The sequence below is a fragment of the Hydrocarboniphaga daqingensis genome, assembly GCF_900129825.1.
GTDB classification, from domain to species: Bacteria; Pseudomonadota; Gammaproteobacteria; order Nevskiales; family Nevskiaceae; genus Hydrocarboniphaga; species Hydrocarboniphaga daqingensis.
This window is the reverse complement of sequence record NZ_FQWZ01000004.1, coordinates 1-55,939: the sequence shown is the minus strand read 5'-3', so window position 1 is coordinate 55,939 and position 55,939 is coordinate 1. Positions and strand designations below refer to the sequence as shown.

At 66.2% G+C, this 55,939-nt stretch carries 56 protein-coding genes (1 of these 56 cut by a window edge); 35 read left to right on the top strand and 21 right to left on the bottom strand.

The window, feature by feature from the left end; genetic code table 11:
- From BUB09_RS08935 to BUB09_RS08885, 11 genes are all read right to left on the bottom strand, one after another.
- Positions 1-1,763, bottom strand: the 5' portion of a protein-coding gene (locus tag BUB09_RS08935) for a sensor domain-containing protein (RefSeq protein WP_175550150.1). 1,111 nt of this gene lie to the left of the window's left edge; the window shows 1,763 of its 2,874 coding nt (coding positions 1-1,763); the start codon lies at positions 1,761-1,763; the stop codon falls past the left edge of the window.
- Positions 1,764-2,119: 356 nt separating this feature from the next.
- Positions 2,120-2,422, bottom strand: a complete 303-nt coding sequence (locus BUB09_RS08930) for a DUF3613 domain-containing protein (protein WP_175550149.1) — start codon at positions 2,420-2,422, stop codon at positions 2,120-2,122.
- A 16-nt stretch (positions 2,423-2,438) separates the two neighbouring features.
- Complete coding sequence (locus BUB09_RS08925; RefSeq protein ID WP_139250214.1) at positions 2,439-3,170, bottom strand: tetratricopeptide repeat protein; 732 nt, start codon at positions 3,168-3,170, stop codon at positions 2,439-2,441.
- On the bottom strand, positions 3,167-4,108 hold the full coding sequence (locus BUB09_RS08920) for a type II secretion system F family protein (protein WP_072896820.1): 942 nt from the start codon (positions 4,106-4,108) through the stop codon (positions 3,167-3,169). The genes BUB09_RS08925 and BUB09_RS08920 overlap by 4 nt, the downstream gene beginning before the upstream one ends.
- Positions 4,105-5,025 carry a type II secretion system F family protein gene (locus tag BUB09_RS08915; protein ID WP_072896818.1) on the bottom strand — a complete coding sequence of 307 codons (921 nt, stop codon included), beginning with the start codon at positions 5,023-5,025 and terminating at the stop codon, positions 4,105-4,107. Before BUB09_RS08915 ends, BUB09_RS08920 begins: the two co-directional genes overlap by 4 nt.
- Positions 5,022-6,242: a TadA family conjugal transfer-associated ATPase gene (locus BUB09_RS08910; RefSeq protein WP_072896816.1), complete on the bottom strand. Its 1,221-nt coding sequence runs from the start codon at positions 6,240-6,242 to the stop codon at positions 5,022-5,024. Before BUB09_RS08910 ends, BUB09_RS08915 begins: the two co-directional genes overlap by 4 nt.
- Positions 6,243-6,265: 23 nt before the next feature.
- Positions 6,266-7,462, bottom strand: a complete 1,197-nt coding sequence (locus BUB09_RS08905; protein ID WP_072896814.1) for a CpaE/TadZ family protein — start codon at positions 7,460-7,462, stop codon at positions 6,266-6,268.
- A gap of 63 nt (positions 7,463-7,525) precedes the next feature.
- Entirely contained in the window at positions 7,526-8,845 is a 1,320-nt protein-coding gene (locus BUB09_RS08900; RefSeq protein WP_245793214.1) for a type II and III secretion system protein family protein, read from the bottom strand.
- A 159-nt stretch (positions 8,846-9,004) separates the two neighbouring features.
- Positions 9,005-9,964 (bottom strand): Flp pilus assembly protein CpaB, encoded by a 960-nt coding sequence (cpaB, locus tag BUB09_RS08895; protein WP_084083287.1) that lies wholly within the window; start codon positions 9,962-9,964, stop codon positions 9,005-9,007.
- Positions 9,965-10,012: 48 nt separating this feature from the next.
- Complete coding sequence (locus BUB09_RS08890; protein ID WP_072896808.1) at positions 10,013-10,549, bottom strand: TadE/TadG family type IV pilus assembly protein; 537 nt, start codon at positions 10,547-10,549, stop codon at positions 10,013-10,015.
- A gap of 97 nt (positions 10,550-10,646) precedes the next feature.
- Positions 10,647-10,826 (bottom strand): Flp family type IVb pilin, encoded by a 180-nt coding sequence (locus BUB09_RS08885; protein ID WP_072896806.1) that lies wholly within the window; start codon positions 10,824-10,826, stop codon positions 10,647-10,649.
- 153 nt (positions 10,827-10,979) lie between these two features.
- Here BUB09_RS08885 and BUB09_RS08880 point away from each other — a divergent pair, with 153 nt between their 5' ends.
- Positions 10,980-11,822 carry a symmetrical bis(5'-nucleosyl)-tetraphosphatase gene (locus BUB09_RS08880; protein WP_072896804.1) on the top strand — a complete coding sequence of 281 codons (843 nt, stop codon included), beginning with the start codon at positions 10,980-10,982 and terminating at the stop codon, positions 11,820-11,822.
- Positions 11,823-11,831: 9 nt separating this feature from the next.
- Here the strand turns inward: BUB09_RS08880 and pgeF are convergent, their stop codons facing one another.
- Positions 11,832-12,608 (bottom strand): peptidoglycan editing factor PgeF, encoded by a 777-nt coding sequence (gene pgeF, locus BUB09_RS08875; RefSeq protein WP_072896802.1) that lies wholly within the window; start codon positions 12,606-12,608, stop codon positions 11,832-11,834.
- Between the two features lie 3 nt (positions 12,609-12,611).
- The gene (locus BUB09_RS08870; protein ID WP_072896801.1) at positions 12,612-13,889 is read right to left on the bottom strand and encodes a DEAD/DEAH box helicase; all 1,278 of its coding nucleotides are present in this window, start codon (positions 13,887-13,889) and stop codon (positions 12,612-12,614) included.
- Positions 13,890-14,249: 360 nt separating this feature from the next.
- On the opposite strand from BUB09_RS08870, the gene trxA reads away from it, so the two are divergent.
- From trxA to BUB09_RS08855, 3 genes are all read left to right on the top strand, one after another.
- Positions 14,250-14,585, top strand: coding sequence for a thioredoxin TrxA (gene trxA / locus BUB09_RS08865; RefSeq protein ID WP_072896799.1), 336 nt, complete (start codon positions 14,250-14,252; stop codon positions 14,583-14,585).
- Positions 14,586-14,961: 376 nt separating this feature from the next.
- A complete protein-coding gene (gene rho / locus BUB09_RS08860; protein WP_245793249.1) occupies positions 14,962-16,215 on the top strand; it encodes a transcription termination factor Rho in 1,254 nt (417 codons plus the stop codon).
- Positions 16,216-16,298: 83 nt separating this feature from the next.
- On the top strand, positions 16,299-17,144 hold the full coding sequence (locus tag BUB09_RS08855) for a metal-dependent hydrolase (protein ID WP_072896797.1): 846 nt from the start codon (positions 16,299-16,301) through the stop codon (positions 17,142-17,144).
- 119 nt (positions 17,145-17,263) lie between these two features.
- On the opposite strand, the gene BUB09_RS08850 is transcribed toward BUB09_RS08855, so the two are convergent.
- The 3 genes from BUB09_RS08850 to BUB09_RS08840 all read right to left on the bottom strand — a co-directional run bounded on the left by BUB09_RS08850 (position 17,264) and on the right by BUB09_RS08840 (position 21,458).
- Positions 17,264-19,756 carry a DUF1302 domain-containing protein gene (locus BUB09_RS08850; RefSeq protein ID WP_072896795.1) on the bottom strand — a complete coding sequence of 831 codons (2,493 nt, stop codon included), beginning with the start codon at positions 19,754-19,756 and terminating at the stop codon, positions 17,264-17,266.
- A gap of 108 nt (positions 19,757-19,864) precedes the next feature.
- Positions 19,865-21,160, bottom strand: a complete 1,296-nt coding sequence (gene purD, locus BUB09_RS08845) for a phosphoribosylamine--glycine ligase (protein ID WP_072896793.1) — start codon at positions 21,158-21,160, stop codon at positions 19,865-19,867.
- 67 nt (positions 21,161-21,227) lie between these two features.
- Positions 21,228-21,458 carry a hypothetical protein gene (locus BUB09_RS08840; RefSeq protein WP_072896791.1) on the bottom strand — a complete coding sequence of 77 codons (231 nt, stop codon included), beginning with the start codon at positions 21,456-21,458 and terminating at the stop codon, positions 21,228-21,230.
- Between the two features lie 137 nt (positions 21,459-21,595).
- Here BUB09_RS08840 and BUB09_RS08835 point away from each other — a divergent pair, with 137 nt between their 5' ends.
- Genes BUB09_RS08835 through BUB09_RS08805 form a run of 7 tightly spaced genes read left to right on the top strand, consistent with a single transcriptional unit; the run spans position 21,596 to position 27,490 of the window.
- Entirely contained in the window at positions 21,596-22,483 is an 888-nt protein-coding gene (locus BUB09_RS08835; RefSeq protein WP_072896789.1) for a phosphoribosylaminoimidazolesuccinocarboxamide synthase, read from the top strand.
- 10 nt (positions 22,484-22,493) lie between these two features.
- A complete protein-coding gene (locus tag BUB09_RS08830) occupies positions 22,494-22,868 on the top strand; it encodes an MAPEG family protein (RefSeq protein ID WP_072896788.1) in 375 nt (124 codons plus the stop codon).
- Positions 22,869-22,893: 25 nt separating this feature from the next.
- Entirely contained in the window at positions 22,894-23,262 is a 369-nt protein-coding gene (locus BUB09_RS08825) for a hypothetical protein (protein ID WP_072896786.1), read from the top strand.
- 54 nt (positions 23,263-23,316) lie between these two features.
- Positions 23,317-24,927 (top strand): phytoene desaturase family protein, encoded by a 1,611-nt coding sequence (locus BUB09_RS08820; protein ID WP_072896784.1) that lies wholly within the window; start codon positions 23,317-23,319, stop codon positions 24,925-24,927.
- Between the two features lie 47 nt (positions 24,928-24,974).
- Positions 24,975-25,583: an adenylate/guanylate cyclase domain-containing protein gene (locus BUB09_RS08815; protein WP_139250213.1), complete on the top strand. Its 609-nt coding sequence runs from the start codon at positions 24,975-24,977 to the stop codon at positions 25,581-25,583.
- 1 nt (position 25,584) lies between these two features.
- The gene (locus BUB09_RS08810) at positions 25,585-26,259 is read left to right on the top strand and encodes a UCP032817 domain-containing protein (RefSeq protein ID WP_072896780.1); all 675 of its coding nucleotides are present in this window, start codon (positions 25,585-25,587) and stop codon (positions 26,257-26,259) included.
- Positions 26,177-27,490 carry an RDD family protein gene (locus tag BUB09_RS08805; protein WP_217650275.1) on the top strand — a complete coding sequence of 438 codons (1,314 nt, stop codon included), beginning with the start codon at positions 26,177-26,179 and terminating at the stop codon, positions 27,488-27,490. The genes BUB09_RS08810 and BUB09_RS08805 overlap by 83 nt, the downstream gene beginning before the upstream one ends.
- Before the next feature lie 26 nt (positions 27,491-27,516).
- On the opposite strand, the gene BUB09_RS08800 is transcribed toward BUB09_RS08805, so the two are convergent.
- Positions 27,517-28,176, bottom strand: a complete 660-nt coding sequence (locus tag BUB09_RS08800; RefSeq protein ID WP_072897413.1) for a TetR/AcrR family transcriptional regulator — start codon at positions 28,174-28,176, stop codon at positions 27,517-27,519.
- Between the two features lie 80 nt (positions 28,177-28,256).
- On the opposite strand from BUB09_RS08800, the gene BUB09_RS08795 reads away from it, so the two are divergent.
- From BUB09_RS08795 to BUB09_RS08770, 6 genes are all read left to right on the top strand, one after another.
- Positions 28,257-29,360 (top strand): efflux RND transporter periplasmic adaptor subunit, encoded by a 1,104-nt coding sequence (locus BUB09_RS08795; protein ID WP_072896776.1) that lies wholly within the window; start codon positions 28,257-28,259, stop codon positions 29,358-29,360.
- A gap of 25 nt (positions 29,361-29,385) precedes the next feature.
- The gene (locus BUB09_RS08790) at positions 29,386-32,460 is read left to right on the top strand and encodes an efflux RND transporter permease subunit (protein ID WP_072896775.1); all 3,075 of its coding nucleotides are present in this window, start codon (positions 29,386-29,388) and stop codon (positions 32,458-32,460) included.
- Positions 32,461-32,612: 152 nt separating this feature from the next.
- Positions 32,613-33,572 (top strand): helix-turn-helix transcriptional regulator, encoded by a 960-nt coding sequence (locus BUB09_RS08785; protein WP_072896773.1) that lies wholly within the window; start codon positions 32,613-32,615, stop codon positions 33,570-33,572.
- Positions 33,573-33,582: 10 nt separating this feature from the next.
- Complete coding sequence (locus BUB09_RS08780; protein WP_072896771.1) at positions 33,583-34,554, top strand: MBL fold metallo-hydrolase; 972 nt, start codon at positions 33,583-33,585, stop codon at positions 34,552-34,554.
- Between the two features lie 17 nt (positions 34,555-34,571).
- A complete protein-coding gene (locus BUB09_RS08775; protein ID WP_072897411.1) occupies positions 34,572-35,660 on the top strand; it encodes an aminopeptidase in 1,089 nt (362 codons plus the stop codon).
- The gene (locus BUB09_RS08770) at positions 35,660-36,151 is read left to right on the top strand and encodes a hypothetical protein (RefSeq protein ID WP_072896763.1); all 492 of its coding nucleotides are present in this window, start codon (positions 35,660-35,662) and stop codon (positions 36,149-36,151) included. The genes BUB09_RS08775 and BUB09_RS08770 overlap by 1 nt, the downstream gene beginning before the upstream one ends.
- An 18-nt stretch (positions 36,152-36,169) precedes the next feature.
- Here the strand turns inward: BUB09_RS08770 and BUB09_RS08765 are convergent, their stop codons facing one another.
- Positions 36,170-36,937, bottom strand: coding sequence for an alpha/beta hydrolase family protein (locus BUB09_RS08765; protein ID WP_175550148.1), 768 nt, complete (start codon positions 36,935-36,937; stop codon positions 36,170-36,172).
- 185 nt (positions 36,938-37,122) lie between these two features.
- Between BUB09_RS08765 and BUB09_RS08760 the strand changes: the two genes are divergently transcribed.
- From BUB09_RS08760 to BUB09_RS08720, 9 genes are all read left to right on the top strand, one after another.
- On the top strand, positions 37,123-37,671 hold the full coding sequence (locus tag BUB09_RS08760; RefSeq protein WP_072896759.1) for a GNAT family N-acetyltransferase: 549 nt from the start codon (positions 37,123-37,125) through the stop codon (positions 37,669-37,671).
- A 46-nt stretch (positions 37,672-37,717) separates the two neighbouring features.
- Complete coding sequence (locus tag BUB09_RS08755; protein WP_072896757.1) at positions 37,718-38,254, top strand: hypothetical protein; 537 nt, start codon at positions 37,718-37,720, stop codon at positions 38,252-38,254.
- On the top strand, positions 38,254-38,550 hold the full coding sequence (locus BUB09_RS08750; RefSeq protein ID WP_072896756.1) for a hypothetical protein: 297 nt from the start codon (positions 38,254-38,256) through the stop codon (positions 38,548-38,550). Before BUB09_RS08755 ends, BUB09_RS08750 begins: the two co-directional genes overlap by 1 nt.
- Positions 38,535-39,152, top strand: a complete 618-nt coding sequence (locus tag BUB09_RS08745; RefSeq protein WP_072896754.1) for a DUF2238 domain-containing protein — start codon at positions 38,535-38,537, stop codon at positions 39,150-39,152. The genes BUB09_RS08750 and BUB09_RS08745 overlap by 16 nt, the downstream gene beginning before the upstream one ends.
- 57 nt (positions 39,153-39,209) lie before the next feature.
- The gene (locus BUB09_RS08740) at positions 39,210-40,652 is read left to right on the top strand and encodes a M20/M25/M40 family metallo-hydrolase (protein WP_245793212.1); all 1,443 of its coding nucleotides are present in this window, start codon (positions 39,210-39,212) and stop codon (positions 40,650-40,652) included.
- Positions 40,649-40,909 (top strand): hypothetical protein, encoded by a 261-nt coding sequence (locus BUB09_RS08735; protein ID WP_072896753.1) that lies wholly within the window; start codon positions 40,649-40,651, stop codon positions 40,907-40,909. Before BUB09_RS08740 ends, BUB09_RS08735 begins: the two co-directional genes overlap by 4 nt.
- A gap of 54 nt (positions 40,910-40,963) precedes the next feature.
- The gene (locus tag BUB09_RS08730; RefSeq protein ID WP_072896751.1) at positions 40,964-41,185 is read left to right on the top strand and encodes a DUF4169 family protein; all 222 of its coding nucleotides are present in this window, start codon (positions 40,964-40,966) and stop codon (positions 41,183-41,185) included.
- A gap of 69 nt (positions 41,186-41,254) precedes the next feature.
- Entirely contained in the window at positions 41,255-42,115 is an 861-nt protein-coding gene (locus BUB09_RS08725; protein ID WP_072896749.1) for a type 1 glutamine amidotransferase domain-containing protein, read from the top strand.
- Between the two features lie 133 nt (positions 42,116-42,248).
- Entirely contained in the window at positions 42,249-42,761 is a 513-nt protein-coding gene (locus BUB09_RS08720; protein ID WP_072896747.1) for a YIP1 family protein, read from the top strand.
- On the opposite strand, the gene BUB09_RS08715 is transcribed toward BUB09_RS08720, so the two are convergent.
- Positions 42,721-43,914, bottom strand: a complete 1,194-nt coding sequence (locus tag BUB09_RS08715; RefSeq protein ID WP_072897408.1) for an MFS transporter — start codon at positions 43,912-43,914, stop codon at positions 42,721-42,723. The genes BUB09_RS08720 and BUB09_RS08715 overlap by 41 nt on opposite strands.
- Before the next feature lie 263 nt (positions 43,915-44,177).
- On the opposite strand from BUB09_RS08715, the gene BUB09_RS08710 reads away from it, so the two are divergent.
- The 4 genes from BUB09_RS08710 to BUB09_RS08695 all read left to right on the top strand — a co-directional run bounded on the left by BUB09_RS08710 (position 44,178) and on the right by BUB09_RS08695 (position 47,803).
- A complete protein-coding gene (locus BUB09_RS08710; RefSeq protein WP_072896745.1) occupies positions 44,178-45,056 on the top strand; it encodes a DNA polymerase ligase N-terminal domain-containing protein in 879 nt (292 codons plus the stop codon).
- The gene (gene ligD / locus BUB09_RS08705) at positions 44,948-45,319 is read left to right on the top strand and encodes a non-homologous end-joining DNA ligase LigD (protein WP_366486303.1); all 372 of its coding nucleotides are present in this window, start codon (positions 44,948-44,950) and stop codon (positions 45,317-45,319) included. The genes BUB09_RS08710 and ligD overlap by 109 nt, the downstream gene beginning before the upstream one ends.
- A gap of 144 nt (positions 45,320-45,463) precedes the next feature.
- A complete protein-coding gene (locus BUB09_RS08700; RefSeq protein ID WP_072896742.1) occupies positions 45,464-47,404 on the top strand; it encodes a CocE/NonD family hydrolase in 1,941 nt (646 codons plus the stop codon).
- 63 nt (positions 47,405-47,467) lie between these two features.
- On the top strand, positions 47,468-47,803 hold the full coding sequence (locus BUB09_RS08695) for a hypothetical protein (RefSeq protein WP_072896741.1): 336 nt from the start codon (positions 47,468-47,470) through the stop codon (positions 47,801-47,803).
- Between the two features lie 54 nt (positions 47,804-47,857).
- Here BUB09_RS08695 and BUB09_RS08690 read toward each other — a convergent pair whose 3' ends face one another.
- A complete protein-coding gene (locus tag BUB09_RS08690; protein ID WP_072896739.1) occupies positions 47,858-50,278 on the bottom strand; it encodes a neutral/alkaline non-lysosomal ceramidase N-terminal domain-containing protein in 2,421 nt (806 codons plus the stop codon).
- Between the two features lie 115 nt (positions 50,279-50,393).
- On the opposite strand from BUB09_RS08690, the gene BUB09_RS08685 reads away from it, so the two are divergent.
- The 4 genes from BUB09_RS08685 (at position 50,394) to BUB09_RS08670 (ending at position 53,943) form a co-directional block, all read left to right on the top strand.
- Complete coding sequence (locus BUB09_RS08685; protein WP_245793210.1) at positions 50,394-51,035, top strand: TetR/AcrR family transcriptional regulator; 642 nt, start codon at positions 50,394-50,396, stop codon at positions 51,033-51,035.
- Positions 51,028-52,266 (top strand): amino acid deaminase/aldolase, encoded by a 1,239-nt coding sequence (locus BUB09_RS08680; protein ID WP_072896735.1) that lies wholly within the window; start codon positions 51,028-51,030, stop codon positions 52,264-52,266. Before BUB09_RS08685 ends, BUB09_RS08680 begins: the two co-directional genes overlap by 8 nt.
- Positions 52,266-53,624, top strand: coding sequence for a D-arabinono-1,4-lactone oxidase (locus BUB09_RS08675; protein WP_072896733.1), 1,359 nt, complete (start codon positions 52,266-52,268; stop codon positions 53,622-53,624). The genes BUB09_RS08680 and BUB09_RS08675 overlap by 1 nt, the downstream gene beginning before the upstream one ends.
- 61 nt (positions 53,625-53,685) lie before the next feature.
- Positions 53,686-53,943, top strand: coding sequence for a hypothetical protein (locus BUB09_RS08670; protein WP_072896731.1), 258 nt, complete (start codon positions 53,686-53,688; stop codon positions 53,941-53,943).
- A 56-nt stretch (positions 53,944-53,999) separates the two neighbouring features.
- Here BUB09_RS08670 and BUB09_RS08665 read toward each other — a convergent pair whose 3' ends face one another.
- Entirely contained in the window at positions 54,000-54,923 is a 924-nt protein-coding gene (locus BUB09_RS08665; protein ID WP_072896729.1) for an alpha/beta hydrolase, read from the bottom strand.
- 118 nt (positions 54,924-55,041) lie between these two features.
- Between BUB09_RS08665 and BUB09_RS08660 the strand changes: the two genes are divergently transcribed.
- The gene (locus tag BUB09_RS08660; protein ID WP_072896727.1) at positions 55,042-55,605 is read left to right on the top strand and encodes a TetR/AcrR family transcriptional regulator; all 564 of its coding nucleotides are present in this window, start codon (positions 55,042-55,044) and stop codon (positions 55,603-55,605) included.
- Positions 55,606-55,939: the final 334 nt, after the last annotated feature.

Below are 55,939 nucleotides of genomic sequence, written 5' to 3'. Positions count from 1 at the left end.
ACCGTGTCGCTGGCGCGCAGTAACGACGACAGGCGCGATGCCACCTGACGCAGCACCGAATCGCCCACTTCATGCCCGTAGGTGTCGTTGAAGCTCTTGAAGCGATCGACATCCATGAACAGCACGGCGACCAAGCGATTGCTTCGGCGTGCGGCGAGCATCGCCTGCCCGAGCCGATCTTGTAGCGTGGCGCGGTTCGGCAAGCCGGTCAGCACGTCGTGATGCGCCAAGTACCGGAGCCGCTGCTCGGCCTGTTCGCGCTCGGTGATGTCGACGGCAATCGCCATGAACACCGGCGGCTCTTCTTCACGTGAGAAATTGAGTCGCACCTCGACCGGGTAACCGCTGCCGTCGGCACGACGGTGCTTGCACCGGTAGGTGACATGTTCGGATTCGCCGCTGCGCAAACGGCCGAGATAGTTCAGGAACGTCTCGGTATCCAGTTCCTCGCTGATCGACAGCGGGGTCATCCGCGTCATTTCGCTTGGGTGATAGCCGAGGTTGCGCCGCGCACCGCGGTTGACCTCGACGAAGAACAGCGACTGAGCGTCGAAGATGTAAACCTCTTCGGCGGCAGCATCGAGCAATCGACCCAAGCGCTGCGCCAGATTCTCGGACCGCAGGCGCTCGGTGATGTCGCGTACGATCATCAACAAGCCTTGACTGTGATCGATCGTCATCGGCTGGACGACCAACTCCACCGGAAACGTCGTGGCATCACGACGCCAGCCGACCACCTTCGGAAGACCGGCTGCCCGCTCAGCGCCGATGTAGTCCGTGATTCGTACCGATGGCGCGTTCAGAAACGGCACCGGCATCAACTTGGCGACCGTGACGCCGTCCAAGTCCTCACGCGAGTAACCGAACATCCGCAAGGCACGCGCATTGGCAAAGCGGATCACCCCCGCAGGATCGGTCGTCAGTACGCCTTCGACCAAGTGATCAATGACGCCCTGCGACAGACGCGCCTGGCGCCGCAGCTGATCAATGCGCACCTCGCGGTCGGTGATGTCGCTGAACAACATCACAGCGCCATGAATGCTGCCGTTGGGGCGTCGCAGCGGTATGGCCATCACTTCGACCGGCCGCTGAGTGCCGTCCCGACTGCGCAGCCGCATCTCCGTGGGGCCGGAGGCCTCGTTCTCCCGGATGCAAAGCTCCGCCGGCGTCAGTGCCGACGTATGTCGATCGTCACTTGAATGAAAAACCGAATACACCAAGCGACCGATCACGTCGTTCAGCGCCCAGCCGGTGAGACGTTGCGCGGTCAGGTTCAGATAGCGAACGCCCGCGTCACGATCGACCACCAGCATGCCGCGGCCTACCTCGTCGAGCATCGAACCTGCGCGCTGATGAAGGTTGTCCCACACCCGCTCTTCGATCTCGCCCGCCGAAAACGGCATTTGCGGCGGGCGGTACTCCGGGTCCAAGCGTTGCACCCAGGGCGCCGGCGGCGGAGTCCAACGTCGCAGCAGCCACAGGCCGCCAGCCGCGGCGGTCAGCGCCAGGGCCCAGTTTGCCAACGCTGCCAGCGCCAGTTGCCGAACCGCCGAATCGCGAACCGACTGGACCAGACCCGGCGACACCATGAAGTTGATTTGACCGATGCCACTGCCGGGCGCCGCGACCGGGGCGCGCTCGAAGCGACCCGTCAGGCCGTAGATCAGATCATGAGCGCTGCGCTTAACGCTGTCGGAGATCCATGACGGCCAATCGATCTGATAGCGTTCGGCGACGGCGAGCACCACGCCTTCGGGGCTCACGACAGTCAAATAGGTCAGCCGAAGTGATGATTCTGCAAGCAGCGCCCGTGCGGTCTGCTGCAGTTGGTCGGCGTCCCGATTGCGATAGGCCTCGATCAGCGCCGGCTCGATTCGGCGCCGAGCGGCCTCGCTGTCGAGCGAAAACGATAGCCGATACGCCGAGGTGAGCTGCCACAAGCCCAAGACCAGCAAGGCAATTGCAAGCGAACCCGCCGCAATGATTGGCGGGCTGCTAAGCCTTGCACGGCGCAGGCGGCGATCGGCGGCTGCCGAGTCAGGCACTGGCCGGTCCCGAAAGGTGACGGACCGCGGTAACGCGTGTCGCCAACGGCTCGTGGGTCACGCCGTCGAGACGACTACTGTCCGCCGCCTTGAATGAAGCGATCGCGTGCGAACTCGACCGGGATCGGATGGCTGAAGCTCTTCACGTAGCGACTAAACACCTGATCGGCCACTTCACCCGGCATCGGCCGCGTCGCCGACAGCGCCACGCTGTTGCCCACCTGCAGATCGAGCCAGGCAGCGGTGGATCGACCCGACTCAAGCGCTTCGGCCTCGAGCGCAGCGGCATCGGCTGCCGCCGCAGGTTCCTGCGCGTAAGCGGCAGGCGTCACGCTGAGCAGCGCAGCAAACGCCATAGAAAAACGGACGTGTTTCATCTTCAACTCCATGCGGCTAGCCCGCGCGGCTGGGCTTGGTGACGGGTGTCGGCGCCGGACGAGGCGTCGATACCAGGATCTCGGCTTGACGACGCAGCTTGGCCAGCGTCGCCGAGTCGATATTCGATTCGCGGACGATCCTCTGCACTGAGCGCTCGTCGCGCATCAGGATCATCAGGATCAACAGGTTGTTGCGAGCCTTGTCGCTGCTCGGGTCCAGCTCGACCGCGGTGGCCATCTCGGGCAACGCATCGGGATAGCGCCTCGCCAACATCAGCGAATAACCCAGGTCGTTGCGCAGTTCGACATCGGTCGGTGCCAGTTGTACGGCGCGACGCAGATGAGACAGCGATTGCACCGGGTCGCTCTGGGCCCAAATGAGGCCCATGCCGTGATGCGCTTGAGCCGCATAGGGGCCGGCAAGCAGCGAATGGTAGATCTGCTGCGCCGTCGCCGTCTGATTGAGCTTGCGGCGGACGTCGGCCTCCAGCAGCCGAAGTTCGTCGCTGTTGCGGCTTCGCTGCTGCGCTTCGATATGTGCCAGCGCTGCATAGTTCTGGTTCTGATCGATCATGCGGCGGATCAGATCCATGTGGACTCGGCGATCCTCTGCGGCGCTGGCCTGAGTCAGTGGCTCGCCACCATCAAGCGAGCGCTCGACGACGCGCGTCGAGCCGCAAGCCGCGAGCATGCTGCAGGCGACGACGACGAAGCCGAGCGTCGACAACGGCGAGCCCGATCGGATCACTTCGCGACCCCGGACAGCGCGCGGATCAGCGAGACCCATGAGGGACCGGCGACGAAGATGATCAGGGCTGGGAAGAAGAACAGCACCATGACCACGGTCATGCGGCCCGAGATCAGATTCACGCGCTCGCGCAAATCCATCTCGCGGCGATCCTCGATCACCTGCAGCGTCTCGAGCAGCGGCTCTTTGACTTCACCGCCATAACGGTCGACCTGTCGCAGCAACTGCAACACGGTGGCCAGATCTGCAACCTCGAGAGCGTCGGCAAGCCGGGTTAGCGCTTCGGACATATCGGCGCCGGCTTCAAGCTGGCGCAGCAGGATCTCGATCTCAATGCCCAGTTCGGTCAACACACCGCGTCCCTCGCGCACCAGGCTGGAGAAAGCCTGGCGCGTCGAAAGGCCGGATTCGAACAGCAGCACCAGCACGTGAATGAACAGCGGCACTTCGGCGCGAATCTGCCGGCGGCGCGATGCGGCGATTGTCGAGCGCACACGAGACGGCAACAGTACGCCGAGGATCAGCGCTGCAACCGCCATCAGCACAAACAACACCGGGCGGGCGGTAATCCGTTCGGGCATCACCGTCCAGAAACCGAAAGCGGCACCCAGCATCAACAGTGGTGTCAGCCCCTGCATCACATAGAACACCAAGCGAGCTTCCGCACTGCGCCAGCCAGCTTGGATCATCAGCCGCGCGCTTTGACCTTCACTGTCGAGCGCCTTTTCGATCGACTTGCCGCGGCTGGCGATGCCTTGCAGCACTGGATTGGCATTGCCGATACCGAGGTCGTTGGGCACCTCGGCTTCCGGCAGCAAGCGACGCTGCACGCGCCGCGCTCGGGACGACACCACGCCCCACCAGATCAGAGCGCCAATCGTCAGCGCCGCCAAGATCAGCGTCAGCGATACCAGCGCTGCAAACAGACCCGGACTCATGCATCACCCTCGGTTGCCGAGCGCATCATCCGCCAGATCACCAGCATGCCGGCAACCTGCAGGACGAGGGCCACCACCAGCGTCGTCCGGCCGCTCTGCGTGGCCAACATGTCGGTGTAATACGCGCGGTTGCGCAAGAAGATAAAGCCGCAGACCGCCAGCGGAATGAAGGCCAGCACCAACGCCGAGAAACGGGTCTCGGCCGTCAGGGCGCGCAGTTCGCGTTGCGCCGCTTCACGCATACGGATCGACTGGATCAGGCTGCGGAATACATTGCGCAGTGTACCGCCGTACTTGCGGTTGATATTGGCAGCCAATGCCAGCACACGAATGTCGCGAATCTGGTGAATCTCGGCGGCCTCCGCCAGGACAACGTCGACCGGCGCACCGAGGCGTACCTGTCGACCGATCGATACGAACAGCGAGCGCAGTGGGTCCTGGGTTTCGCGCGCGCCTGATGCAATCGCTTCTTCCAGCGTGTTGCCGGCAGCCAGAACACGCATCACCGCCTCAAGATAGCCCGGCAGCTGCTCGACAATCTGGGCACGTCGCATCGACGCCTGCCGCGCAATTAAGAACCAGCCGATCAGGAACGCCATTGCCAGCACGAACAAGCCAGTCAATGTGCCGAGAATCAGCAGCGTCAACGGGATGATGGCCATCAGCAGCAGCAAACCCGTGGTCACGCTCGCCGGCTTGGCTTCGGAACCCGCCCGCCACAGCAAATGACAGGCCCAGCGTACGACCGGGTTGTGCACCTTGGCCTCGGTGACCACCGTGCCCGGTATCGAATCGTCCGTCGCGCGCAGCCGCTGCAGCATTTCCTCGGCGCGCTCGCGGCGGCCCGCATACAGAAACAGGTAAATCGCGCCGGCGAACATCAGCAAAGCGGCGACGCCCAGAATCGCGAGCTTCATGCGGCAGACCTAAGATCGAGGTGTTGAGCTGAATCGAGGTCGAAGCGAAACAGGTCGCGGAGCTTCAGCGGATCACCCTCTTCGCTGTAGACCTCGGTGATCGCCATCACCTTGCGCTCGCCGGTAACCAGGCGGCTGACGTGAACAAACAGATTCACCGCGGAGGCAACCTGACTGCGGAAATTGGCTTCGCTACCGGTGTAGCCAGCAAATCCGGCGAGCAACTCGAGCCGATGGACCGCCTCCTTCGGAGCATTGGCATGCAGCGTCGTCATCGACCCGTCGTGCCCGGTATTCATCGCCTGCAGCATATCCATCACCTCGTCGCCACGGACCTCACCGACGATGATGCGATCAGGGCGCATGCGCAACGCATTACGCACCAAGTCGCGCGCGGTGACGGCGCGCTGCCCCTCGAGATTGGGCGGTCGCGTCTCCAGACGGACGACATGGTCGTGCTCGAGCCGCAACTCGGCTGCATCTTCTACGGTAATGACGCGCTCGGTCGGCGGAATCCACTGCGATAGCAGATTGAGAAAGGTCGTCTTGCCGGAGCCGGTGCCGCCGACGATGATCATGTTGGCGCGACCGCGGACGCGCTCATGGAGGTAATCCAATGCCGCGCGCGATAGCGTGCCGGTATTCAACAGGTCTTCACCGGTCAGCGCGGTGCGGCGAAACTTGCGAATCGACAGACAGGGGCCGTCCAGCGCGATCGGAGGCACGATCGCATTGACGCGCGATCCATCGGGCAAGCGCGCGTCGACCATCGGCGTGGATTCGTCGACCCGGCGCCCGATCGGCGACAAGATGCGCTGAATGACGCGGACGACGTGAGCATCGTTGACAAAGCGTACGGCCGCCACCGACAGCCGCCCACCCCGCTCGATGAACACCTTGTTCGGTCCGTTGACGACGATGTCGTTGACGGAGTCATCGTCAACCAGCGACTGGATCGGACCAAAGCCGACCAATTCGTCGCGAGCGTCCTGGGCCAGCGCATCGCTTTCGCGCTGATTGACCGGCAAACGCTGCTGCATGATGTACAGGCGCACTTGCTCGGCGACGAAACGCTCGACGCGCGTCGCATCCCACTGGTCGATGTCGAGGTTACGATCCTCGATGAGCGCGATCAGATGCTTGTGCAGCGCACTTTTGAGCTGCTGATACTGGTCCGTCAGACGGAACCGCATCATTTGATCGTTGCTTGCGTTCATCGGCGTCCCCGATTGCGGCGCAGTTAGCCGAAGAGCCGGCCGAGCAGGCTCTTGCTGGCCGCGGGCTCAGCAGACTCCACTGGCGCACCGGTGATCAGCGCCGTAGCCAAACGCCGCATCTCGATCACATAAGGGTCTTTGGGATTGCTCTTGAACAAGCTTTCGCCGGAATTCATCGCCTGAATACGGCTCGCCGCGTTGGCTCCGAGCGTGGCCAGCAACGGCAGTCCCAGCAACTCGGCCAGGCTTTCGGGTTCCAGACCCAAGCGATGACGGTACTGGTCAATCACCAGTCCGACGCGATCCATCGGCGCATCTTCGCCGCGCAGCGCGCGCAACAGATACTTGTTGTGCCGCGACTTCAGGATCGATTGATCGGTCACCAGCAGCGTCCGGTCCGACTGCGCCAGCACGGCACGCAGCACGTCCAACGACGTAAAGCCGTCAACCGCCAGCACGACGCAGGCGAACAAGCCGCGCAGCACTGCAATCAAGCGCAGCAAGGGGTCGGAGTCGATATGCGGCCGGCCGAGCAACTCCTCCGGCAGGCTCAGTACATAAAGCCCGCTTTCATGCTTCGGAAACGCGGTTTCAATCAGCGTTGCATCACAGCGATGCACGTCATTGATTGCGTCCAGCACGCCGTATGTGGGGCTTAGATTCAGAAACACCGAGCTTGCGCCCGCCGGCGTCGCGAGATCGAGCAGCAGAACGCGCTCTTTGAGCCGCAGTCGCTCCTGGCATGCGCACGCGAGGTGCTCGGCCATGAACGCAATGCCGTCGTGCGGATGCGCCGACAGTACCGTCGCCAGCACGCCCTGCTTCCCACGAACACTCGGCACCGCCGTGGACGTGCGACGCAGCAGCTTGCCGACCAGTGCAGCGATATTGGCCTCGTCACGCCGCAGCACGAAGAAGTCGCGAGCACCGGAGCGCATCGCGGCCAAAACCAGAGCCGGATTGTTGTCGACGCCCAGCCCGACGACGATCAATTCCGGGAAGCGATCGACGACACTCTCGACCATTGCCCCGCGCTGCTCGGCGTTCTCTGGGTGGAACTCGATGAACAGCAACTCCGGCCGGCCAGAAAACTCCAGGCGGCTGAGCAGGTCTTCGGTGTCGATCGGCCGAATCAGCGAGAAATCGGCCGTTGCGACCGCCGTCTGCAGCCAGTTGGCGTAGACGGGATCGTCGGCAACGACAAAAGCCTGAGTTTTCACAGTTCAACCACCTGCGCCCTACGAGGGGCGCGCAGCATCCGGGCAAGCATGTCGACGCTCACATCAACGACCAAATCCGTAGTCGGACGGCTTGAAGTCACCGGTTTCCTCGAAGACGAGCCGGCCGAAGTCAGCCTTGGTTTTATCGTACGCAGCGCCCGGCAGCGGCGGCAGCTTGGCTTCGCGCGCCATCGGTCGCACCAAATGCGGCGTCACGATCATGATCAGCTCGCGATTGTTGCGATCGGTCGATGCACTCTTGAAGAACGCACCGAGAATCGGCACGTCGCCGAGCCACGGCACCTTGTCAACGTTCTGAACCAGCGTGCTGCTGACCAAGCCGGAAATCACGAAGCTTTCGCCGTCGCCGAGTTCGACCGTCGTATCGGTGCGGCGGACCGTCAGTGCCGGAACGGAGATTCCGTTGATCTGGACTGCAGCGGTGAAGTCTAGGTCGCTCACTTCCGGGGCGACTTTCAGCGCGATGCGATCGCGCGCCAAAACGGTCGGCGTGAGTGACACGCGAACGCCGAACTCTTTGTAGGTGATGGTGATCGAGGCGTTGTTACCGCCGCCGCCACCCTGCGAAACCGGGATCGGGAACTCGCCACCGGCCAGGAACGTAGCGGTCTGACCGCTCATTGCCGTGAGGCTCGGCTCGGCCAGCGTCCGCGCCATGCCCTTGCCTTCCAGTGCGCTGAGCACACCGAGCAAGCCATCGGCGGCGTTGCCGAACACCAGACTGAAGGCGTCCTGCAGCGGCACAAAGCCCGAGCCGCTCTGCAATTCAAAGCCGCCTTGACCGCTGACCACGCCGGTCAGAAGGCTCGGCGGCGCGATGCCGGCCGTGGTGTTGGCCACGTTCTTGAAGAAGTTGAAACCGTAGCGCTGGGCAACGGTGCGGTTGACCTCGGCGATCTTGATCTGCGTCGTGACCTGCGTGTCGAGGTCGACCTGGCTGATATCGGCGATCGGGTCCTTTCCGTTGGCAGCCGCCAGACTCGCGCGTCGGTGTGCCGTCAGGTTCGGAAGACGGCCCTCCAGGCTGTAGCCCTTTTCGACACGCGCATTGCCCAGTTCCGGATCGGTCGCAGCCGGCTGAATGGCATCGCGAATCGCGCCGACGCGAATCCGGTACTCAACCGGATTGGCGCCGGTCCAGACGATCAAGCTCGTCGTGCCGAGCTTTTTGCCGCTGATCAGCAGTTCACGGCCATTGATGACGTTGACGTCGGCCGTCGCCGGATCGCCGACTGCAACGCGGCGGATCGTCACGGACTCGCGCAGCAGCTTGTGCGTGCCCGCCTCGACCTGGATAACGTGATCGGCCGGCATTGCCGAAGGAACGCTGACGGCCGGTGCGGCGTATGCCGACGTCGCCATGAGCGGGCAACCCAACAGGGCGATACCCATCAGTTTGCCGCGGAGTCCGTGCTTCATTCGCGATCTCGCTTCGTTGCTACTCATTTACCTGTTCCTACTCCGACACCTGCGCAGGCGTCGGCTCCTGTTACGCCGCAGCGGCAAGATTGCCGGCGGACTCTACGGTCGTACCGCCACGGTTTCCACGTTGGATGCTCGATAGACGGGCACCTGAATCGGAGCACTGCTGGCCTTGGCCGGCGGCGGTTTGATACGCGACAGCTGCTGAATCGACAACGCCTTATCCGGAACTTTTTCAGCCTCGATCTTTGCCAGCGCATCGGGACTGGCCGGAATGCCACCGGCGACGACCGTTTCCGATGCAGGCTCGGCGGGTTCTTCGCCGGGCAGGCTCTGGCTGTACAAGGCCAAGCGCAACTCGCCCTGACTGGCGCCGAGCATCAGGCGCGTGGTGTCGGATTCGGGCACGGCAAGCACTGCCGTCCGAGTGCGTCGGGTTTGGTTGCTGGCACGCGACGAGCCCGTGCCCGACTCCTTGCGATCTTCATCTGACAGGCCGTCCGGACGGTCGACCAAACGCTCCTCGTAGGCCAGCACGCGGACCTGTTTCAGCAACACGCGTGCCTGTGCGTCTTCGACGTCGTTGCCGTCGCGCAGATAGACCAGAACATCGACCATGTCGCCCGGGCGGATGAAGCCACCGACGGCGACCACGTCCGAAATCTCGACCGAAATCGCCTGGAATCCGGGCGGAATCGCACGCGCCAGCAAATTGCCCTCGCCGAAATAGCGGCGCGTTACCGGGGCGCCGCCGTCGACATCGACGACGGGCTGCTTGCCGACGACCTGCGCGACGCTGGTGAAGTAGTCCGACGGCGCGACGGTGACTTCGACCAGCGCAACGTCATCCTTGGTGATCGGCCTGTACGCGGCCAGCGGCTTGAGTGCGACCACCGCGAGCACCTTCGGCACGACCGGCGTCGCGGGGTCGACCACTGGCGCGGATGCCTGTTGTGCGGTCTGGGCGTAGTTTTGGCTGACCTTGAAGGCCACCAGCGCCAGCACCAGCGTCAGAATCAGACCCACGACCGCCATCAGTTTGGCAGCTGAACTACTCATCAGATTGCTCCCCAATCAAAACCGTCTGGTCCGGCGACCGACGGTGAATCAAATCTGTCCTGGAATCAGGACCACGCCAACGCCCACGATCGCCGCGGGCAGGGGCGGAACAGTACCAATAAGCGGAAGTTCCAAAACGGGAAACAGGTTCGGTGCCAACAGTGGGAAGTTGATGCGGACGACCACAGGCGTGGCGCCGGTTTCAACGGCCGGGCAGTACTGGCCACCACCACCGGAGGGCGAGCAGAACGTCACCAGCACGGCTGAGCCATTGGGACCGATCGACGCGGCACGCTGACTTTCGGGAAGCCAGTCCAGCACGCTGGCGATCGTGGTCTGAGCGCGGACCGTGATCAGTCCAGCGACATCGTCGACACCCGGGTCCACCGCCACGGCGGCTTCGGCACCCTGCTGCGCGGCAAAATTGATCGACTCGTAGACCACATAGACGTACGAGTACACAAACAAAGCGTAGGTCAGCGCGATCAGCAGCGGCAGAACGAACGCGAACTCGATCGCCGTCGCACCGGATTGGTGCTTTGGCTGGACCGGGCTCTCGGGGCTCTTATTGCGCTGCGGATCCATCGCATGGTGACCAGGTGGAAAAAGCGCCCGCACAGGCGCCCGATTCGGGCCGGATGTGCGATGCACCATCCGGCCCTTGCTTGCATCGACAGCGAGTTTAGTTCGCTGCGTTGCCCAGCGCCGTCGAGATCGACGTGAACACGCTGTCGAGCTGCGGGCCGATCAGGATCAGCGCGCCGACGATGACGACGGCGATCAGGCCGGCGATCAAGCCGTATTCGACGGCGGTAGCGCCTTCTTCTTTGCTCGGCAGGCGGGTGAGGTATTGGTTAAGCATTGGTGCGGCTCCTGTTATCGGCTACTGACCCCATCAGTCAGCGTCGCTACTATGCTGGCGTACCTGAACGGGGTCAAAGCTCCCGATTGAGGCAATACCTACCGCTCATCGGTCGTGAAATCTGGGCGGCCAAGCTTACCGGACAAATGGTTCATGTCGACGTACGCCATTGGCGATTTGCAAGGCTGTTATGACGATTTCTGCCGACTTCTCGACCGTCTGCGGTTCGACCCGGCGCAAGACCGGCTGTTGCTGGCCGGCGATTTAGTCAATCGGGGCCCGCAATCACAGGCCTGTCTGCGCTACGCACGCGAGCAAGCGCAACGCACGACGGCGGTCCTTGGCAATCACGACATTCACCTGCTCGCCTGCGCGGAGGACCCGAGCCGCCTCAAACCGGGCGACACCGTGGCCGAAGTGCTCGATGCGCCCGACGCCTCCGAGCTGCTGGCCTGGCTGGCGGCGCAGCCCCTGGCAGTGCATGAACCGCGCACCGACACGCTGATGGTTCACGCAGGCCTGCCGCCGCAGTGGACGGTCGAGGACACACTGAGGCTCGCAGCCGAAGCCTCGTCCGTTCTCGGCGGCACGCGGCGCCGTGAGTTCATGGCCCATCTCTATGGCGATCAACCGCGTCGCTGGTCCGACGATTTGTCCGGTTGGGAGCGGACGCGATTCATCGTCAACTGCCTGACGAGGATGCGGTACTGCACGGCCGAGGGCGACCTGGCGATGAAACCCAAAGGCGCGCCCGGTACGCAGCCCGAGGGTCTGATGCCCTGGTTTGCGGTGCCGGGCCGGCGCAGCGCCGGTCAGCGCATCGTGTTCGGGCACTGGTCGACGCTGGGACGCGTCCACTGGCCCGACTATCAGGTTCACGGCTTGGACACCGGCTGCATCTGGGGCGGCAGCCTGACCGCGCTGAAGCTCGAAACCGGTGAACTGATCAGCCTCGACTGCGCCGGGCATCGCACCCCGGGCGTCTCAGGCGACTGAGTCGATGAATTAAGGCCGCAGCCAGATCAGGCTGGCCATCCGGCCGCAGACGCGGTCGCGACGAAACGAAAAGTAGCGCTCGCGATCGGTCAGCGTGCAGGCCTGGCCGCCATAGACGCGCGCCACACCCGATCGATGCAAGCGGCGCTGTGCCAGCGCGTAGAGGTCGGCAAAGTATTGGCCGGGCGCGCCAGCCGGCGCGAAACAAGCGGCACTGCCCGCGTCGTCCGCGACGAAGCGAGCGCGAACCTCGCTGCCGACCTCGAAGGCGGCCGGGCCGATCGCCGGGCCCAGCCAGGCCATCAGCCGCTGCGGTGCTGCCGGCAGCGCTGCGATCGTGGTTTCGAGTACGCCGTCGGCCAGGCCGCGCCAGCCCGCGTGCGCCGCCGCGACGCAACGTCCCTCGTCATCGCAGAACAGGACCGGCAGGCAGTCGGCCGTCATTACCACGCAAACCTGGGCCGGCTGGTCGGTCCACGCCGCATCGCGGGCGTTGCAGTCGGCGGGCAGCCTTGCGTCACCGCTCAGGTGCACCGCCTGCGTGCCATGTACTTGGTCCAGCCAGTGCGGCTCGCCCGGCAATTGCAGATACCGGCGCAGCGCCGCACGGTTGGCCGCCACGTGTGCCGGATCGTCGCCGACATGCGTGGCCAGGTTGAACCCGGCGTAGGCGCCCTGCCCCGCGCCGCCGATCCGCGTGGTCTGCACCGCCGCCACACGGGCCGGTGCAGGCCAGTCGGGCACCAGCAGCGATGCCGGCGACAGCAGGGCCTGCGCCACACTCATCGGTCAGCGCCGGCGCGGACCGCCGCTGCCGGGACGGCGTCCGCCGCCACCACCACCGCCACTGCGGGGACGGCCGAAGTTCTGCCGCGGCGGCCGAGGACCGCGCACGAAGTCCGTCGGCAGCCATTCGTCGGGCACTTGCTCGACCGGAATCCGGTTGCCGATGTAGCGCTCGATATCGGGCAGCGAATACACGTAGGTTTCGCAGCACAGCGAGATCGCGTCCCCGCTCTGACCGGCACGCGCGGTGCGGCCGATGCGGTGAACGTAGTCTTCCGGATCCTGAGGCAGGTCGTAGTTGATCACGTGAGTGACCGCCGGAATGTGCAAGCCGCGTGCTGCCACGTCGGTCGCGACCAGGATCGGCAATCGGCCTTCCTTGAAGTCTTCGAGCAGCTTCATCCGCTTGTTCTGCGGCACGTCGCCTGAGATCGTGCTGGCCTCGAAGCCATTGGCGCGCAGCGTGTTCTCGACATCTTCGGCGTCGCGCTTGGTGTTGATGAACACCAGCGTACGAACCGGCGAGTGATGCCGTAGCAGGCCAATCAACATCGGCAGTTTGTCGTCATTGGCGACGTGGATCAGCGACTGCCGCACGCGGTCGGCCGTCATCCGCTCGGGTTGCACCTCGATCTTGGTCGGGCTGTTCATGTGCTCGTAGGCCAGTTCGAGCACGCGCTGGCTCAGCGTCGCCGAGAACAGATAGTTCTTGCGCCGAGCCGCTTCCGGCATGCGCCGGAACAGGTAGCGGATGTCGGCGATAAAGCCGAGGTCGAACATCCGGTCCGCTTCGTCGAGCACCACCACTTCGATGTGCTTGAGCGTGTAGATGTCTTGCTTGAAGTAGTCGATCAGCCGCCCTGGCGTACCAATCAAGATGTCGATGCCGCCCTCGATCGCCTGGCGCTGCGACTCGTAGCCCGTACCGCCGTAGCAGACTGCCATCCGCAAACCCGTGTCGGCTCCGAGCTTCATCGCGTCGGCATGGATCTGAATCGCCAACTCACGGGTCGGCGCCAGCATGAAGGCGCGAGGCTGGCCATCCGGACCGGTGCGCGGGTCAGTCATCAGCTTGTGCATCGTCGCCAGCAGAAAAGCAGCCGACTTGCCCGTTCCGGTTTGCGCCTGACCGGCGATGTCGTGACCTGCCAGCGCCAGCGGCAAAGTCTGCGCCTGGATCGGGGTGCAATAGTCGTAGCCCATCTTGGCGAGGCTCGACAGCAGCGTCGGATGCAGCCCCAGTGATTGGAAGCTTACGTCTGAAAGGTGATCGGGTAGCATGCTCTCTCTATATAGTCCGTTCGATGTCAGCTCGGCCACAGTGACCTGATGACGGGTCCCCGCGCAATCCGGAGCGCGTCGCACGGACTTGCAAGGCAGCAACGAATGGGATCAAATAACGCCATCCCGCTCTGTGTTCACTGGCCCGAAAGCCTGCTTCGGACACAGTCGCGGTGCACGTTGGTTCCCCTGAAAATCGAATCATAACAATCGTCGTGTGTTCCTGCGCGACGGTGCCATCGCCGCAGTACTTGATCCGAGCCTGATCGACCCCAGACTCAGTTCCCTGCCGCGCTCCAACTCTTTTCTGTACCGCGAACGCGGCCCCGCGCGGTTTCCGCCTTCAATGAGGTCCAACCCATGAGCGAACACATCTCCCCCGTCACCGACGCCTCTTTCGAACAAGACGTGCTCAAGTCGAGCGTGCCGGTTCTGGTCGACTTCTGGGCGGAATGGTGCGGCCCCTGCCGCATGATCGCGCCGATCCTCGAACAGGTCGCCGCCGAACAGGCCGGCAAGCTCAAGGTCGTCAAACTCAACGTCGACGAAAATCCGGGCACGCCGCCGCAGTTCGGTATTCGCGGAATTCCGACGCTGATTCTCTTCAAGGACGGCAAGCCCGCCGCCACACAAGTCGGCGCCGTGCACAAGGCACAGCTCGCCGCCTTCGTGACTCCCCATTTGAACGTGGCCTGACCAACGAATGATGAAGCACCGCCGCCGTCACTCCAACGGCTCAAACAACAATCGAGCCGGCCAACCCAAGGACGGAGGCCAGGATGGCCTGCCGCTGGATATCGACGAGGAGGCGGAAGAAGCCGCCCAGAATGCAGGGCCGCCGGTCATGGTGGCTCTGCAGAGCGAGTCGTTTGACGCCGACGGCGTGCCCATCATCAGCGACGAAGGCAACGGCGAAGGCCGCAACGGCAATGTGGGCGGCAATGCTGCCGTCAACAACGCCGGTCAACCGCACGGTGGCCGGCATCAGAACAATGGCCAAGGCGGCCACCCGCGCGGCCAGCAGCAGCCTCAGCAGCCGCAGGTTCCTCAGGAACCGCCCAAGCTGGTCTACATCCCCGAACTGAAGAAGAAGACGGCCGCCGAGTTGCTGGAACTGGCCGAGAGTCAGGGCCTCGAAAACATCGCCCGCACGCGCAAACAGGATCTGGTGTTTGCGATCCTGCGCGCCGCCGCCAAGCGCGGCGACCACATCATGGCCGACGGCGTGCTGGAGATCATGCAGGACGGCTACGGCTTTCTGCGCGGCCCTGATGCCAGCTATCTGGCCGGCCCGGACGACGTCTATCTGTCGCCATCGCAGATTCGCCGCTTCAGCCTGCGCACCGGTGACTCGATCGCCGGGCGCGTCCGCAGCCCGAAGGACAATGAGCGTTACTTCGCGCTGCTGAAAGTCGACACGATCAACTTCGAGCCGCCGGAAGTCAGCAAGCGCAAGGTCAGCTTCGAAAACCTGACCCCGCTGTTCGCCGACGAGCAGTTCAAGATGGAGCGCGGCAACGGCACCACCGAGGACATCACGGCGCGCGTCATCGATATCGTCGCACCGTTCGGCAAGGGCCAGCGTGGTTTGATCGTCAGCCCGCCGAAGGCCGGCAAAACGATCATGCTGCAGAACATCGCGCAGTCGATCGGCGCCAACTATCCGGACGTCTATCTGATCGTGCTGCTGATCGACGAGCGCCCGGAAGAAGTCACCGACATGCAGCGCACGGTGCGCGGCGAAGTCGTTGCGTCGACCTTCGACGAACCGGCCAGCCGTCACGTGCAGGTCGCCGAGATGGTCATCGAGAAGGCCAAGCGCCTGGTCGAGCACAAGCGCGACGTGGTGATTCTGCTCGACTCGCTGACGCGACTGGCGCGCGCATACAACACCGTTGCGCCTTCGTCGGGCAAGGTGCTGTCGGGCGGTGTCGACGCCAATGCGCTGCAAAAGCCGAAGCGCTTCTTCGGCGCCGCGCGCAACATCGAAGAAGGTGGCTCGCTGACGATCATCGCCACGGCGCTGATCGACACCGGCTCCAAGATGGACGAAGTGATCTACGAGGAGTTCAAGGGCACCGGCAACATGGAACTGCACCTCGAGCGCCGCATCGCCGAGAAGCGCACGTTCCCCGCGATCAACATCAATCGCTCCGGCACCCGCAAGGAAGAGTTGATGGTCAACGAACGCGACCTCAACAAGATCTGGATCCTGCGTAAACTGTTGCATTCGATGGATGAACTGGCGGCGATGGAATTGCTGATCGACCGCATGAAGCAGAGCAAGACCAACGAAGCGTTCTTCGATTCGATGAAGCGCAACTAGTCGCGTTGGCGCGGCGCGGGCCCTGCCCCGCTTCGCGCCAGCCGGCTTGGCGACGTTCGAATGTCGCCAAAGGAGATGAGGGCATGACCGAAACGCACTCTTCCTATCGCCCGACCATCAAGCGGCGCGACCTGCACTTCAACCAGGAGCCGATTCCGCGCTACTGGCTTGGCGGCCATGTTCACCGCACGCGATTGTTCGATGCGATGTCGCTGTTCTTTCCCGAAGGCGAGCGCTTCTTCATCGAGAGCCTGCGCCACTATCGCGATCGCGTGCCGGCCGACACCCAGCTGGCGACCGATATCCGAGCCTTTATCGGCCAGGAAGCGATGCATTCCCGAGAGCACCGCGACTACAACCAGCGCCTTGAAACCCAAGGCATCGGCGCCAGCGAGCTGGAAGCGGAAACCGTCCGCAACTTGAACCTGGCACGCGACAAAGCCTCACCGGCACAACAGCTGGCGATGACGCTGTGCCTGGAGCACTTCACGGCGATCATGGCTCACGCCGTGCTTTCGGACGACGCGGTGCTGGCCGGCGCGCATCCGACGATGCGCCAGATGTGGCGCTGGCACGCGCTGGAAGAAACCGAGCACAAGGCCGTTGCATTCGACTTATACCGCCACGTGTTCGGTAGTGGCTTGCGAGCCTACTTGCTGCGCTGCTGGATGATGCTGAGCGTGTCGTTCTACTTCACTGCCCATGTCTGGGCCTATCTGATTCGCATCGTCCGCCGCGACGGTCACGGCAGCGACTGGCGCGGCTGGCGCGAGTTGCTCGGCTTCATGTTCGTGACGCCGGGACCGTTCCGCCGGATCATTCCGGCATGGGCCGACTGGTTCAAGCCGAGCTTTCACCCCTGGCAGCACGATAATCGCCAACTGCTGGCGAAGACCCAAGCCGAGTACGACGTCGCGACCGCTCCCTGAGCACCATTTGCCGGCCTCACGCAGCCGCCACTGACCACCACCCATCAAAAAGCCGCCGCAGATCCGATCTGCGGCGGCTTTTTGATGAGCGGTTTGTTCCGCGTCAGGCAGCAGCGACGTTAGAACTGGTAGCGGACGAAGGCCTGCGCGTAATCACGGTCACGATAAAGGTTGGCGGCACCCGCACCCCAGAACCAAGCGTAACCCAGCGTGAATGACAGCGAGTCGCGATAGCGGGTTTCAACCAGCGTCTGCAGCTGCTTGCGGTCTTCGATGAAGTTTTCCGCAGGGCCAGGCGCGGTGCCGTTAACGTCGTGGCCAAACAGCACGAACGGCTGCACGCTGATACCGGGCAACACGCTTTCGTACTTGATGATCGCGATCAGGCGATAGCCCCACGAGAACTTGTCGACCAGGTCATCGAGATTGGCCTGATGCGGATTGAAGCGCGCGCCGTCAGGGCCGACGTGGCAGGTCGGGTTCGTCGAGCAGGCTTGGCGGCTGCCATCGGCACCACTGCCATCGGCGCCGGCCGAGGCATGGTAGTAGACGCCGGGCGACTCGATCTGCAGGCGGTCATAGCTCGGCAAGCCCGGAACATGAGTCGCGCCAAGTTCGCCGACCATCTGAATCTGGTCGGCGCCGATCCAGTTTTCGGTACCGCTGAGCACGCGGGTCACGCCGAGGTTGTACTGCAGCACATCAAAGCGCTCATAGCCGCGGATGTAGCTGTTCGGCGCGGTTTCGCCGAGCGTGCCACCGCGATACGGCACGACGAAGCTCGGGAACGAGCGCGCCGAGCCCGGCGCCGCGCCGACGATCAGGTTGACCGTGTCCGGGAACGGGTTGTTGCCATTGGCGTCGAGGAAGTCGCTGCTGCCGTAGTTGACCAGCTGGCCACTGGCATCGATACCACGACCGGCCGTTGAGCCGGCGCAGTTCAAATCGCGATCGTGGCAGCGCGTCAGCGTCGGGCCTGCAGCCGCGAATTCCAGATCGACGATCGACACCTGCAGCGGCAGATTCGGCCGATAGGCGACTTCACCCTGGAACGAATAGTCGCCCGAGGCCGTATTGAAGCTCAGGCCGTAGAGCTGAATGTTCTCGGGGTACTCGAAGAACACGCTGCCGGTATCCAGCGGTACGGCGTCGGACAGCGGCTGGCCGGGATTGGGCGTCAGCGCGGCAGCCAGGCCGCCGAGGTTGCCACCGAAGTCGGTCAGCGATGCCGGGTTGGCCAGAATCATCGCGCCGGCCTGTTGCAGCACTGCGCCGACCGAAGCCGGATCGTAGGCCGGCAGATTGTTGCAAGCCGCGAAGAACTCGAGCGTGTTGCGCGCATCGATGCCCTGAGCGTTGCCTTCGCGCCGGGCGCAGCTGGCATCGGTGGCGTTGAAGCTCACATAGGGCAGCCGCGAGTGATAGTTCATGAAGTACAGACCGAACTCGGTGCCGCTATTGAGTTCCTCGGAGTAGTACTTCAGCGAAATGCCGTACTGGCCGCCATGGTCGGGCTCACGATCCGGCGCGCGCAGCGCCCGCGTCGTGGTCGGCGTGATCAGAGCCAGTGGACTGTTCAGCGGGAAGCCGACGCCAGCTTCGTCGTCAGCCGAACCGCCGAAGCTGAGGTTGGCGTAGTCGACCGCGTTGTTGGTGCCGATATCGGCGAACGACAGATAGCTGCCCGGCGCCGGCGCTTCGAGCGGCAACCATTCAAATTGATAGAAGACTTCAAACTGCACGTCGGCGAAAGCCTCGCCCGACAGGGTCACCATGCCGACCGGCTGGAAGACTTCTTCAAGCTGGGCGCCGACCCGATACAGGTTGTTCGCATTCGGCGGGTTGATCTGGTTGAGGCTGTTGACGACCAGCGACGTGCTTTCGCCCCAGTTCAGATTCTGCCGGCCGATCTTCCAGTTCAGTTCGCGCTCGTTCCACAGCGGCAAGGTGCCGAAGATGTTCAGATCGAGCAGCTGGAGATCCGTGCCGATCTGACGCAGCGTTTCGCCGTCGGAACGCTTTTGACGTACCTGCCCGCCCGGGCCGTAGACGCGGTCGAAATAACGATTGGCTTCGCGGTCACCGGTGATGCCGACCTGTGCGGCATTCTCGGCCGTGATCAGATTGGGACGGTTCTCCATGAAGTCGTTGTTGACGAAGTCATAGAAGTACAACCAGCGCGCGAACAGGCCGATGCCGCCCCAGTTCAACGTCAGATCCTGCGTGACCTTGAACGGTGCCTGCGTCAGATCGTACTTGTCGTAGTTCAGGTTGCCGTCGTCAGCACGCGCCGTTGGCGCACCTGGGGCTTCGAACAGCCGCTGTGACGGGAAGATTTGGTCGCGAAACACGGCCTGGCACGACTGATAGTTGACGCCATCGCGGACGCCGCAGGCATTCGGATCCAGGAACGCCTTGCCGACCAGGTTGTCGGCGCGGCTTTCCATGCGCATCGCAGCGCCAAATGTCATGTTGGTATTGAGGTTGCCGGTGATCGGCCCCAGTTCCAACTCCAGTGCCTGGGCCGAGCCGATGCCCATCGCGGCCAGCGCGATGCCGCTACGTGCAAGATGCCGAGCACTTTTTGTCGCCGTCGATACTTTGCCGACCATGGCTTCTCCTCTTAGCAAACTACAATTTTAGTGTCCGGACCAAGCCGGCTCGTTTGACCGCAGCGCCTGATAGGCGCGGCGCCGCAGCCAGACCGCATCACGTCCGCGTCAGGAATCCCGCTGCAGCGCGCGGTGCCCGATATCGCGGCGATACTGCAAGCCATCCCAGCGAATCTTCTCGACCGCGCGGTACGCCTGCTCGCCAGCCTGCGCCAAGCTATCGCCGCGTGCGACGACGCACAGCACACGCCCGCCGGCCGTTATGACGGCGTCGCCTGCTGCGGCCGTTCCGGCATGAAACACTTTGGCAGTGCCCAGATCCGCGTCGAGGCCGGCGATCACATCGCCCTTGCGCACGGTACCGGGGTAACCGGCCGCTGCCAGCACGACGCCCAGCGCCGGCTGTGGATTCCACTGCACCGGGGTCTGCTGCAGCCGGCCATCGAGCGCCGCGTCCAGCAGGTCGACCAAGTCGGACTCAAGACGGAACAGGATCGGCTGCGTCTCCGGGTCGCCCATCCGCGTGTTGAATTCCAGCACCTTGATGCCGCCGCGCGAGTCAATCATCAAGCCGGCATACAGAAAGCCGGTGAATGGGCGGCCCTCGTCGGTCATTGCGCGCAAGGTCGGCTCGATGACCTCGCGGCATACCCGCGCATGAACCTCTGGCGTGACCACCGGCGCCGGGGAATACGCGCCCATGCCGCCGGTGTTCGGACCTTGGTCGCCGTCGAAAATGCGCTTGTGGTCCTGGGACGTGGCCATCGGCACGTACTGCAACCCGCCGGCGACGACGATGAAGCTGGCTTCTTCGCCGTCGAGGAAGTCCTCGATGACCACCCGAGCGCCGGCACGGCCAAGCATCGTGCCGCCGAGCATGTCGCGCGCTGCCGCCTTGGCTTCATCGACGCTGGTGGCAACGACGACGCCCTTGCCGGCCGCCAGCCCGTCGGCCTTGACCACGATCGGGGCGCCGCGCTCGTCGATGTAATCGAGCGCTGGCTCCAGTTCGTTGAACACGCGGTATTGCGCGGTCGGAATCCGGTGCCGCGCCAGGAAGTCCTTCGAGAACGCCTTGGATGACTCCAGCTGCGCCGCTTCGCGCGTCGGTCCGAAAATGCGCAGGCCGGCGGCTTCGAACGCATCGACGACGCCCAGCGACAACGGCACTTCGGGACCGACGACGGTCAGCGCCACCGACTCGCGTCGCGCCAACTCGAGCAGGCCGGCGATATCGTCGACGGCAACATCGGCGTTGCGGCAACGCGGCTCGGACGCGGTGCCCGGGTTGCCCGGCGCAACAACGACTTCCGCCACACGCGGTGACTGTGCGATTTTCCACGCGAGCGCATGTTCGCGCCCGCCAGAACCGATGACCAGAACTTTTTTGTCTCTGCGCACCATGCGCCGCTCCTTGTTGTTGTGGGGTCCGATCCAGGGCGCCGCGGCGATGCACGCGGCGCGGCGCGCATCAGTCCCGGTTGCGCCGCGAATCGCGACGACGCTCGGCCATGCCTTCGGGCGGCCCCTTGTCGACCTTGCGGCGATCGCCACGCTCGCCTTCGCGCCGCTCGAAGCGACGGTGCTTCTTGGCTTCCGGCTTCTGTGCGCTGCCGCTGGACAGGAACAGCGTATAGACCAAGTAAATGATCAACGCGGCGCCCAAGGCGTACAGCGCCATTTCAAAAAACATCGTCAGCATCGCGCTTATCTCCCGAATGGCGCGATTATGCGGCCAAAGACGGCCACTGCCACGCTTTTGCAGCCCGGCGCGCCGCCACGACGGGCTCGCGTATCATGCCGGCCTGCCGGTACTGCCTCCGACAACGGTCATTACGCATGAGCAACGCCCTTTTCGAATCGAAAATCGACAGCCTGCCGCGGATCCATCGCGGCAAGGTGCGCGACATCTACGCCGTCGGCGAGCAGCACATGCTGATCGTTACCAGCGACCGCCTGTCGGCGTTCGATGTGATTCTGCCCCGCCCGATTCCCGGCAAGGGCGCCGTGCTGCAGACGCTGACCGAATTCTGGATGCAGCGTTTCGCCTCGCTGCTGCCCAACCAGATGGCGCCGCAGATGCGGCTCGAAGACTGGCTGACGCCCGATGAAATCGCGCAGTGCGCCGGTCGCGCAGTGATCGTCCGCAAGCTCAAGGCGATACCGGTCGAATGCGTCGCGCGCGGCTATCTGATCGGATCGGGCTGGAAGGATTACCAAACCACGGGCCGCGTCTGCGGCATTGAACTGCCGGCCGGCTTGCGCATCGCCGACCGACTGCCCGAGCCGATTTTTACACCTGCAGACAAGGCGCCCGTCGGCAGCCACGACGAAAACATCAGCTATGCCGATGTCGAGCAGCGGCTGGGCCCGGCGCTGGCCCAACAGCTGCGCGACACCACGCTGCGGATCTACCGCGAAGCAGCCGAGTACGCGTTGGCGCGCGGCATCATCATTGCCGATACCAAGTTCGAATTCGGCCTGGACGAGCACGGCCAGCTGCATCTGATCGACGAAGTGCTGACGCCCGACTCGTCGCGCTTCTGGCCGGCCGACACCTATCGCCCCGGCATCAGCCCGCCGAGCTTCGACAAGCAGATCGTCCGCGATTATCTCGAGACGCTGACCTGGAACAAGCAGGCGCCAGGTCCGGATCTGCCGGACGAGATCGTCGAACGCACCGGTGCGATGTACCGCAAGGCCCAACAGCTGCTGACGGCCACCTGAGGAGCCTGCGATGACCATTGCGCTGTGGTGTGTGCTGGCAGCCGCGCTGCTGCCGTTCCCGTTCACGCTGGCCGCCAAATTCAGCAAACGATTCGACAACGCCAACCCGCGACGCTATCTGGACCAGACCACCGGCTGGCGCCAGCGCGCTCATGCGACACAGCTGAACAGCTTCGAAGCGTTTCCGCCGTTTGCAGCCGCCGTGATCATCGCGCAGACGCTGGCGCATGCTCCGCAAGCGCAGATCGATGCGCTGGCGGTCGGCTTTGTCGTACTGCGGATCGCATTCGGGCTGTGCTATCTGGCCAACCTGGCCACGCTGCGCTCGATCGTCTGGTTCGGCGCCGTCGGCTGTACGGTGGCCTTGTTCGTCGTTTCTGCCTGAGATTGCTGCAAGACGGAGCGAGCTGATGCGGATCAAGATCGAAATCGACGTCCAGCCTGACGAACTGCGCCGCTTTCTCGGCCTGCCCGATGTCGCCGGCCTGCAAGACGACGTCGTGCGGTTTCTGCGCGAGAAAGTCAGTGCTGCTGGCGAATCGTTCGACCCGTCGGCCGTGCTCCACGGCAGCCTGGAACTGATCCGCCGCAATCCGACCTGGAAGCTGCTGCGCAGCGCGATGACCCGTGATCGCGAAGAGGATCAGGACGACGCGCCTGCCGCAGCAACGCCGGCACCCAAGCCTGCGCGCCGCCCACGCAAAGCCGCTGCAGCCAAGCCCCGTGCCGCGACCAAGGCACCGCGTCGGCGCAAGCCGCCCGCGCGCGACCCGGGCTGACGCCACACCGTCGGGACGGCACGACGGTCGCGCGGGCTGGCTTACGATAGCCGCATGTACGACTCGATCATCATCGGCGGCGGCCACAACGGCCTGGTCTGCGCCACCTATCTGGCGCGAGCCGGCAAACGCGTGCTGGTGCTGGAGCGCCGCCCCATCATCGGTGGCGCCGCCGTCACCGAATCGCTGGCGCCGGGCTACCGCTGCTCGACAGCAAGCTATGTCGTCAGCCTGCTGCTGCCGGAAGTCGAGCGCGAGCTGCAGCTGGCGCAGTACGGCTACCGCGTGCTGCCGCGCAGCCCGTCGTCGTTCACTCCGTTCGAGGATGGCCGCAGCCTGCTGATGGGCCCCGATGCGGCAATGACGCAGCGTCAAATCGCCGCGTTTTCGGCACGCGATGCCGAGGCCTATCCACGCTATGAAGCCTGGCTGTCACGGATCGCCGAAACGCTGGAACCGGCGTTGATGGACACGCCGCCCGAGCTGCTCCCGCTGCCGCCCGAATGGCGCCAGCGCGGCTTGCTCGACCGCTTGCGTAACCTGCGGCGCGGCCAGTCGCTGTATCGAGCGATGAAATCGCTGGGCGAGGAACTGCCCGAGGCGATCGAGCTGCTGACCGGGCCGGCAACGCCGATCCTCGACCGCTGGTTCGAATCCGACGCCGTTAAAGGCACGCTGGCCACGGACGCGATCATCGGCACGTTCGCGCCGCCGTCCGCGCCGGGTACCGGCTATGTGCTGCTGCACCACGTGATGGGCATGGCCGGCGGCGCGCGCGGCGTCTGGGGCTATGTCGAAGGTGGCATGGGCGCACTGAGCGGCGCGATGGCCAAGGCCGCGCAAGCCAGCGGCGTGACGATCCAGTGCGACACGACGGTCGAGGAGATTCTGGTCGAGCACAACCGCGTCAGCGGCGTGCGCACGACCACCGGCGAGCGCATCGCCGCACGCCAGGTGATCTCCAATGCCACGGCGGCGGTCACGTTCGGCAAGCTGCTGGCGCCGGGCCTGCTGCCGACGCGCTTCGACGCGGCGGTGAAGCGCATCGATTACGCGTCGGCCAGCGTCAAGATCAACCTCGCCGTGTCCGAACTGCCGGACTTCAGCGCGCTGCCCAATACCAGCAGCGAGCCGGGACCGCAGCACCGCGGCACGATCCATATCGGCGCCACGCCCGACTACATCGAACGCGCCTACGAGGACGCGCGGCGTGGCCAGACCAGCGAACGTCCGGTCATCGAGATGACGATCCCGAGTAGCGTCGACACGACGCTGGCGCCGCCGGGGCATCACATCGTCGGCCTGTTCGTGCAGTACGCGCCGTATACGCTGGCCGGCACCGACTGGCAGCAGCACCGCGAGGTGTTTGCCGACCGCTGCATCGACGAGATCACCCGCCTTGCTCCGAACTTCCGTCGCTCGGTACTGCATCGCCAAGTGCTGGCACCGCCCGATCTCGAAGCGCGCTTCGGCCTGACCGGCGGCAACATCTTTCAGGGCAGCATGCCGCTGCATCAGCTGTTCGCATTCCGTCCGGTGCCCGGCTGGGGCGACTACCGCACGCCGGTGCGCGGCTTGTACTTGTGTGGCGCCGCAACGCATCCGGGTGGCGGCGTCATGGGCGCCTGCGGCCGCAATGCGGCCCGCGCCGTGCTACAGGATTGACCACCGCTTGAAGAATCGGCCATCGCGGCCGACAGGGACGAACCATCGTGGCCAGCGACATGCGCAGCTTTTTTGCGGAAATCGACCGCTACGCCGACGCGGTGGCCACTCAGCGCGCATCGCTGGAAGCCGACATCTGGGCGCGCTACGGACGCGACAGGGCGATGCTGGCGCTCGACATGAGCGACTTTTCGCTATCGGTGCGCCGCGACGGCGTGCTGTCGTATTTGTGCCGGATCCGTCGCATGCACGCGATCACCGCGCCGCTGGTAGCCCGCCACGGCGGCGAGGTGGTCAAGTACGAAGCCGATAACCTGTTGGCCGCATTCGAGCAGCCGCGTTCGGCGCTCGCGGCGGCGATTGCGATCCACCAGCAGATGCATGCCGACCCGCAAGCACAGCCGGTCAGCATCGGCTTGAGTTACGGACGGGTGCTGCTGATCGATGGTTGCGATGCGCATGGCGATGCGGTCAACACCGCGTTCAAGCTGGGCGAAGACGTCGCCCGTCGCAGCGAGATCCTCGCCTGCGGGCACTTCATCGACGCCATCGGCGCCGATCACGGCCATCGGATCGAAGCCAGGCCGAGCACGATTGCCGGCTTGCAGCTGGATGCCTGGCGCATCCACCTGCAGCAGACCGCTGACGAGGGCTGACATGCAAATTCCCGAATGGCTGCTCGCGATACTGGCGCTGGCGACGGTTGCCATTTGGGTCGTTGGCGAACGGCGGCGACGTCGCGTCGAGCGTCGGCGGTTCGTGCGCGGCTATCGGTTTCCCGACAGCGTCGATCGCCGGCTCGCGGTGATCGAGCCCGACTGGACCGCACATCAGCGCGAGCAGGCCTGGTCGGCGCTGCGCGAGTTCTTCATCGCCTGGCAGCGCAGCGACGGCCGGCGCGTGGCGCTGCCATCGCGCAGCGTCGAGCGCGCGTGGCGCGCATTTGCCAACGAAACCTCCGCCTATGCTGAATTCTGCAAGGCTGCGTTCGGTCAACCGATCGAGCCACTTGAAGCGCAGCCGTTCGGCCAGGACCCGGCAACCGACGAAGCCCTGCGCCGCTGCTGGTGGCAGACCTGCCGGGACCAGCGTATCGATCCGCGCCGACCGGGCCATCTGCCGCTGCTGTTCGCGGTCGACTTCTATCTGATGGCGATCGGCGGCCTGCACTACACGATGGCGCCGCCGCGCGACGATCGCGGCGACGACGGGATCACACCGGTCGGCTTGCTCGGCGACGGCGATCCTGATGCCGATCGATATGGCGCGGCTGATGGCGATGCACCCGCCGACGGCGACGGCGGTCACGATGGAGGCGGTGATGGAGACTGAGCACAAGGAAACGCCGTCGACGTTTTCGGTCGACGCGGCGACGCCTAAGTCATCAACGCGTGCGATGGCCGAAACCGGCACCGACCCGACGCAACCTCGTCATGACCTGCACCCGGCCTGGGAACGGGCGCCCACCGACCGCGAGGCTTACGCGGCGCCGGCGCATGATCCGCGCGACATCATCACGCCGCACGCCTTCCGTATCGCCCCGTCTCTGCTCGGCCTGCCGCTGGCCACGCCCCGGCAGCGCGCGATCGCGATCGGCATCGACGGCGTGCTGGTGTTCATGCTGGCCAAGACCGGCGGCATCCTGTTGGCCGTCGTCGCGGCGGTCTTCGCATCGGGCTGGCTGAAGAACCGCCATCAGCCGCGCAGCCGTATCGGCCGCGGACTCGGTGCATCGGCCCGTCTGCTGCTGGCCTTGATGATCTTCGCGCTGGTGGTCGCGCTGGTGCAGCCGCTGTGGGATCGCTATCTGGGCGACGACCACGATGCGCAAACCAAGGACGACGCAGGCGAGTTGAACATGAGCGGGGGCACGGGCCTCGCGTTCGGTGCATCGGCGATTGCGCTGCAGGCTTGCGACACGGCCGACTGCCGCACGGCGGCGGTTGCCGCAATGGGCGCCACGCTCAGCGATGCCCGCGGCAGCCGCGCCGACAAGCTCAAGCTGATGCTCGAACAGATCGACGATGCGACCGCCGACCCCGCCGAGCGCAGCGTGCTGCTCGTTGCGGCCGGCGAGGCGCTGGATAACGACGCCGCGGCGGCCGCAGCCCCGGATGCGTCGACCAGCGACCCCGCGGCAACGGCCGCAGCTTCTGCAACGCCTCTCGAAGACCCAGCGGCCGCGGACCGCGATGGCGAGACCGAATACAGCCTGCTGCGCCAACTGCTCGGCATGCTCGACGATCTGGGCCTTTCGTTCGGCTGGGCCGCGGTCTATTTCACCGTGTTCACGACGCTGTGGGCCGGGCAGACGCCCGGCAAAAAGCTGGTCGGCATCCGCGTCGTCCACCTGTCGGGCCGGCCGTTGTCGTACTGGAGCAGCTTCAGCCGCTACGGCGGCTACGCGGCCGGGCTGACGACCGGCCTGCTCGGATTTTTGCAGGTCTACTGGGACCCGAACCGCCAGGCGATCCAGGACCAGCTATCGTTCACGGCCGTGATCCGCGACGTCGATCTGTCGCACTTGCAGCCCGCTCCAACAACGCCATCGCCCGACGCTTGAGCACCGGCCTCGCGGCCTACGCGCGCTCAGGTCGCCGGCGCGTAGGCGCGCAGGAACATCGACACGGCGTTATCGATCTGAGCGCGTCGCGCATCGGCGCCGACCTTGTCGGCCAGGCCGATCAGCAGCCGCAAGTGGTGCTCGCCCTTGACCAGGAAGAAGAAGTGCGCGGCCGCTGCACGCGAGTCGGGCACGTTCAACTCGCCAGCCGCCGTAGCGGCTTCCAGCAACTGAGCGAAGCGCTGCATCGTGGATTCGGGGCCGACTTCCCAGAACAGCTGAGACAGCTTGCGATGCCGGCGCGGGTTGGCCGCCATCAGCCGGTACAGCGCCAGCGCGTCCGGCTGCGTGATCATGTCGAAAAAGCCCAGCGCGATCAGCGTCAGCCGCTCGCGCAGCGGACGGTCGCCACCGAGCATGTAGGCCTCGGGCGGCGCATGGCTGGCGCAAGCGCAGGCGACGCATTCGCGAAACAGCGCGTCCTTGTCGGCAAAGTGGCTGTACAGCGTCACTTTCGATACGCCAGCCGCCTCGGCGATGGCGTGCATGCTGGTACCGCGCAGGCCGTCGATGCCGAACAGCTGCTTGGCCGCCGCCAGCACCGCCTCGCGCTTGTCGAGGTCGCGCGGACGGCCGCGGCTCGCCGGGGTCTTCTTGCGTCGCGCTGGGGAGGTGGAATCGTCCATCGGCATTACTGTACTGTAGCGTTCAGAAAAACGGCATCCGGCCCGCGCGTGAGGACACGCACCGGCCGTCGGGAGAAAGCATGCAGCACATCAAGGGGTTTGCCATCGTCTTTATGGCGGCGAGTGCCGTCGTGGCCTGCCATGCGCCCGAGGCGCCCGTGGTCAGCGCCCGACCGGTGGCCGTGATCGCGCCTCAGGCTTTGCGCGACGCCGGGTCCGCCGAGTTTTATCCAGGCACGGTCCGCGCTCGGGTCGAATCCGCGCTGTCGTTCCGCGTCGCCGGCAAGATCATTGAACGTCGCGTCGACATCGGCGCCCAAGTCCGCAAGGGCGATGTTCTGGCGGTACTCGACCCGATCGACGCACGACTCAACGTGCAGGCCGCAGAATCGTCGGTGGCGGCGGCCGAGGCCGATGCACGGCTCGCCGAAAGCGAATTCCAGCGCCACGTCGACCTCAACCAGCGCGGCTTCGTCAGCGCCTCGCTGCTCGACCTGCGTCGCAACCAGATGGAGCTGGCCCAGGCGCGGCTCAAGCAGGCGCGCTCGCAGCTGGCGGTCAGCCGCAATCAAGCCGCTTACACCAGCCTGGTCGCCGATGCGGACGGCTTGGTGACGCAAGTACAGGCCGATGCCGGCCGCGTCGTCGCTGCCGGCGAGCCGGTGCTCGGCTTCGCCCGCAATGGCGAGCGCGAAGTGCGGATCAACGTACCCGAGGGAGCCGCCGTCGAGCGCCTGCGATCGGCGCCGTCGCTGCGCGTGTCGCTGTGGGCGCAGCCCGGCAAGCTGTACGAGGCGCGCGTACGCGAAATTGCCGGCTCGGCCGACGCCAGCACGCGCACGCACGAAGCCCGAATCAGCATCGTCAACGCCGACGATGCCGTGAAGCTGGGCATGACGGCCAGCGTGCAGGTCGGCACGCCCGCCGAAGAGCCGCTGTGGCGGCTGCCGCTGACCGCGGTCGGCGACAGCAGCGGCACGCCGGTGGTGTGGCGCGTGGTCGCCGCGGGCGAGCAGCTGCAAGCGCAGCCGCTGCCGGTCAAGGTGGTTCAGCTGCTGAACGATGCGGTCATCATCGCCGGCGACATTAAGCCCGACGACCGACTGATTTCGGCCGGCGTGCACTTGCTGACGCCCGCAATGCCGGTCAAGCCGATCGATCGCAGCGCGCCGGTTGCGCTCTGACGCCACGCGCCACCGGAGCACGACGATGGGTGGATTCAATCTGAGCCAGTGGGCGCTGAACAACCGCACGCTGGTGATTTTCTTCATGGTGCTGTGCGCGCTGATGGGCACGCAGGCCTACCTGAACCTGGGCCAGTCGGAAGACCCGCCGTTTACGTTCCGCGTGATGGTGATCCAGACCTCGTGGCCCGGCGCGACCGCCGACGAAGTCGATCGCCTGGTGACCGACCGGATCGAAGAAAAGCTGCTCGAACTCGAAACCTTGGATTACGTGCGGTCGTATTCGCGGCCGGGCGAGTCGGTGGTGACGATCGTGATTCGTGACGATCTGCCGCCGGCGGCGATGGAGGAATCGTTCTACCAAATCCGCAAGAAGATCGGCGACATCCGCTTCCGGCTTCCGTCCAACATCATCGGGCCCAACTTCAACGACGAGTTTGGCGACACCTACGGCAACATCTACGCACTGACCGGCAAGGACTTCAGCTACGAAGAACTGAAGGACTATGCCGACCGCATCCGCGAGCGCTTGCTGCGCGTGCCGCAAGTGGCCAAGGTCGACTTTCTCGGCCTGCAGGACGAGCGACTGTTCATCGACCTGGCCAATGCCAAGCGCGGCCAGCTCGGCATCCCGCTCAATGCCGTCGTCGCCGCTCTGCAGGCGCAGAACGCCGTCGTGGCCACCGGCAGCTTCGACACGACCCGCGAACGCATCCACGTCCGCGTCAGCGGCCGTCTGCAGACGCTGGAAGAAGTGCGTCAGCTGCCGATCTCCGACCAGGGTCGCACGCTGCGCCTGGGCGACATCGCCAATGTCTACCGCGGCTACCAGGACCCACCCGCGACGCGGATGCGCGTCGACGGCGAACGCGCGATCGGCGTGTCGGTGTCGATGGAAAAAGGCGGCCACATCATCCGCATGGGCAAGGCGCTGGACGCTGAAATTGCCGACATCCGCGCCGGGCTGCCGCTGGGCATGAGCTTGGAGCGCGTCGCCGACCAGCCACGCGCGGTCACGCGCGGCATCGAAGAATTCGTCCGCTCGCTGATCGAGGCCGTGGCCATCGTGCTCGCGGTCAGCTTCATCAGCCTGGGCGCGCGCACCGGTCTGGTCGTAGCACTGACGATTCCGCTGGTGCTGGCCGCCACCTTCGTGGTGATGGCCTACTTCGGCATCGACTTGCACAAGATCTCGCTCGGCTCGCTGGTGCTGGCGCTGGGCTTGCTGGTCGACGACGCGATCATCGCCGTCGAGATGATGGCCGTGAAGCTCGAACAGGGCTGGAGTCGGACCAAGGCAGCGGCATTCGCATACACCAGTACTGCGTTCCCGATGCTGGCCGGCACGCTGATCACCGCCGCCGGTTTTCTGCCGATCGCCACGGCGACGTCGAGCACCGGCGAATACACGCGCTCGATCTTTCAGGTCGTGACGATCGCGCTGCTGCTGTCGTGGATCGCTGCCGTCGTATTCGTGCCACTGCTGGGCTACTACCTGCTGCCGGAACGTCATCAGGCCGATGGCGCCGATACCGTGCATCACGACCATGACCATGCCGGGCTCTACGATACCAAGCTGTATCGCACGTTCCGCCGCGCCTGCCAGTGGTGCGTCGATCACCGCTGGAAGACGATCGCGGCGACGCTGGGCATCTTCGTCGGCGCGATCGTGCTGTTCGGCAGCGTGCCGCAGCAGTTCTTCCCGTCGTCGACCCGGCTGGAACTGCTGGTCGACCTGAAGCTGCCCGAAGGTGCTTCACTCGACGCCACCGACGAGGCAGCGCGGCGACTCGAAGCGCATTTGAAGACGCTCGACGGCATCGAAAACTTCGTCGCCTACGTCGGCGCCGGCACGCCGCGCTTCTACTTGGCACTCGACCAGCAGTTGCCGGCCGCGAGCTTCACGCAGTTCGTCATCAACACCAAGAGCATCAAGGATCGCGAGCGGCTGCGCAGCGAGTTGCTGCAGCAGCTGCCCTTGCTGTTCCCGGATCTGCGCTGGCGCGTCAACCGGCTCGAGAACGGGCCGCCGGTCGGCTACGTGCTGCAGTTTCGCGTCGCGGGCCCCGATCGCAGCGTCGCCACTGGCGTCGCTGAAAAGGTGGCGGCGATCCTGCGTGCCAACCCCTACCCGGCCGGCGTGCATCTGGATACCTGGGAGAAGTCGAAAGTCATCCGGGTCGCGATCGATCAGGATCGTGCCCGCGAACTGGGCGTGTCGTCGTCGGACATCGCGCAGGTGATCAGTGTGTCGACCAATGGCGGCACGATCAGCGAATACCGCGAAGACAACAAGCTGATTCCGATCGTGCTGCGCGGGCCAGTGGCCGAACGTGAATACCTGAACCTGCTCGGCTCGCTGACGATCCCGACCGGCAGCGGCGTCACGGTGCCGCTGGCGCAGCTGGCGCGGCTCGAATCGAGCTTCGAGGACGGCATTTTGTGGCGTCGCGACCGCGTACCGACCGTCACCGTGCGCGCCGACATCTACGGCGCGTTGCAGCCACCGCAAGTCGTGGCGCAATTGCTGCCGCAGATTCAGCAGATCGAACTGCCGCGCGGCTACCGGATCGACGTCGGTGGCACGGTCGAGGACAGCGGCAAGGGATCGGCGTCGATCAACGCCGGCATGCCGCTGTTCCTGCTCAGCGTGCTGACCGTGCTGATGATCCAGCTCAAGAGCTTCTCGCGGACCTTGCTGGTGTTCCTGACCGCGCCGCTGGGCATCATCGGCGTGGCCGTGGCGCTGCTGCTGTTCGGCAAGCCGTTCGGCTTTGTCGCGATGCTCGGCACGATCGCACTGGCCGGCATGATCATGCGCAACTCGGTGATCCTGGTCGACCAGATTGAGCAGGACATCAAGGCCGGCCATGCGCCCAACGTCGCCATCGTCGACGCCACGGTGCGCCGCTTGCGCCCGATCGTGCTGACTGCGGCTGCCGCTGTGCTGGCGATGATTCCGCTGTCGCGCTCGGAGTTCTTCGGCCCGATGGCGGTGGCGATCATGGGCGGCTTGATCGCCGCCACGCTGCTGACACTGCTGTTCGTGCCGGCGCTGTACGCGGCTTGGTTCCGGGTGCCACCGACCGGCTCGCGCTGATCCCCGCGTCGCGCGAGGGCGATGCGGCTGCCACCGCCATTCGGTCATGGTATATCTACGACCGTTCGTCGAAGGATCATCGCGCAGCGCGCGGCGCGGATCTCATCGGCTGACGTCCATTGAGATCCGCCCCATCGGGTGCGAGGGCCTGCATGACCGACCGCTTGGAACACAACGCCGACCACCGCCTCGACGAGCTGGTTCCTCAGCTGTACCGACTCGCCGTCGAATGCGAATGGCAGGACTTCCGTGTGCTGGCGCTGCAGCGCATCGTCGAGTGGAGCGGCGCGTCGGCTGCCGCTTGGTTGACGCGGTCCGAAGGCCAGAGTGGCGAGTACTCGGTGTTTCCATCGGATCTGATTCTCGATTCGCGCGCGGTCGCGGCACTCACTCTTGATCGCGAATCGAGCCTGCGGGTGTCACCGGTGCCAGCCGCGCTGGTCGCGCGCCCGGCGCAGGGCGCCCGCCAAGTCGTCGCGCATCGGCATCTGCACGCCAACAGCGAACTCAGCAGCGTGCTGGTGCTGTATCTCGGCGACAGTGCCCCCGCGACTCGCGATATCGGGCGCGCGCTGCTGCACCTGGCCGAAGCCGCCGCCGTGTCCCTGCATCAGTACATCCAGCGCGACGAGTGGCTGCTGGCTTTGGGGCGCACCAATCGCGGCAGCGCCGCCGTGGTTGACGCACGCGGCGTGGTCTACGCGGCCAGCAAGCGCTTCCGCGACCTGATCGCCGTCAACAACCAAGCCGACGCGCATTTTGCGCGCCTCCCGTTTGCGATCCCGGCCCCGGCACTGGAAGGCGACGAATCGTTCTTCAACGGGCCGCTGCATTTCCGCATTTCGCGGCTCGGGGGTCTCTACCAGTTGCATGCGCGCCGGCCGATGCCGCTCGACGGCCTGTCGCCGCGCGAGCAGCAGATCGCGCGCGCACTCGGCAACGGCAAGACGTTCAAGAGCGTTGCGCGCCAGTACGACATCGCCGTATCGACGGTGGCCAATCACGCGTCGCGCATCTATCGCAAGCTCGGCATCTACCGCCGCGAAGATCTGGTTGACCTGGTCCGACGCCCGCAAGCCGAGCCCTCGGTCATCGCCGGCGGCAACCGCTAAACGCCCCGCGATGACGACGCTCTCGCACCTGCCCGCCACCACCGATGTTGGCTACGGCATCACCTGCATCGACACCGAGCAGGAACGCGCCGGCATGGCCTGCTGCTATCTGATCGAGCAGGACGGTGAAGCCGCGCTGGTCGACTGCGGCACCTCGCCCGGTGCCGATCGGTTGCTGGCGGTACTACGCTCCCGGGGCATCGCGCCGGAGCACGTGCGCTACTTGATGCCGACGCATGTGCATCTGGACCATGCCGGCGCTGCCGGTGTGCTGATGCGCCAACTGCCGAACGCGCAGCTGATTGCACATCCGCGCGCGGCTCGCCATTTGATCGACCCCAGCAAGCTGATCGAAGGCGCGATCGCCGTCTACGGCGCCGATGCGGTACGTCTCGCCTATGGGCAGATCCTGCCGGTCGACGCAGCGCGCGTGGTCATCGCCGACGACGGCCACCGGCTGACGCTGGGCGCGGCGCGCGAACTGCTGCTGCTCGACACGCCCGGGCACGCCCGCCATCACTATTCGGTCTGGGACGCGCAGAGCCGCGGATTTTTCACCGGCGACACGTTCGGCATCTCATACCGTGAGTTCGACGGCCCGCAAGGCCCATGGCTGATGCCGACGACGACGCCGGTGCAGTTCGAGCCTGACGCCTGGGAGCAGACGCTGGACCGCTACCTGAGTTTTGCGCCGCAGCGGATGTATCTGACCCACTACGGCTGCGTGGAGGACATCGCACGACTCGCGTACGACTTGCGCGCCGGCCTGTGCGATTACCAGCATCTGGCAATGAGCATCGAAGCGCGCGGCGCGGCACGTCATGCCGGCATCCGCGACGCGATCGAAAACTGGAGCCTGGCGGCGCTGCGTCGTCACGGCGCGCCGGTCGACGAGCAACAAGCGCGGCGCCTGCTGGCCGCCGACATGGAACTGAACGCGCAAGGCCTTGGCGTTTGGCTCGACCGGCAGGCCGCGGCCTGAGCGCGACGGTGACGGCAATGCCGGTGTCAGGCCGGTGGTGCCGCGCGGCGCTGGCAACGGCGCTGGCACTGGCACTCGGCGCTTGTTCATCGGCGGGTTACTACCTGCATCTGGCGCGCGGTCAGTATCAGCTGCTCAGCAGCCGCGAGCCGATCGCGGCCATCGTCAGTGACCCCGGACGCGACCCGCAGCTGCGCACGCGGCTGACGCGGGTGCAACACGCGCGGCGCTATGCCGTCGACGCGCTGGATCTGCCCGACAACGACAGCTACACCGTGTATGCCGATGTGCATCGCGACTACGTGGTCTGGAATGTGTTCGCCACGCCAGCCTATTCGCTGGACGCGGTCGAGAACTGCTTTCCGATCGCCGGCTGCCTGTCGTATCGCGGCTTCTACGACGAGCGCGCCGCGCGTGACCATGCCGCACAGTTGGCGGCGCGCGGGTACGACACCGAAGTGGGCGGAGTGGCGGCCTACTCGACGCTGGGCTGGTTCGACGACCCGGTGATCAACACGATGATGCGCTGGTCCGACGCGCACTTGATCGGCACGCTGTTTCACGAGTTGGCGCATCAGCGCTTGTTCGTCAAGAACGACACCGCCTTCAACGAATCCTTCGCCAGCTTCGTCGAGCAGCAGGGCTTGCAGCAGTACGCGGCCAGCGGCGCGATCGATCTGCAAGGCCAAGCCGAACAGGCTGCGCGCGAAAGTGCATTCGTCGCGCTGATTCTGCAGACGCGTCAGCAACTGGCCGCCTCGTATCGCAGCAGCCGCGATCCGGTTGCGCTCGCCGCGATCAAGCAGCAGGCATTCGAGCAGTTGCAGGCGCGCTACCGACAGTTGCGCGACGCGCAGTGGAATGGGTATGCCGGCTACGACCGCTTCTTCGAACGGCCGTTGAACAATGCTAGGCTGCTGCCGTTCGGCCTGTACGACCAATGGGTACCCGCCTTTGCCACGCTGTTCGCCGAGCACGGCCGCGACTGGGCTGCGTTCTACGCCGCGGCCGCCGAGCTGGGCAAGCTGGCGCCAGCAGCGCGTCAGGCGCAGCTGCAGGCGCTGGCCGCGCGTGCATCGGCAAAAACGGCGGCGGTGGTGCCGTGATGCGCCCGTCGTTGGTGGCGCGCCTGCTGGGCGGTATCGCGGCAGTGGCCTTGCTGTGCGGGTTCGGCGGACGGGAACCGACGTCCGAAGCGCGACGCGACGCCAATCGCTACATCCTCGAAAAGCTCAACCGGCAGACCGGTGAAGGCTGGCAGCGTAGCGGCCAGTATTTCCTATGGCGTTATCAGTTTTCAAAGGACGGCTGCGAGCTGCGGATCAGCCGCGAAAGCGTGATCGGCAGCGACCTGCTGATGCAGACAGTGCCGATCGCCGACGTCGTCCCCGTCTGGCAAGGCGGGCCTTCGGTCGAGTTGTACTGCCAATCGAGCAACGACTGCATCGAGCTGGAAACCCGCAGCATGGCTCGCGACAGCCAAAGCCAACGGGTCGGCGATACCTCACTGCTGGTGCCGCAGCCCGACGATCTGCCCAAGCTCACCGATGCGCTGGCGGAGCTGCATCGGCTTTGCGACGACCCTTACGCGCGCTGACGCCGCGCTGTGCACCGGCTACAAGGTGCGCTCGAACCAATCGACGGTGACCTCGATCGCGCGCTGCGCCTGACGCGAAACAGGATCGAACACGTTGAAGATGTGATCGGCGCCGGCCAGGATCACCGCTTCGGCCGGCCGCCCGCGCGCCAGACGCATGAACTCGGCCTCGTGTGCCGGCAGGTAGTCCTGGGCGCCGCGCACGCTCAACAGCGCGCCCGGGTATTGCGCCAGTGAGCGATCCAGATCGATACCGCGAAAACTGTCGTAGAACGCGCGATGCGTGGTGATCTTCTTCCAGCCGGGCACTTCCTCGGTGACCTGGCCGTCGCGCAACGCGGTGTCCACCGCCTGTGGTGCAAGCCGGCGCCACAGCTCGAAATGGTCGCCGCTCGGGCTGGACCACAGCGCCATGCTGCGAAACCACGCCGGATGCCGCGCGCCGGTTTCGATCGCGGTGCTGGCACCGAGACTGAAGCCGAGCACACCGATCCGCTGAGCCTGCACCCCGCGCTGCTGCAACAGCCAGGCCTGGGCCGAGGCCGTGTCGTCGAGCCGGGTCACGAACGTGGACTGAATATCGGTGCGCAAGCGATCGCCCTCGCCGCGGAAGTTGATCCTCAGCGTCGCGATGCCCGCCGCCTGTAGCGCATGCGCCAGACGCTTGCCGAGGTCGCCGGCGCCGTCCATGTCGTCGGCAAAGCCGTGCAGCATCAATACCGTGCGGCCATCCCATGCCGCATCGGGCACGCACCAGGCGCCGTTGGCGCCACTGGGCAGTTGCACGCGCTGTTCCGATGCCGTCGCCAGACCGCAGCAAAAGCTGGCCAAGGTCAGTGCGCCAGTACATAGAGGGCGATGCCACCATCGCCTGATCATCGGTCTCATCGGGTCTCCATCCGCGACATTGGCGCGGGCCATGCTTCATTTGAGCAGGGACGCGCATGTCCCATGCCATAGCGGACGCGACCATGAGCAACATCCACTTCAGTGAGCTGCAGCCCGACGCCGATACGCTGGCGCAGTTGTCGAGCCTGCTGGTCGAGGTCGTGGCCGGCGGCGGCTCGGTCAGCTTCATGCACCCGCTGCCGATCGCCGACGCCGCTGCGTTCTGGCAGCAGTCGCTGCAACTGGCGCAACGAGGCGCCCGCATCGTGCTCGGCGCCTGGGACGGCCCGGTGTTGGCGGCGACGCTGACGCTGCTGCTCGACTGCCCGTCAAATCAGCCGCACCGCGCCGAGCTGGCCAAGATGATGACGCGCCCCAGCCATCGCGGCCGCGGGCTGGCGCGTGCGCTGCTGCAGCGTGCCGAAGCGCGGGCAGCGGATCATGGCCGCTGGCTGCTGGTGCTCGATACCGCCAGTGTCGACGGCGCGGCGGGGCTCTACGAGGGCGCGGGCTATCAGTTTGCCGGCGAAATCCCCGACTACGCCTACACCCCGCACGGGCAACTCAGCGGCACGCGGATCTATTACAAGCGCTTGGCGTCGGCGCCAGTGCCGGGTGTTGCCGCGCCCTGATGCCCGCAGTAGCGTGCAACGGAATCCGACCAGAGCCCATCCGACCATGCTGCTGACCCAGATCGCTGCACTCGACGAGGCGCTGGAGCGCCATCGCGCCACCATAGGCGCTGATTTCACCGGCTATCGCAATCACTGTTACCGGATGGCCAACTTCTGCGCGGCGCTGTCGTCGCGCGACGATTCAACGCTGCGCAAAATCGGCATCGCGGCGGCCTATCACGACATCGCAATCTGGACCCACGGCACTTGGGACTATCTGCCGCCGTCGATCGACTTGATGCGCAGCGAGCAGCAGTGGCAACTCGACATCGCTGATATCGAGCAGATCGCCGCGATGATTCTCGAACACCACAAGATCAGCTCGTATCGCGGCGAACACGGTGCGCTGGTCGAAGCCTTCCGCAAGGCCGATCTGGTCGACGTGTCGCTGGGCCTGCTGCGGATGGGCCTGCCGCGCGCGTTCGTCGCCGAGGTGCGCGCGCAGTATCCAAACCACGGATTCCATGCCGGGCTGCTGAAACAAACCGGCAAGCGGTTGCTGACCGACCCGCTGAATCCAATGCCGATGATGCGACGCTGATGCACGCCAAGGCAGCCACCGAGTACCGGCTGCTGCTCGCCGCGCTGCTGTTGGGCAGCGCCACCGCGGCGTCGGCGTCGGTGCACGTCGTCGATGCCGAGCACAAAGCCGACTGTCGCTTCGTCAAGTTCATCGCCACTCGCAGCGCGAGCAGCGCCGATGCAGCGCTGGCCGATGCCATGAAGCAGGCCGCCGGCTACGGCGCCAACGCGTATTACGTGATGAAGCGCGTCGACGCTGCTGACGGCCGTCCGGCGCTGATCGACGGGCAGGCACTGCAATGTCCAGCCCCGTGAAGCCGGCATGGTTCATCGCCGGCTGCGGCTTGATCGTGCTGGCGCTGGCCGTCAGCGCCGTACAACCCTACGACGCGGCGACCTGGCTGCTCGAAGTGCTGCCGGTGCTGATCGCGTTGCCGCTGCTGTGGTGGACGCGCGAGCGTCATCCGCTGACGCCGCTGCTGTACGGCGCGATCGCGCTGCATGCGCTGGTGTTGATCATCGGCGGCCACTACACCTATGCGCGCGTGCCGTTGGGTTTCGACCTGCAGCAATGGCTGGGTCTGCAGCGCAACCCGTACGACCGCATCGGCCATCTGTTCCAGGGGCTGGTGCCAGCGCTGATCGCGCGCGAAGTGCTGCTGCGCGGCGCCTACATCCGCACGCGCGGCATGCTGAACTTCGTCGTTGTCTGCGCGGTGATGTTCGTCAGCTCGGTGTATGAGCTGATCGAATGGGGCACTGCGCTGGCGTTTGGCCAGGGCGCGGTCGAGTTCCTCGGCACGCAGGGCGACCCCTGGGATACGCAGTCCGACATGTTCTGCGCACTGATCGGCTCGCTGCTGAGCCTGCTGCTGTTGTCACGCTGGCAGGATCGCCAGCTGCGCCGCGGCTCCTGAGCTTGTGAGCGCCGGCCGGCACCGCTACCGTCGGCGCTCGATCCCGGGAGCGGCACGATGACACGCAGCTGGTTTGGCAAACGAGGCCGCAAGGCAATCGGCACCACGGTGTTGACGATGCTGCTCGGCAGCAGCGCAGCAGCACCGGCCCTTGCCGGCGACGACAGTGAGGCGGCGTTCCGTTCGCTGTATCGCGAATTGGTCGAGATCGACACCACGCTGTCGGCCGGCGACTGCACGGCCGCGTCGCGGGCAATGGCGGCGCGGCTGGCCGCGGCCGGCTATCCGCAGGCCGACCTGCAGATACTCGGCCCGGCCGAACGGCCGCGCGAACACGCGCTGATCGCCACGCTGCACGGCAGCGCGGGTAGCACATTGGCGCCGCTGCTATTGCTGGCGCATGTCGACGTCGTCGAAGCGCGTCGCGCCGACTGGCAGCGCGATCCGTTCAAGCTGGTGGAAGAAGACGGCTGGTTCTATGCGCGCGGCGCCAGCGACGACAAGGCGATGGCGGCGATCTTTACCGACGCGATGATCCGCTATCGCCGCGAAGGCTATCGCCCGCGCCGCGACATCAAGCTGGCGCTGACCTGCGGCGAAGAAACATCGGAGCAGTTCAACAGCGTCAGCTGGCTGCTTGCGCACCAGCCCGATGCGCTCAAGGCTGCGTTTGCGTTGAACGAAGGCGCTGGCGGCGAACTCGACGCCGGCGGCAGGCCGGTGTCGTTGCAGATCCAGGCTGGCGAGAAGGTCTACGCCGACTTCACGCTGGAGATCACCAACAACGGCGGCCATAGCTCGCGGCCGGTGGCGGACAACGCGATCTACCGGCTTGCCGCCGCGCTGCAGCGGCTGGCCGCGTACACGTTCCCGATCGCGCTGAACGACGCGACGCGCGGTTACTTCCAGGCTCAAGCCGCGCTGGTCGGCGGCACGACCGCAGCCGACATGCTCGCCGTGCTCAACACACCGCCGGACGATGCAGCCGCGGCACGGCTGTGGGCTATCAACCCCGGCTGGAACAGCATGCTGCGCACCACTTGCGTGGCGACGCAGCTGGCCGCCGGCCATGCACCCAATGCGCTGCCGCAGCGCGCCACGGCCAACGTCAATTGCCGGATCTTGCCGGGCGTGTCGGTCGATCAAGTGCAGCAGGACTTGCAGCGCATCGTCGCCGACGACGGCATCGCGATCCGTCGCAGCGAAGACCCGGTCACCGCAGCCGCACCGCCGCTGACGCCGGCGATTCTGGTGCCGGTGCGTGAGGTTGCGGCGCGCATCTGGCCCGGCGTGCCCGTGGTGCCGACGATGACGACCGGCGCCACCGACGGCCGGTTTCTGAATGCGGCCGGCATCCCGACCTATGGCCTGTCGGGCCTGTTTCATGACGCCGAAGGCAGCCGCGCCCACGGCTTGGACGAGCGCATCCGCGTGCGCTCGCTGATGGACGGACGGCGCTTCTTGTACGACGTCGTCAAGCGCTACGGCAGCGCGCGATGAGCGCCGACGCCGGTCCGCTGCCGGATGCGATCACCGCGCCGCTGACGCGCTATCTGGATGAGCTGGAAGAACGCAGCGCACTGAACGCGGCTTGTGAAGCGGCGCGCCAGCAGCGTTTCGACCTCGCCACGCTGTTCGACTGGCTGCAGGCGTTCGACGCCGACGCCGAGCGCAAACAGCGTGCGCAGGTCGCGCTGCGCGCGGCACTTGGCCTGCCGCTGATTCCCGGTCCGCCGTGCCGCGCGACCGGCCGATGAGCAAGGCGGCCTCGACACTGGATACGGCAACAGCGGCTGCGCGACACTGAGCGCATGGCCAAGGTCATCAACTTCAACAAGGCGCGCAAACAGCGCGACCGCAAGGCAGCCGAAGCCCAGGCCGCCGAAAACCGCGTGCGCTTCGGCCGCACCAAGGAACAAAAAGTGCTCGAAGCCGCGCAAGCCGCCGAAGCGCAGCGGCGGCTCGATCAACTGCGTCGGGATCCCGGCGACGCGGCCGAGCCTCAGGGCGGCAGCGACGATGCCGCGTCGTGACCGGCGCGGCGCGTCGATGCTGGCGATCCAAGTCGCTGCAATGAAACGCGCCAGCGCGAGCGCGCGGCGATGAGCCGCGTCATCGTGCCGCTGCCGGCGCGCGATTTCGATCCGACCGAAGTGGCGATCAGCTGGCGGCGTTTGCAGCGCGACGGTCATCAGGTGCAGTTCGCCACGCCCGACGGCCAGATTGCCGCAGCCGATCCGCTGATGCTCAGCGGTGTCGGCCTCGACTTGTGGGGCTTCGTGCCGCTGCTGCGGCGCCTGCCGTTGCTGGGCCTGCTGCTGCGCGCCAATGCCGCTGCGCGCGCGGCCTACCAAGCGCTGCAAGACGATCCGGCGTTCAACGCGCCGCTGCACTACGAGGCCCTGCAAGTGGCCGATCACGACGGCTTGTTGCTGCCTGGCGGCCACTGGTCACGCGGCATGCGCGCCTACCTGGAAGACCCGCGCCTGCACGCCTTCGTCGCTGCGTTCTTCGACAGCGGCAAGCCGGTGGGCGCGATCTGCCACGGCGTCGTGCTCGCCGCGCGGGCGCAGCGTGCCGACGGCCGCTCGGTGCTGTATGGCCGACGCACGACCGCGCTGACCTGGTCGCTGGAACGCAGCGCCTGGTGGCTGATGCGCCTGCTCGGCCGCGTCTGGGACGCCGGCTACTACCGCACCTATCGCGAGCAGCGCGGCGAGCCGGCCGGCTATCGCAGCGTGCAAGCCGAAGTGACGCGCGCACTGGCCTCGCCGGCTGATTTCATCGACGCGCCGCCCGGAGACTTCCGCAAGCGCAGTGGTTGCTTTCGCGACAGCGACGTCGACGCGCGTCCGGCATTCGTCGTCATTGACGGCGCCTACGTATCGGCGCGCTGGCCCGGCGACGCGCATACGTTCGCCGCGCGCTTCTCGCAGCTGCTGACGCGACGACAGCGGCGCTAGCACCGCCGCGTCGATCGTTCTGGCGGTTCGAGCACCCGCGATAAGCCTGCGATGCATCGCAGGCTCGTACAGGTTGCGTCCATCCTCGTCTGCGATGCTGCCGACCTTCCCTTTGGTCAATGCAGGAGGACAAATGTCCCTGTTCATTCAACGCATGCTCGGCGCCGCCCGGCTCGATGTCCCGACGATCGAGGCGATCGAAGCCGACCGCAGCGCAACTGGCCAAGCACTGGCCGTGGTCGCGCTGTCGGCGATCGCGGTCGGCGTCGGCGGGCTGTTCTACGGCGGATTGGGCTTGGTGCTGACCGGTGTGCTGGCCGCCGTCATCGGCTGGGCACTGTGGGCCGCACTGATCTGGCTGATCGGCAACAAGCTGCTGGCCGAGCCGCAGACCCGCGCCGACTGGGGTGAGGTGGCCCGCACGACCGGCTTTGCACAGAGCCCTGGCGTGTTGCGCGTGTTCGGCTTCTTGCCGGTAATCGGCGGCGCCGTGATGCTGATCGCCAACATCTGGATGCTGGTGGCGATGGTCGTCGCCGTGCGCCAGGCGCTCGACTACCGGCAGACCTGGCGCGCGGTCGTCGTCGTCATGATCGGCTGGCTGGTCAACCTGCTGCTGTTCGGCTGGATCGCGAGGCTGGCCTGAGTTCGAGGTACCGGCTGATCAGCGTCAAGCCCAGACCGACGATGCTGATCAGCGCGGCTGCCCACGGCAGCATCACGTAGGGCTGCCCGGCTTCCAGCATCACCGCGCCGACATAGGCGCCACCCGCGTTGCCGAGGTTGAACGCGCTCTGATTGACGGCCGATGTCAGCAGCGGCGCTGCTTCGGCCTGCTGCATGCAGCGCGCCTGCAAGCCCGGCCCCGCAGCAAAGCCGAGCACGCCCAGCACGAACACGCCGGCCACGGCCAGCATCGCGTGGGGCAGCAGCCACGGCAGCAGGCTGTAGAACGCAATCAGGCACGTCAGCACCAGCAGCAGCGCGCGGATTACGCCGCGGTCGGCCAGACGGCCGCCGCTGATCGTACCGATCGTCGCACCGACACCGAACAACACCAGCACCGGTGCGATGCGGTCCGGCGCCAGGCCCGCCACCTCGCGCAGCATCGGCACGACGAACGTAAACACGGTGAACACGCCGCCGAATCCGAACACCGTCATCGCCAGCGCGATCAGCACGCCGGGCTGCATCACCACGGCCAACTCGCGGCGGATCGATACCGCCGAATCGGCCGGCAGACGCGGCACGTAGCGCACGATGCCGGCCAGCGCGATCAGCCCCAGCACGACGACGCACCAGAACGTCGCGCGCCAGCCCAGCGCCTCGCCAATCAGCGCGCCGCCCGGCACGCCGACGATATTGGCGATCGTCAGGCCCGCGAACATCAATCCCAAGGCTTGCGCGCGGCGCTGCGGCGGCACGATCCGCATCGCCACGACCGAGGCCACGCCGAAGAACGAGCCGTGTGCAAACGCTGCAATGAAACGCGCCACCATCAGCGCCGCATAGCCCGGCGCCAATGCGCAGGCGAGATTGCCGAGCGTGAACAGCGCCATCAGCCACAGCAGCGCCCGCTGGTGCGGCATCCGCACCAATAGCAGCACCAGCAAGGGTCCGCCGACGACAACGCCCATCGCATAACCCGTCACCAGCAAGCCGGCACGCGGAATGCTGACCGACAGATCGGCTGCGATCTGCGGCAGCAGACCCATGATCACGAATTCGGTGGTGCCGATGGCAAAAGCGGCCACGGCCAGCGCTAGCAAAGGCCAGCGTGCATGCGACAGGGAAGGCATCGGGTTTCCAGCAACGGAGACGAAAACAGCGGCGCGCAGTGTCGCATGCGCGGTGCTGCGCGGCGCAGCGGCGCCGGCATGGAGCGTCGTCATCGGCGGCAAGTTCAGGGGCCATTCACGGCTGGCGCTCGACCGTCGCTCACCGCGACCAAAGGAGTGCGCCGATGGCCACCGGCAAACGGGCCCCAACCGTCCGATCCCGCTAACGCGCCGCTGCGCCGGATCGCCCTCGCCGACCGCGTCAGCCCACACCAAGCGCCGCCTTGAAGGCCTACAACGCCAAGCGCGACTTCGACATCACGCTCGAACCGCCGGGCAAGACGCGTCGCGGCAAAGCCGGCTTTGCATATGTGATCCAGCAACACGACGCCACGCGGATGCACTTCGACTTCCGGCTCGAACTCGACGGCGTATTGCTGAGTTGGGCGGTTCCGAAAGGCCCGAGCCTGTCGGTGCACGAACAGCGCTTGGCGGTGCAGACCGAAGACCATCCGCTGGACTACCGGCATTTCGAAGGCGAGATTCCGCACGGCGAATACGGCGGCGGGCCGGTGATCGTCTGGGATCGCGGCACGTGGCAGCCCGAAGGCGACCCGCATCACGGGCTCGACAAGGGCCATCTGAGTTTCGTCATCGACGGCGAAAAGCTGCAGGGACGGTTTCAGCTGCTGCGCGTGCGCGGTCGCAGCAAGGCGCCCGAGCGCGGCCCCAAAAGCCAATGGCTGCTGGTCAAGCGCGACGACGAGCACGCGCGCAGCGGTGCCGACGCCGAACCCACGCAGCGGCTGCCGCGCAGCGTGATCAGCGGCAAAACCGTGCAGCAGATCGGCAACGGCGCCGGCGACGCCGCATGCGACAAGACCGATGACGCGCCGATGCCGTCGCTGGATTCGATCGAGCCGCAGCTGGCGCAATGGGTCGACGGCCTGCCGCGAGCCGGACACTATCGCTACGAAATCAAGTTCGATCGCTACCGCGTGCTGGCGATGATCGACGGCGGTCGCGCGCAACTGCACTCGCGCAATGGCTTGGACTGGACGACGCACGTCCCAGCGGTCCGCGATGCGCTGGCAAAGCATTCAGCCAGCACGTCGCGCAGACGCTGGCCGATCAGCAGCCGCAGCGCTACGTCGCCACGATGAGCAAGGCACAGCGGCGCGGGCGAATCTTCATCGACTATCTGCGCAACGGCCGAGGCGCCACGGCGGTGCTGCCGTATTCGCCGCGCGCAAGGCCCGGCGCGCCGGTTGCGCTGCCGATGGACTGGAAACAGCTGCGCGGGCTCGACCCGCAGGAGTTCCGCGTCGACAACGCACAACAGTGGCTGCGCCGCCGCCGCGACCCTTGGGCGACGATGCGGGACCAGGCCGTGCCACTACCGCTGCTACGCGGGTCCGCTCGCTGAGCGCCAGCCGATCCGCCCAGGCTGCGGCACCGCGCTACGTACTGCACGGTTTTACTACGACCGTCCTGTCATAAACGGCCGCATACTGCCGCGCCATAAGGCGCCGTAGCCGAGCGCCGACATAACAACGACGAGGAGTGGGCGATGCAGAAGATCCTGGCCAGTGCGACGGCGCTGGCATGCGTGCTGTTGGCCGCGTGTTCCGCCGATGGCGTGCCTGACATCGCTGGCGGCGGCAGCGGCGCCAACCCGACACCCAGCTGCAGCAATCCCAGCGCGCCGAGCGCGACCCAAGGCTCGCTGGTGATCGACACGCCGTCGGACATCGACGCGACGACCAACCCGACGCCAAGCACCGAAATCTTCTACACGGTGCTGACGCCGGCGCGCTGCCCCGGCGACCGCTTCCCGCTGATCCTGCACAGCCACGGCTACGGCGGCACCCGCGTCCGCGAGCTGGCGGCCAACGGCGACCTGCCGACGACGCTGCCGCACTTCGGCGCGATCGACGCGCTGACCCAAGCGCTGCCGTATCACGGCTACGTGGTGCTGAGCTTCGACGAGCGCGGCCACGGCCAGAGCAATGCGTCCAACGCGCGGCTGATCGACCCGGGCCGCGAAACCCAGGATGCGCGCGCGCTGCTGGACTGGGCCTACGACAACGCTGAGCGCTTCGGCATCCAGCGCGAAACCGGCACCGGCATCGCGCGTGACCTCAAGGTCGGCACGCTGGGCAACAGCTACGGCGGCGGATTCCAGATGCCGCTGGCGGCGCTCGATGCGCGCATCGACACCATCGTCCCCAACGGCACCTGGCACGGCCTGTTGTACAGCCTGCTGCCGGGCGATTCGGTCAAGCTCGGCTTCGCCGGCCTGCTCGGCGTGCTAGCGACGCTCGGCAACACCTCGAACACACCGGTGCTGCAGACGCTGGTCAATGCGGTCGGCTTCGCCAGCCCGCAGGCCTTCAACATCCGCTCGCGCACCGACCTGTTCAACGCCGGCACCCGTCCAAACGCAAGGCCGCGTCCGGTCACCGAAGAAGAAGCGCTGCTGCTGTTCGACCGCGGCATGAGCTATTTCCGCGCGCAGCAGCAGGCCGGCCAGGGCTGGGGATTCGGCGAGCCGCGGGCGCGGCTGCGCGCGGTGCCGGCGCTGTTCCTGCAGGGCAATCGCGACGTGTTGTTCAACCTGACCGAGGGCTACTGGAACCAGCGCTACTTCAGTGAAGCCGGCGGCGACGTGCGCCTGCTGTCGACCGAAGGCGGCCACATGAATCCGCTGGCCAACCAGACCGAGGGCACGGCCGACTGCGGCAGCGTGGTGGGCATCACCGCCGTGCTGGGCTGGTTCGACCACCATCTCAAGGGCGTGGACGGCGACGCCTACCGCAACCTGCCACGGTTGTGCATCTCGGTCGCCGACAGTCGCGGCGCGCCCGACGTGGCGGCAGCGGGACTGGAGATGGACCACTTCCCGGTCGGCTCGCTGAGCGGCACCGGGGCGGTGCCTACGCGGCTCGACAGCGGCACCGTCAGCGTGTCGGCACAGGCCATTGCGCCGGTGTTTCTGCCGGTTGCCACCATCAGCGGCAACGACCAGGTGCTGGCCGGCGTGCCGACGCTGGCGCGGATCGTCATCGAACGCGGCGCGCCCGCGCTGCCCAACCAGAGCACCAACGGCTTCGTCGGCGTCGGCATCGTCCGCGACGGCGAGACGATTCTGGTCGACGACCAGGTGACCGCGTTCACCGAAGGCGAGCACGTCAACAACCGCAACATCGCGCAGGACGATCGCATCCTGCTGCCGGCCGTTGGCGAGCGCCTGCGTGATGGCGACCAAGTGGGCCTGCTGTTCTACCCGCAGAACGTGCAGTACGGCGCGATTGCCAGCGCTCAGGGCGTGGCCGGTCTGACCGGCATCATCCGCTTTGCCACCGGCGCGCCGGTGCCGCCGATCACCTCGGCGCTGGAGCCAGTGCTCGGCCTGCTGTATCTGAACCCGTACAGCGCCAGCGTCAGCGACGTGCAGTTGCCGATTTTGGTGCCGGGGCGCTACGCCGGCAGCCGGCTCAACACGCCCTGAGCAGCGCGCGGCTTACAATCGGCGCCGACCCCGTTCGAGCGCCGATTGCGGCGCCCCATCACGATGAGCCACGACGCCCCCTACGAAATCCACATGTTCGCTGCCGTGGCCCGCATGGCCGCCGACGGCCGCTACCCGGCCGGCGAACAGCACCCGCTGCTGGTGTTCGTGCGCCAGGCGCCCGGCACCGAGCACGACTTCGACACGGCCGAAGACATCGCCAACCGCAACGGCTGGACCGACGTCGACTTCACCAAGGCCGGCACGCTGCCGGACGATGCTGGCGAGAATCACGTCGAACCGTTCCACGGCTGCTATATGGACGCAGTCGACAAAGGCGAAGCGATTCTGGTCTACGACACGCCGGTCAAGCCGGCGCCGCCGAAGAAAAGCGCCTGATCGATCCGCACGCGGGCCGGACGCCGCCACACGCGGCGGCGCGCGTCCGCTGCGTCAGCCCGGGCAGCCGGCCAGCTCGAAGCTCTGCGTCACGCCGCTGTACGGGCCGCTGGCCGATGCGCCTTGGTGGCGGATGCGATACGTGCCGGCGCGGGTACCGGCCGGGACCTGCCACTGCACCAGCGCCAGATTGGCAGCGCCATCGGCACGGGGCTGATAGCTGAAGTAGGTCGACCAGTCGTTGTCGGTGGCAACCACGGTCCATTGCTCGCCGTCGAGCCGCTCGACATACAGATAGCTCGAGCCGCGCAGCAGATCGCGGCGCGGATGCCCGGCGTAGAAGCGTGCGGCGACGACGGTGCGTTCGGTTGCGCTCAGCGTGTAGCGGGCAGCGGGCTGTTCGGCGACATCGCCGAACGCGGTGCCGGCCGGCAAACGGCCGTCGTCGACGATCGGCAAATGGCGCAGCAACGGCGTGTTGTCGACAAAGCTCGCCGCCGCATACGGACTCTGCACCGGCGTGCCGTCGCGCAAGTGCCGCGCCAGCCGCACGTACTCCTGGCGCACGGCTTCTTCCGACCACGGGCCGAACACGTTGGCCGCGCCTTCGTAGTTCTGCGCGCGGTATTCCTCGCGCGTGGTCAGGTAGTGGATGTAGGTGTTCGACAAGCCGGCGATCACCGCGTAGTCGACACCGGCGTCCTGCAGCGTGTCGAGCACCGCGTCGCGCAGTCGGCGACCCGCCGTCGTCGTGGTTTCCCAGGGCACGGACACCACGGCCAGATTGCCGAGCGTGATGATCTGGATCGGAATCGTGCGTGGCTGCGCTTGATAGATCGGCTGCCCGGCCGGCGCGAGGGCCAGCGGAATCGCGATCGGCTTCTCCATGTGGCAGCCGTAGCCGAGCAGCGTGAACGCCGGGTTGTAGCAACCGACCGGCACCAGCAGGCTCGACGGCAGCGCGCCGCCAGCCAGCGGCAGAATTGTGTCCTGCAGGTATTGGCCGATGTAGGCCGCGGTGTCACTGCTGATCGGGCAGGCCTGGCCTTCGGTGAACGGCCCGCGGCCATCCTCGGCGCCGCCGGCAAACGAGATGCCCAGCGCCGGCTCGCAGGTCCGGTAGACGCCGTCGGATGGCAGCAGATCGGCCGCGTATTCGCCCGGCGCCTCGACTTGTACGCGCGGCATTTCCAGCGCCAGATGCACGGCGCGCACCTCGCCGACCAGCGACTCGCGCGCGCTGTCCCATAGCTGCCGAGCGCGTGCGTATTGCTTGTGGCCCGAGATCTGCGCGGCTTCGTAGTCGTCGCGACCACCACCACGCGCGCGCCAGCCGGCCGATTCGCGGCCGCGCAAATCGGCTTCGCTGAGGCCGATCATGAACGGATTGGGCGAGTTGTCGCCTTCGTCCCCCTGAAAGAAGCCCGACACGAACCCGCTGCCGAGCACGCTGCCGGCAAAGTCCCGGTCGAAACGCTGCGCGGCATAGCCCTTGTTGTCACCACTGAACAGCTTCGAGGTCTGGCCGATCGACGTGCCGTGGATCGCATACCAGTTCAGCATGCCGACCGGCGTACCGTCGTCGCGCTGCAGCTTGAGCAGCGTCATCCAGCGGTTGGTGTCCACCTCGCGCCCTTGCGTATCGACGAAGGCCGCGCGCTCGGCGGCGGGGTTGAGCCCATAAGCATCGGTCGAGCGGTTGAAGTTGCCGTCGAACAACTCGCCCATCGCGATCTTCACCGACGACGGCGTGGCTGCCATCCAGTTCAAGTGCGCTTGCAGCAAGGCGTCGTAGACGCCATCGATCAGCGATTGATACGCCTGCTGATCGAGGCCCAGCGCGAAGATGTTGGCCAGGTCGTAATGCGACTGCCCGGCCGAGCTGGAATGCGTGTGCGTGGCCGACACCAGAATGTTGTCCAGCGTCCAGTAGTCGCCCAAGCGATGCGTGGTGTCGGCCGCGATGCGCTCCAGCAAGCCGAACTTGATCGAGTCGAACGCCAGCGCATTCTCGACCGTGATCAGCATCGCCCGGCCTTCACGGCCGCCGCAGGACGAGCTGAACGCAAAGGCGCGGGCGAACTGCCTCGTGTGGATGCCTTCGGAGATCTGCTGCGGATCGGCGTAGCCGAGCAACTCCTGGCCGAACGCCGGGCCGGTGATGTCGCCGGTTCCAGCGCCGTAACGGAAGCGGCCATTGGTGGCGCAGTCGCCGCTGTTGAGCTGGGCGTCGTTGGCGCGCGGCGCACGGCGGGCGCGGTAATGGCTGAGGTCGGCCAGCGGCGCATTGGGCTGCGCCGGACGCACGGCCAGCATCTGGTCGCCGGTCAGCTCGCCGGCCTGGCACAGCGCCGCCGCCCCGCCGCCTCCGACCGCGTCGCCCGGCGAGTTGGCGCTGCAGGCGATCAACGACAGCAGCACGCCCACGGAAGCCAAACTGTGGCGGCACCGCCGCGCGCTGAACGTCGTCGTCATGTCGAAGATACCGTCGATGGGCCGCGGACCCTTGCCGTGGCGCTGAAGGAAATACCGTATTGACCGGCGCTCGGCCCGGCCATTACTGTGCCGACCAGTCGGTACAGTAAATATCATGAAGCCAAGCGCCGCAAAAGCCTCCGCCGCCGTCTCGCAAGCCCCGTCGACGATCCCGCCGGCGGCCCCTCGCGGCCGCCCCAGTTCGCGCGAGGCAATGCTCGATGCGGCCGTGGCCGTCACGCTCGAACAAGGCGCCAGCCGGCTGACGCTCGACGCGGTGGCCAAGCGTGCCGGCGTCAGCAAGGGCGGCGTCATGTACAACTTCCCGACCAAGGAGGCCCTGCTCGAAGCGCTGCTCGAACGGCTGACGCAGCACAACCGCCAGGCCGGCGAAGCGATTGCCGCCGCGCTGCCCGACGTGCCCGGCCGCGCCCTGCAAGCCTACGTACTCAATTCGATCCGCGACCCCGACGACGACGACCGCGTCAGCGGCGCGCTGGCCGCCGTCGTCAACGGCAGCCCGGCGCTGCTCAAGCGCGTCGCCGGCTATTTCGCCAAGCGCTTCGACGTGGTGTCGCAAGACGTGCCGTTCGAGCGCGCGGCGCTGGCCTATATCGCCACCGAAGGCCTGTGGCTGATGGAGTTGTTTGGCGTGTCGCCGTTCAATGCCGTGCAGCGCAGCCGCATCGTCGAACTACTGACCGACCTCGCAGCAGGCCGCCGTGATGCCCTGCCCGATCGCCCCGGTCATGGCTGACGCCGGCGCCCCGGCAGCCACCGCGCCGCCCGAAGACGCGGCGGGCTACTACGCGCGGCTGCGCCGCGTGCTGGCCGGCCACAGCCTGCCGGCGATGCTGATCGACCTCGACCGGCTCGACGCCAATGCCGACGCGATGCTGACGCGGGCCGGGCGCCTGCCGATCCGGCTCGGCACCAAGTCGATCCGCTGCACCGCGGTGCTGCGCCATGTGCTGGCGCATTCGCCGCGTTTCGCCGGCTTGCTGTGCTACAGCGCGCGCGAAGCCGGCTGGCTGGCCGACCAGGGATTCGACGATTTGCTGGTCGCCTATCCAACCGTCGACGCTGGCGACTTGGCCGCTGCGGCCCAAGCCCTGCGCGACGGCAAGCAGCTGACGCTGATGGTTGATTCGGCCGAGCAGTGCACGCTGATCGCCGCGCAGGCGCGCCGCAACGGCGTGCGCTACCGCGTCGCGATCGACCTGGACATGTCCAGCGACGTACCCGGCCTGTGGTTCGGCGTGCGTCGCTCGCCGGTCCGCGACGTGACCGGCGCGCTGGCGCTGGCGTCGGCGATTCGGCAACAGGGCGATGCACTCGAACTGGTCGGGCTGATGGGCTACGAGGCGCAGATCGCCGGGCTGCAGGATCGCGTGCCGGGCGCCGGCTTGCGCAACCCGGTGATCCGCTGGCTCAAGACACGCTCACAGCGCGAGGTTCATGCGCGCCGGCAAGCGGTCGTCGACGCACTGCGCGCCGCGGGGCACACACTCCCCTTGGTCAATGGTGGGGGTACCGGCAGCCTGGAAGCGACCGCCGCCGACGCCAGCGTCACGGAGGCCGCGGCCGGCTCCGGGCTTTATTCGCCGGGGCTGTTCGACTATTTCAGCCACTTCCGCCACGCGCCTGCCGCGTTCTTCGCGCTGCCCGTGGTTCGGCGGCCGGGCCCCGGCATGGTGGTCTGCGCCGGCGGCGGTTACGTGGCATCCGGCCCGGCCGGTCGCGATCGTCTGCCACGGCCGTATATGCCCGAAGGTTTGCAGCTGCTCGACGACGAGGGCGCCGGCGAAGTCCAGACCCCGCTGCGGGTGCCGCCCGGCGTCGATCTGGCGCTGGGCGAGCCGGTGCTGTTTCGCCACGCCAAGGCCGGCGAGCTGGCGGAGCGGTTCGAGTACGCGTTGCTATTCCGCGGCGAACAGATCGTCGCTCAGGTTCCTACTTATCGCGGTGAGATGAGGAGTTTCTTCTGATGGCCAACACCGTCCAGGCCGAGGCGCTGAGCCCGGCATCGAGCCCTGCCACCACGCTCAGCCGCCGCGCCAAACCGTGGCGCAACTGGTCCGGCGCCGTGCAGTTTTCGCCGCAGCATGTGGCGGCTCCGACCAGCGTCGGCGAACTGCAAGGCATCGTCCGCGACGTCGCCGCGCGCGGCGGCCAACTGCGCGTGGCCGGCAGCGGCCATTCGTTCACACCGCTGGTCCAGACCGACGACACGCTGCTGACGCTCAATGGCCTGAGCGGCATCGAGCGCATCGACGGCCACGTGGCGCGAATCCGGGCGGGCACCTCGCTGAAAGACCTGGGCCCGGAGCTCGCGCGTCGCGGCTTCGGCATGACCAACCTTGGCGACATCAATAAGCAGGCGCTCGCGGGTGCCGTGTCGACCGGCACGCACGGCACCGGCCAGCAACTGGGCTCGATCTCGTCGCAAGTGCGCGGCATGGAGCTGGTACTCGCCAGCGGCGAGCGCATGCGTTGTTCGGCCACCGAAAACGCCAACGTATTCGATGCCGCGCGTGTGTCGCTGGGCGCGCTCGGCGTGATCTCGTCGGTCGACATCGAACTGCAGCCCGCGTACCGGCTCAAGCTGACCAAGCGCGCGATGGACCTGGACGACTGCCTGGCGCAAGCGCCGGACTTTGCGCGGCTGTACCGGCATTTCGAGTTCTACTGGATTCCGCACACGCGGCAAACGCTGGTCAAGCTGATGGACTGGACCGCCGAGCCCGAATCGGCGCAGGGCATGACCACCGCCGTCGAACTGGTGCTTGAGAACGGCGCGTTCGGCTTAATCTCGCGCTTGGCGCGATACAACCCGCAGTGGGCGCCGAAGCTGGCGCAGGTCATGGCCTACGCCACCAAGGGCGACCAGAGCACGATGGTGGCCGACTGCCATCGCGCGTTTTCGACCGCGCGGCTCGTGCGCTTCCAGGAAATGGAATACGAACTGCCGGCCGAAAATGGCGCCGACGCGCTGCGCGAGCTGGCCGAGTACATCGAGCGCCATCGCGTGCTGGTGCACTTCCCGGTGGAGTATCGCTACGTGGCCGCCGACGACATCTGGCTGTCGCCGTTCTATCAGCGCGATGCGGTGTCGATCTCGGTACACCAGTACGTCGGCATGGAGCATCAGGCCTACTTCGCGGCGGCCGAATCGATCTTCCGCAACCACGGCGGCCGCCCGCACTGGGGCAAGATCCACAGCCTCGCCGCGCGCGAACTGCGCGAGCTGTACCCGCGCTGGGACGACTTCCAGCGCGTGCGCCGCCAACTCGACCCCAAGGGCTTGTTCAGCAACGCGCTGCTGCGCCGCTGGTTCGGCGACTGAACCCCGGCGCCATGCGCTAGTCTGAGGGCTTCCTCCGGTTCACCCCACGCGGACGCCCTCGATGTCGCCACGCCGTATCGCCGTACCCAAGGCCGCCATCGCGGCCGCGCTGCCCTTGCTGCTGACGCTCGTCGCCATCAGCGGCTGCGCCACGCCCCGCTACTCCTACAGCGCCCCCGCCGGCGTCAGCCCGCAACAACTCGAAGCCGACCACCGCGCCTGCATCGAAGAATCCGGCATCGAACGCCTCGGCGACGATCAGAAGATGCTGGAACAGCAATGCATGATGACGCGCGGGTATCTGATGCGCGGGGCGTAGCCGTCATCTACGCCGGTGCAGCGCTCCGCTGTCCGGTCGTCTATTAATCCGCCCTATCACCGCGCCACCAGCGACTTCAAGAACTTCAGCTCGTACCCGATCAGTTCGCTGAAAGCGGGCTCGAAGTACGGCTCGAAGTGATGGGCGTCGATCGCGTGAGTTTGCAGGTGGGGGTTGTTCAAACGATCGATATTGCTCTTGGTGAAAGGCGCGACCGTATCGCGGGTGCCGCCGACGATCAGCGTCGGGATGCGGATGTCCTTCAGCCACTGGCCGGGACGGTACGGCCCCATCGTCAGCAGCGACCGAGCGGTGATCCGGTTGTCGTAGTTCATGCCGGTGGCGGCCTTGGCCATGACCAGCGCCTTGTGCGCGTCGTCGCGGTCCATCGACCCGAACGCGCCAGGCTCTGAAATCAGCGGGATATACAGCCGGCGACGGCCGAAGCGCAGCAGATCGGCGATCGCGTACAAGCCGAAGCGCAGCATCCGCAGCAGCGGCACCGCGCGGACCGCGGCGATGCCATCGAGCATCGGCACCTGAGCGATCGCGCCGAGCAATTCCGGATGGTTGGCTGCCATTTCCACGACATGCCCGCCACCCAGCGAGCTACCCCACAGCACGATGCGCTTGGCGTCGACCTGCGGCAGCGTCTTCAGATGCGCCAACGCAGCATTGGCGTCGCGGACGCGCTGCGCGGGCTTGATGTCGTTTCGCGGCTGCCCTTCGCTTTCGCCCCAGCCCGGATAGTCGAACGACATCACCGCAAAGCCGGCACGGGTGAATTCTTCGTAGAACGGCGGCGTCAGCGCCTTCTGGATGCCGCCCCAGCCGTGTACCAGCAAGATCGCCGGCAGCGGGCGGCCGTCGTGGTCGGCCGGCAGCATCAGCGTGGCGGCGCAGGACACGCCGGCCGACACGAAGCTCGTCGGGCTCGATTGGAAGCTAGGCGGCAGATGCGCGTGACGGATGCTTTGCATGGGCTCTCGGGGCAGGTGGGACAGCGCGCCAGACCAGTCTTGAATGGCATTCAAGACTGGATGCTAGCATTCTTGAATGACGATCAAGATTGCATCTGCGACACCCTGAGCCCGCCCCATGGCCAAGAACAAGCGAGCCGTCGACCGACAGCTGAAAACCGACGAGATCGAGAACGCGGCCACGCGCCTGTTCGTCGAGCGCGGTTTCGACGCGACCTCGATGGCGATGATCGCCGCCGAAGCCGACGTGGCGCCGAACACGCTGTACTGGTACTACCCGAGCAAGGACGACATCCTGGTCGGCGTGCTCAATCGCCTGGTCGCCGCCGGCCTGTCCGAATGGAACACCCAGCGCGATCAGCCGTTCGCGCAGCAGCTGCTCTGGGTAATTGAGCAGTTCACCCGGTCCCGCGATCTGGTGTCCACGGTCCACGCCCGCACCGCGCATTCGGACAGCGTCCGCGAATGGCACGACCAGTTCCACGCGATGCTCGACACCGTGTTGGTACGCCAGCTGTCGTCGCGCGGCATGTCGGCATCGCAAGCCAAGCTGATGGCGACAATCGGCACCTTCGTCGTCGAAGGCCTGCTGTCGCATCCCCACTCCGCCAGTCAACGCGAAGCGGTCGTGAACTGGCTCGCCGGCAAACCCGGCTCACCGGCTCGCGATGAGGGCGTTTGAAGGCCGGCCGGCCTCGGGAATCAGGCCAGGCCCGGATCTGAAAGGCCCTCACCCGGCGCGCGATGCGCGCCGACCTCTCCCGGGGGGAGAGGCAAGCGGGGGGCTGCTCTTTAACGCCAAGCGCTTACTCACCCCTCTCCCACCGGGAGAGGGGCTGGGGGTGAGGGCGTCGGAGGTTTGGGCCGGGCTTGGGACTCAGGCCAAGCCCGAGACTGAAAGGCCCTCACCCGGCGCGCGATGCGCGCCGACCTCTCCCGGGGGGAGAGGCAAGCGGGGGGCTGTGCCTTCGTTTATCGCCGAGCGCGTTGATCACCCCTCTCCCACCGGGAGAGGG

Excerpts from the sequence above, each read along its gene's own strand:
- purD (WP_072896793.1), bottom strand. The coding sequence starts at position 21,160 with ATGGTGCGCAGAGACAAAAAAGTTCTGGTCATCGGTTCTGGCGGGCGC.
- trxA (WP_072896799.1), top strand. The coding sequence starts at position 14,250 with ATGAGCGAACACATCTCCCCCGTCACCGACGCCTCTTTCGAACAAGAC.
- BUB09_RS08750 (WP_072896756.1), top strand. The coding sequence starts at position 38,254 with ATGCACGCCAAGGCAGCCACCGAGTACCGGCTGCTGCTCGCCGCGCTG.
- BUB09_RS08775 (WP_072897411.1), top strand. The coding sequence starts at position 34,572 with ATGCCGGTGTCAGGCCGGTGGTGCCGCGCGGCGCTGGCAACGGCGCTG.
- BUB09_RS08755 (WP_072896757.1), top strand. The coding sequence starts at position 37,718 with ATGCTGCTGACCCAGATCGCTGCACTCGACGAGGCGCTGGAGCGCCAT.
- BUB09_RS08780 (WP_072896771.1), top strand. The coding sequence starts at position 33,583 with ATGACGACGCTCTCGCACCTGCCCGCCACCACCGATGTTGGCTACGGC.
- BUB09_RS08850 (WP_072896795.1), bottom strand. The coding sequence starts at position 19,756 with ATGGTCGGCAAAGTATCGACGGCGACAAAAAGTGCTCGGCATCTTGCA.
- BUB09_RS08810 (WP_072896780.1), top strand. The coding sequence starts at position 25,585 with ATGCAAATTCCCGAATGGCTGCTCGCGATACTGGCGCTGGCGACGGTT.
- BUB09_RS08665 (WP_072896729.1), bottom strand. The coding sequence starts at position 54,923 with ATGCAAAGCATCCGTCACGCGCATCTGCCGCCTAGCTTCCAATCGAGC.
- BUB09_RS08660 (WP_072896727.1), top strand. The coding sequence starts at position 55,042 with ATGGCCAAGAACAAGCGAGCCGTCGACCGACAGCTGAAAACCGACGAG.
- BUB09_RS08870 (WP_072896801.1), bottom strand. The coding sequence starts at position 13,889 with ATGCTACCCGATCACCTTTCAGACGTAAGCTTCCAATCACTGGGGCTG.
- cpaB (WP_084083287.1), bottom strand. The coding sequence starts at position 9,964 with ATGAGTAGTTCAGCTGCCAAACTGATGGCGGTCGTGGGTCTGATTCTG.
- BUB09_RS08930 (WP_175550149.1), bottom strand. The coding sequence starts at position 2,422 with ATGAAACACGTCCGTTTTTCTATGGCGTTTGCTGCGCTGCTCAGCGTG.
- BUB09_RS08825 (WP_072896786.1), top strand. The coding sequence starts at position 22,894 with ATGCGGATCAAGATCGAAATCGACGTCCAGCCTGACGAACTGCGCCGC.
- BUB09_RS08730 (WP_072896751.1), top strand. The coding sequence starts at position 40,964 with ATGGCCAAGGTCATCAACTTCAACAAGGCGCGCAAACAGCGCGACCGC.
- BUB09_RS08795 (WP_072896776.1), top strand. The coding sequence starts at position 28,257 with ATGCAGCACATCAAGGGGTTTGCCATCGTCTTTATGGCGGCGAGTGCC.
- BUB09_RS08690 (WP_072896739.1), bottom strand. The coding sequence starts at position 50,278 with ATGACGACGACGTTCAGCGCGCGGCGGTGCCGCCACAGTTTGGCTTCC.
- BUB09_RS08760 (WP_072896759.1), top strand. The coding sequence starts at position 37,123 with ATGAGCAACATCCACTTCAGTGAGCTGCAGCCCGACGCCGATACGCTG.
- BUB09_RS08880 (WP_072896804.1), top strand. The coding sequence starts at position 10,980 with ATGTCGACGTACGCCATTGGCGATTTGCAAGGCTGTTATGACGATTTC.
- BUB09_RS08830 (WP_072896788.1), top strand. The coding sequence starts at position 22,494 with ATGACCATTGCGCTGTGGTGTGTGCTGGCAGCCGCGCTGCTGCCGTTC.
- BUB09_RS08745 (WP_072896754.1), top strand. The coding sequence starts at position 38,535 with ATGTCCAGCCCCGTGAAGCCGGCATGGTTCATCGCCGGCTGCGGCTTG.
- BUB09_RS08805 (WP_217650275.1), top strand. The coding sequence starts at position 26,177 with ATGCCGATCGATATGGCGCGGCTGATGGCGATGCACCCGCCGACGGCG.
- BUB09_RS08680 (WP_072896735.1), top strand. The coding sequence starts at position 51,028 with ATGGCTGACGCCGGCGCCCCGGCAGCCACCGCGCCGCCCGAAGACGCG.
- BUB09_RS08915 (WP_072896818.1), bottom strand. The coding sequence starts at position 5,025 with ATGAAGCTCGCGATTCTGGGCGTCGCCGCTTTGCTGATGTTCGCCGGC.
- BUB09_RS08715 (WP_072897408.1), bottom strand. The coding sequence starts at position 43,914 with ATGCCTTCCCTGTCGCATGCACGCTGGCCTTTGCTAGCGCTGGCCGTG.
- BUB09_RS08695 (WP_072896741.1), top strand. The coding sequence starts at position 47,468 with ATGAGCCACGACGCCCCCTACGAAATCCACATGTTCGCTGCCGTGGCC.
- BUB09_RS08920 (WP_072896820.1), bottom strand. The coding sequence starts at position 4,108 with ATGAGTCCGGGTCTGTTTGCAGCGCTGGTATCGCTGACGCTGATCTTG.
- BUB09_RS08735 (WP_072896753.1), top strand. The coding sequence starts at position 40,649 with ATGAGCGCCGACGCCGGTCCGCTGCCGGATGCGATCACCGCGCCGCTG.
- BUB09_RS08890 (WP_072896808.1), bottom strand. The coding sequence starts at position 10,549 with ATGGATCCGCAGCGCAATAAGAGCCCCGAGAGCCCGGTCCAGCCAAAG.
- BUB09_RS08840 (WP_072896791.1), bottom strand. The coding sequence starts at position 21,458 with ATGCTGACGATGTTTTTTGAAATGGCGCTGTACGCCTTGGGCGCCGCG.
- BUB09_RS08725 (WP_072896749.1), top strand. The coding sequence starts at position 41,255 with ATGAGCCGCGTCATCGTGCCGCTGCCGGCGCGCGATTTCGATCCGACC.
- BUB09_RS08885 (WP_072896806.1), bottom strand. The coding sequence starts at position 10,826 with ATGCTTAACCAATACCTCACCCGCCTGCCGAGCAAAGAAGAAGGCGCT.
- BUB09_RS08740 (WP_245793212.1), top strand. The coding sequence starts at position 39,210 with ATGACACGCAGCTGGTTTGGCAAACGAGGCCGCAAGGCAATCGGCACC.
- BUB09_RS08835 (WP_072896789.1), top strand. The coding sequence starts at position 21,596 with ATGAGCAACGCCCTTTTCGAATCGAAAATCGACAGCCTGCCGCGGATC.
- BUB09_RS08770 (WP_072896763.1), top strand. The coding sequence starts at position 35,660 with ATGCGCCCGTCGTTGGTGGCGCGCCTGCTGGGCGGTATCGCGGCAGTG.
- BUB09_RS08785 (WP_072896773.1), top strand. The coding sequence starts at position 32,613 with ATGACCGACCGCTTGGAACACAACGCCGACCACCGCCTCGACGAGCTG.
- BUB09_RS08820 (WP_072896784.1), top strand. The coding sequence starts at position 23,317 with ATGTACGACTCGATCATCATCGGCGGCGGCCACAACGGCCTGGTCTGC.
- BUB09_RS08800 (WP_072897413.1), bottom strand. The coding sequence starts at position 28,176 with ATGGACGATTCCACCTCCCCAGCGCGACGCAAGAAGACCCCGGCGAGC.
- BUB09_RS08910 (WP_072896816.1), bottom strand. The coding sequence starts at position 6,242 with ATGAACGCAAGCAACGATCAAATGATGCGGTTCCGTCTGACGGACCAG.
- BUB09_RS08790 (WP_072896775.1), top strand. The coding sequence starts at position 29,386 with ATGGGTGGATTCAATCTGAGCCAGTGGGCGCTGAACAACCGCACGCTG.
- BUB09_RS08900 (WP_245793214.1), bottom strand. The coding sequence starts at position 8,845 with ATGGCGACGTCGGCATACGCCGCACCGGCCGTCAGCGTTCCTTCGGCA.
- BUB09_RS08700 (WP_072896742.1), top strand. The coding sequence starts at position 45,464 with ATGCAGAAGATCCTGGCCAGTGCGACGGCGCTGGCATGCGTGCTGTTG.
- pgeF (WP_072896802.1), bottom strand. The coding sequence starts at position 12,608 with ATGAGTGTGGCGCAGGCCCTGCTGTCGCCGGCATCGCTGCTGGTGCCC.
- BUB09_RS08855 (WP_072896797.1), top strand. The coding sequence starts at position 16,299 with ATGACCGAAACGCACTCTTCCTATCGCCCGACCATCAAGCGGCGCGAC.
- BUB09_RS08685 (WP_245793210.1), top strand. The coding sequence starts at position 50,394 with ATGAAGCCAAGCGCCGCAAAAGCCTCCGCCGCCGTCTCGCAAGCCCCG.
- BUB09_RS08675 (WP_072896733.1), top strand. The coding sequence starts at position 52,266 with ATGGCCAACACCGTCCAGGCCGAGGCGCTGAGCCCGGCATCGAGCCCT.
- BUB09_RS08720 (WP_072896747.1), top strand. The coding sequence starts at position 42,249 with ATGTCCCTGTTCATTCAACGCATGCTCGGCGCCGCCCGGCTCGATGTC.
- BUB09_RS08670 (WP_072896731.1), top strand. The coding sequence starts at position 53,686 with ATGTCGCCACGCCGTATCGCCGTACCCAAGGCCGCCATCGCGGCCGCG.